At 67.1% G+C, this 54,782-nt stretch carries 59 protein-coding genes and 1 pseudogene (2 of these 60 running past the window's edge); 40 read left to right on the plus strand and 20 right to left on the minus strand.

All coding sequences use genetic code 11. The features are described from left to right. Positions 1-1,236, plus strand: the 3' portion of a protein-coding gene (locus GN331_RS05415; RefSeq protein WP_156640827.1) for a phytoene desaturase family protein. It extends 285 nt beyond the left edge of the window; the window shows 1,236 of its 1,521 coding nt (coding positions 286-1,521); its start codon lies beyond the left edge, outside the window; the stop codon is at positions 1,234-1,236. Here GN331_RS05415 and GN331_RS05420 read toward each other — a convergent pair whose 3' ends face one another. After that, on the minus strand, positions 1,237-1,731 hold the full coding sequence (locus tag GN331_RS05420) for a MarR family winged helix-turn-helix transcriptional regulator (RefSeq protein WP_156640828.1): 495 nt from the start codon (positions 1,729-1,731) through the stop codon (positions 1,237-1,239). A gap of 79 nt (positions 1,732-1,810) precedes the next feature. Between GN331_RS05420 and hppD the strand changes: the two genes are divergently transcribed. The 7 genes from hppD to GN331_RS05455 all read left to right on the plus strand — a co-directional run bounded on the left by hppD (position 1,811) and on the right by GN331_RS05455 (position 8,459). Next, on the plus strand, positions 1,811-2,902 hold the full coding sequence (gene hppD, locus GN331_RS05425) for a 4-hydroxyphenylpyruvate dioxygenase (protein WP_231734334.1): 1,092 nt from the start codon (positions 1,811-1,813) through the stop codon (positions 2,900-2,902). Positions 2,903-2,969: 67 nt separating this feature from the next. Continuing rightward, positions 2,970-4,265 (plus strand): homogentisate 1,2-dioxygenase, encoded by a 1,296-nt coding sequence (gene hmgA / locus GN331_RS05430; protein WP_156640829.1) that lies wholly within the window; start codon positions 2,970-2,972, stop codon positions 4,263-4,265. Between the two features lie 49 nt (positions 4,266-4,314). Then, positions 4,315-4,995: a hypothetical protein gene (locus tag GN331_RS16970; protein ID WP_156640830.1), complete on the plus strand. Its 681-nt coding sequence runs from the start codon at positions 4,315-4,317 to the stop codon at positions 4,993-4,995. Positions 4,996-5,049: 54 nt separating this feature from the next. Continuing rightward, positions 5,050-6,003 carry a sodium:calcium antiporter gene (locus tag GN331_RS05440; RefSeq protein WP_156640831.1) on the plus strand — a complete coding sequence of 318 codons (954 nt, stop codon included), beginning with the start codon at positions 5,050-5,052 and terminating at the stop codon, positions 6,001-6,003. Further along, entirely contained in the window at positions 6,003-7,193 is a 1,191-nt protein-coding gene (gene nhaA / locus GN331_RS05445) for a Na+/H+ antiporter NhaA (protein ID WP_156640832.1), read from the plus strand. The genes GN331_RS05440 and nhaA overlap by 1 nt, the downstream gene beginning before the upstream one ends. A 1-nt stretch (position 7,194) precedes the next feature. Continuing rightward, on the plus strand, positions 7,195-8,058 hold the full coding sequence (locus GN331_RS05450; RefSeq protein WP_156640833.1) for an NAD-dependent epimerase/dehydratase family protein: 864 nt from the start codon (positions 7,195-7,197) through the stop codon (positions 8,056-8,058). A 23-nt stretch (positions 8,059-8,081) separates the two neighbouring features. Then, entirely contained in the window at positions 8,082-8,459 is a 378-nt protein-coding gene (locus GN331_RS05455) for a DUF5329 family protein (protein ID WP_156640834.1), read from the plus strand. Here the strand turns inward: GN331_RS05455 and GN331_RS05460 are convergent, their stop codons facing one another. The 3 genes from GN331_RS05460 to GN331_RS05470 are packed head-to-tail and all read right to left on the minus strand — an operon-like array spanning position 8,460 to position 10,805. Beyond that, positions 8,460-9,374, minus strand: a complete 915-nt coding sequence (locus tag GN331_RS05460) for a DMT family transporter (protein WP_156640835.1) — start codon at positions 9,372-9,374, stop codon at positions 8,460-8,462. After that, a complete protein-coding gene (locus tag GN331_RS05465; RefSeq protein ID WP_156640836.1) occupies positions 9,371-9,871 on the minus strand; it encodes an Mpo1 family 2-hydroxy fatty acid dioxygenase in 501 nt (166 codons plus the stop codon). Before GN331_RS05465 ends, GN331_RS05460 begins: the two co-directional genes overlap by 4 nt. A gap of 13 nt (positions 9,872-9,884) precedes the next feature. Next, positions 9,885-10,805 (minus strand): phosphoribosylaminoimidazolesuccinocarboxamide synthase, encoded by a 921-nt coding sequence (locus GN331_RS05470; RefSeq protein WP_156640837.1) that lies wholly within the window; start codon positions 10,803-10,805, stop codon positions 9,885-9,887. 71 nt (positions 10,806-10,876) lie between these two features. On the opposite strand from GN331_RS05470, the gene GN331_RS05475 reads away from it, so the two are divergent. The 4 genes from GN331_RS05475 to GN331_RS05490 all read left to right on the plus strand — a co-directional run bounded on the left by GN331_RS05475 (position 10,877) and on the right by GN331_RS05490 (position 14,037). Next, positions 10,877-11,215, plus strand: a complete 339-nt coding sequence (locus GN331_RS05475; protein ID WP_156640838.1) for a J domain-containing protein — start codon at positions 10,877-10,879, stop codon at positions 11,213-11,215. Between the two features lie 17 nt (positions 11,216-11,232). After that, on the plus strand, positions 11,233-11,907 hold the full coding sequence (gene rpe / locus GN331_RS05480) for a ribulose-phosphate 3-epimerase (RefSeq protein WP_156640839.1): 675 nt from the start codon (positions 11,233-11,235) through the stop codon (positions 11,905-11,907). 118 nt (positions 11,908-12,025) lie between these two features. Then, positions 12,026-13,501, plus strand: a complete 1,476-nt coding sequence (trpE, locus tag GN331_RS05485) for an anthranilate synthase component I (RefSeq protein WP_331713402.1) — start codon at positions 12,026-12,028, stop codon at positions 13,499-13,501. A gap of 92 nt (positions 13,502-13,593) precedes the next feature. Beyond that, complete coding sequence (locus GN331_RS05490) at positions 13,594-14,037, plus strand: PepSY domain-containing protein (protein ID WP_156640841.1); 444 nt, start codon at positions 13,594-13,596, stop codon at positions 14,035-14,037. Positions 14,038-14,041: 4 nt separating this feature from the next. On the opposite strand, the gene GN331_RS05495 is transcribed toward GN331_RS05490, so the two are convergent. Further along, positions 14,042-14,812, minus strand: a complete 771-nt coding sequence (locus GN331_RS05495; protein ID WP_156640842.1) for a hypothetical protein — start codon at positions 14,810-14,812, stop codon at positions 14,042-14,044. 115 nt (positions 14,813-14,927) lie between these two features. Here GN331_RS05495 and GN331_RS05500 point away from each other — a divergent pair, with 115 nt between their 5' ends. Continuing rightward, positions 14,928-16,562 carry a mechanosensitive ion channel family protein gene (locus GN331_RS05500; RefSeq protein ID WP_156640843.1) on the plus strand — a complete coding sequence of 545 codons (1,635 nt, stop codon included), beginning with the start codon at positions 14,928-14,930 and terminating at the stop codon, positions 16,560-16,562. On the opposite strand, the gene GN331_RS05505 is transcribed toward GN331_RS05500, so the two are convergent. From GN331_RS05505 to GN331_RS05525, 5 genes are read right to left on the minus strand one after another with little or no spacing between them, the layout of a single operon-like run. Beyond that, positions 16,559-17,452, minus strand: a complete 894-nt coding sequence (locus tag GN331_RS05505; RefSeq protein ID WP_156640844.1) for a DUF2950 domain-containing protein — start codon at positions 17,450-17,452, stop codon at positions 16,559-16,561. The two genes, GN331_RS05500 and GN331_RS05505, sit on opposite strands and share 4 nt — an antisense overlap. Further along, complete coding sequence (locus GN331_RS05510) at positions 17,449-18,813, minus strand: DUF3300 domain-containing protein (protein WP_156640845.1); 1,365 nt, start codon at positions 18,811-18,813, stop codon at positions 17,449-17,451. The genes GN331_RS05505 and GN331_RS05510 overlap by 4 nt, the downstream gene beginning before the upstream one ends. Before the next feature lie 38 nt (positions 18,814-18,851). Next, positions 18,852-19,235: a response regulator transcription factor gene (locus GN331_RS05515; protein WP_156640846.1), complete on the minus strand. Its 384-nt coding sequence runs from the start codon at positions 19,233-19,235 to the stop codon at positions 18,852-18,854. A gap of 31 nt (positions 19,236-19,266) precedes the next feature. Beyond that, positions 19,267-19,926: a response regulator transcription factor gene (locus tag GN331_RS05520; protein ID WP_156640847.1), complete on the minus strand. Its 660-nt coding sequence runs from the start codon at positions 19,924-19,926 to the stop codon at positions 19,267-19,269. Beyond that, on the minus strand, positions 19,923-21,104 hold the full coding sequence (locus tag GN331_RS05525; protein WP_156640848.1) for a sensor histidine kinase: 1,182 nt from the start codon (positions 21,102-21,104) through the stop codon (positions 19,923-19,925). The genes GN331_RS05520 and GN331_RS05525 overlap by 4 nt, the downstream gene beginning before the upstream one ends. A gap of 323 nt (positions 21,105-21,427) precedes the next feature. On the opposite strand from GN331_RS05525, the gene GN331_RS05530 reads away from it, so the two are divergent. The 11 genes from GN331_RS05530 (at position 21,428) to GN331_RS05580 (ending at position 31,171) form a co-directional block, all read left to right on the plus strand. Continuing rightward, complete coding sequence (locus tag GN331_RS05530; protein ID WP_156640849.1) at positions 21,428-22,255, plus strand: hypothetical protein; 828 nt, start codon at positions 21,428-21,430, stop codon at positions 22,253-22,255. 98 nt (positions 22,256-22,353) lie between these two features. Further along, positions 22,354-23,832 (plus strand): cytochrome-c oxidase, cbb3-type subunit I, encoded by a 1,479-nt coding sequence (gene ccoN / locus GN331_RS05535; protein ID WP_156640850.1) that lies wholly within the window; start codon positions 22,354-22,356, stop codon positions 23,830-23,832. A 7-nt stretch (positions 23,833-23,839) separates the two neighbouring features. Continuing rightward, positions 23,840-24,469, plus strand: coding sequence for a cytochrome-c oxidase, cbb3-type subunit II (ccoO, locus tag GN331_RS05540; RefSeq protein ID WP_156640851.1), 630 nt, complete (start codon positions 23,840-23,842; stop codon positions 24,467-24,469). Between the two features lies 1 nt (position 24,470). Next, positions 24,471-24,617: a cbb3-type cytochrome oxidase subunit 3 gene (locus GN331_RS05545; protein ID WP_231734335.1), complete on the plus strand. Its 147-nt coding sequence runs from the start codon at positions 24,471-24,473 to the stop codon at positions 24,615-24,617. Next, the gene (gene ccoP, locus GN331_RS05550; RefSeq protein WP_231734336.1) at positions 24,614-25,555 is read left to right on the plus strand and encodes a cytochrome-c oxidase, cbb3-type subunit III; all 942 of its coding nucleotides are present in this window, start codon (positions 24,614-24,616) and stop codon (positions 25,553-25,555) included. The genes GN331_RS05545 and ccoP overlap by 4 nt, the downstream gene beginning before the upstream one ends. Then, a complete protein-coding gene (locus tag GN331_RS05555; RefSeq protein WP_156640853.1) occupies positions 25,552-25,836 on the plus strand; it encodes a hypothetical protein in 285 nt (94 codons plus the stop codon). Before ccoP ends, GN331_RS05555 begins: the two co-directional genes overlap by 4 nt. A gap of 3 nt (positions 25,837-25,839) precedes the next feature. Then, positions 25,840-27,387 (plus strand): 4Fe-4S dicluster domain-containing protein, encoded by a 1,548-nt coding sequence (locus GN331_RS05560; RefSeq protein WP_156640854.1) that lies wholly within the window; start codon positions 25,840-25,842, stop codon positions 27,385-27,387. After that, positions 27,384-27,887 carry a FixH family protein gene (locus GN331_RS05565; protein ID WP_156640855.1) on the plus strand — a complete coding sequence of 168 codons (504 nt, stop codon included), beginning with the start codon at positions 27,384-27,386 and terminating at the stop codon, positions 27,885-27,887. Before GN331_RS05560 ends, GN331_RS05565 begins: the two co-directional genes overlap by 4 nt. Beyond that, on the plus strand, positions 27,884-30,289 hold the full coding sequence (locus GN331_RS05570; RefSeq protein WP_156640856.1) for a heavy metal translocating P-type ATPase: 2,406 nt from the start codon (positions 27,884-27,886) through the stop codon (positions 30,287-30,289). Before GN331_RS05565 ends, GN331_RS05570 begins: the two co-directional genes overlap by 4 nt. Then, positions 30,286-30,462 (plus strand): cbb3-type cytochrome oxidase assembly protein CcoS, encoded by a 177-nt coding sequence (gene ccoS / locus GN331_RS05575; RefSeq protein WP_156640857.1) that lies wholly within the window; start codon positions 30,286-30,288, stop codon positions 30,460-30,462. The genes GN331_RS05570 and ccoS overlap by 4 nt, the downstream gene beginning before the upstream one ends. Further along, on the plus strand, positions 30,452-31,171 hold the full coding sequence (locus GN331_RS05580; RefSeq protein ID WP_156640858.1) for a sulfite exporter TauE/SafE family protein: 720 nt from the start codon (positions 30,452-30,454) through the stop codon (positions 31,169-31,171). Before ccoS ends, GN331_RS05580 begins: the two co-directional genes overlap by 11 nt. Here the strand turns inward: GN331_RS05580 and GN331_RS16890 are convergent, their stop codons facing one another. After that, positions 31,172-31,930, minus strand: a complete 759-nt coding sequence (locus tag GN331_RS16890) for a helix-turn-helix domain-containing protein (RefSeq protein ID WP_197427009.1) — start codon at positions 31,928-31,930, stop codon at positions 31,172-31,174. It lies immediately after the preceding gene. Between the two features lie 121 nt (positions 31,931-32,051). On the opposite strand from GN331_RS16890, the gene GN331_RS05590 reads away from it, so the two are divergent. Together GN331_RS05590 and GN331_RS05595 are read left to right on the plus strand one after the other, a co-directional pair. Further along, a complete protein-coding gene (locus tag GN331_RS05590; protein ID WP_156640860.1) occupies positions 32,052-32,780 on the plus strand; it encodes an oxygen-binding di-iron domain-containing protein in 729 nt (242 codons plus the stop codon). Between the two features lie 3 nt (positions 32,781-32,783). Next, complete coding sequence (locus tag GN331_RS05595; RefSeq protein WP_156640861.1) at positions 32,784-33,449, plus strand: SDR family oxidoreductase; 666 nt, start codon at positions 32,784-32,786, stop codon at positions 33,447-33,449. Here the strand turns inward: GN331_RS05595 and GN331_RS05600 are convergent. Next, positions 33,450-34,326 (minus strand): annotated as a pseudogene (locus tag GN331_RS05600) (YihY/virulence factor BrkB family protein). 150 nt (positions 34,327-34,476) lie between these two features. Here GN331_RS05600 and katG point away from each other — a divergent pair. Both katG and GN331_RS05610 read left to right on the plus strand, forming a co-directional pair. Continuing rightward, entirely contained in the window at positions 34,477-36,645 is a 2,169-nt protein-coding gene (gene katG / locus GN331_RS05605; RefSeq protein ID WP_156640863.1) for a catalase/peroxidase HPI, read from the plus strand. A gap of 91 nt (positions 36,646-36,736) precedes the next feature. Then, positions 36,737-37,906: a class I SAM-dependent methyltransferase gene (locus GN331_RS05610; RefSeq protein ID WP_197427010.1), complete on the plus strand. Its 1,170-nt coding sequence runs from the start codon at positions 36,737-36,739 to the stop codon at positions 37,904-37,906. 18 nt (positions 37,907-37,924) lie between these two features. Here the strand turns inward: GN331_RS05610 and GN331_RS05615 are convergent, their stop codons facing one another. Continuing rightward, on the minus strand, positions 37,925-39,517 hold the full coding sequence (locus tag GN331_RS05615; protein ID WP_156640865.1) for an FG-GAP-like repeat-containing protein: 1,593 nt from the start codon (positions 39,515-39,517) through the stop codon (positions 37,925-37,927). A gap of 146 nt (positions 39,518-39,663) precedes the next feature. On the opposite strand from GN331_RS05615, the gene GN331_RS05620 reads away from it, so the two are divergent. After that, entirely contained in the window at positions 39,664-40,275 is a 612-nt protein-coding gene (locus GN331_RS05620) for a TetR/AcrR family transcriptional regulator (protein ID WP_156640866.1), read from the plus strand. Further along, positions 40,272-40,700, plus strand: coding sequence for a GFA family protein (locus GN331_RS05625; protein WP_156640867.1), 429 nt, complete (start codon positions 40,272-40,274; stop codon positions 40,698-40,700). The genes GN331_RS05620 and GN331_RS05625 overlap by 4 nt, the downstream gene beginning before the upstream one ends. Positions 40,701-40,737: 37 nt before the next feature. Here the strand turns inward: GN331_RS05625 and GN331_RS05630 are convergent, their stop codons facing one another. Then, positions 40,738-41,220: a hypothetical protein gene (locus tag GN331_RS05630; protein WP_156640868.1), complete on the minus strand. Its 483-nt coding sequence runs from the start codon at positions 41,218-41,220 to the stop codon at positions 40,738-40,740. 163 nt (positions 41,221-41,383) lie between these two features. Here GN331_RS05630 and GN331_RS05635 point away from each other — a divergent pair, with 163 nt between their 5' ends. From GN331_RS05635 to GN331_RS05645, 3 genes are read left to right on the plus strand one after another with little or no spacing between them, the layout of a single operon-like run. Then, positions 41,384-41,872, plus strand: a complete 489-nt coding sequence (locus tag GN331_RS05635) for an acyl-CoA thioesterase (protein ID WP_156640869.1) — start codon at positions 41,384-41,386, stop codon at positions 41,870-41,872. Between the two features lie 21 nt (positions 41,873-41,893). Next, on the plus strand, positions 41,894-43,027 hold the full coding sequence (locus GN331_RS05640; protein WP_156640870.1) for an AI-2E family transporter: 1,134 nt from the start codon (positions 41,894-41,896) through the stop codon (positions 43,025-43,027). 10 nt (positions 43,028-43,037) lie between these two features. After that, complete coding sequence (locus GN331_RS05645; RefSeq protein WP_156640871.1) at positions 43,038-43,487, plus strand: potassium channel family protein; 450 nt, start codon at positions 43,038-43,040, stop codon at positions 43,485-43,487. A gap of 6 nt (positions 43,488-43,493) precedes the next feature. Here the strand turns inward: GN331_RS05645 and GN331_RS05650 are convergent, their stop codons facing one another. From GN331_RS05650 to GN331_RS05660, 3 genes are read right to left on the minus strand one after another with little or no spacing between them, the layout of a single operon-like run. Then, on the minus strand, positions 43,494-44,498 hold the full coding sequence (locus GN331_RS05650) for a DUF2955 domain-containing protein (protein ID WP_156640872.1): 1,005 nt from the start codon (positions 44,496-44,498) through the stop codon (positions 43,494-43,496). After that, a complete protein-coding gene (locus GN331_RS05655; RefSeq protein ID WP_197427011.1) occupies positions 44,495-45,592 on the minus strand; it encodes an HlyD family secretion protein in 1,098 nt (365 codons plus the stop codon). Before GN331_RS05655 ends, GN331_RS05650 begins: the two co-directional genes overlap by 4 nt. Before the next feature lie 4 nt (positions 45,593-45,596). Beyond that, entirely contained in the window at positions 45,597-46,988 is a 1,392-nt protein-coding gene (locus GN331_RS05660; RefSeq protein ID WP_197427012.1) for an efflux transporter outer membrane subunit, read from the minus strand. 208 nt (positions 46,989-47,196) lie between these two features. On the opposite strand from GN331_RS05660, the gene GN331_RS05665 reads away from it, so the two are divergent. From GN331_RS05665 to GN331_RS05685, 5 genes are read left to right on the plus strand one after another with little or no spacing between them, the layout of a single operon-like run. Then, positions 47,197-47,790, plus strand: coding sequence for an anthranilate synthase component II (locus tag GN331_RS05665; protein WP_156640875.1), 594 nt, complete (start codon positions 47,197-47,199; stop codon positions 47,788-47,790). 2 nt (positions 47,791-47,792) lie between these two features. Beyond that, positions 47,793-48,833: an anthranilate phosphoribosyltransferase gene (trpD, locus tag GN331_RS05670; RefSeq protein WP_156640876.1), complete on the plus strand. Its 1,041-nt coding sequence runs from the start codon at positions 47,793-47,795 to the stop codon at positions 48,831-48,833. Then, entirely contained in the window at positions 48,830-49,177 is a 348-nt protein-coding gene (locus tag GN331_RS05675; RefSeq protein ID WP_231734338.1) for an antibiotic biosynthesis monooxygenase family protein, read from the plus strand. Before trpD ends, GN331_RS05675 begins: the two co-directional genes overlap by 4 nt. A gap of 1 nt (position 49,178) precedes the next feature. Next, a complete protein-coding gene (trpC, locus tag GN331_RS05680) occupies positions 49,179-49,967 on the plus strand; it encodes an indole-3-glycerol phosphate synthase TrpC (RefSeq protein WP_156640877.1) in 789 nt (262 codons plus the stop codon). Then, complete coding sequence (locus GN331_RS05685) at positions 49,964-50,656, plus strand: haloacid dehalogenase-like hydrolase (RefSeq protein WP_156640878.1); 693 nt, start codon at positions 49,964-49,966, stop codon at positions 50,654-50,656. The genes trpC and GN331_RS05685 overlap by 4 nt, the downstream gene beginning before the upstream one ends. Before the next feature lie 60 nt (positions 50,657-50,716). Here GN331_RS05685 and GN331_RS05690 read toward each other — a convergent pair whose 3' ends face one another. Next, positions 50,717-51,172 (minus strand): GNAT family N-acetyltransferase, encoded by a 456-nt coding sequence (locus GN331_RS05690; RefSeq protein WP_156640879.1) that lies wholly within the window; start codon positions 51,170-51,172, stop codon positions 50,717-50,719. A gap of 1 nt (position 51,173) precedes the next feature. Then, complete coding sequence (gene crp / locus GN331_RS05695; protein WP_156640880.1) at positions 51,174-51,857, minus strand: cAMP-activated global transcriptional regulator CRP; 684 nt, start codon at positions 51,855-51,857, stop codon at positions 51,174-51,176. A gap of 177 nt (positions 51,858-52,034) precedes the next feature. Between crp and speD the strand changes: the two genes are divergently transcribed. Next, positions 52,035-52,826 carry an adenosylmethionine decarboxylase gene (gene speD, locus GN331_RS05700; protein WP_156640881.1) on the plus strand — a complete coding sequence of 264 codons (792 nt, stop codon included), beginning with the start codon at positions 52,035-52,037 and terminating at the stop codon, positions 52,824-52,826. Between the two features lie 76 nt (positions 52,827-52,902). On the opposite strand, the gene coq7 is transcribed toward speD, so the two are convergent. After that, positions 52,903-53,541 (minus strand): 2-polyprenyl-3-methyl-6-methoxy-1,4-benzoquinone monooxygenase, encoded by a 639-nt coding sequence (coq7, locus tag GN331_RS05705; RefSeq protein ID WP_156640882.1) that lies wholly within the window; start codon positions 53,539-53,541, stop codon positions 52,903-52,905. Between the two features lie 238 nt (positions 53,542-53,779). On the opposite strand from coq7, the gene GN331_RS05710 reads away from it, so the two are divergent. After that, positions 53,780-54,782 carry the 5' portion of a hypothetical protein gene (locus GN331_RS05710; RefSeq protein ID WP_156640883.1) on the plus strand. 6,716 nt of this gene lie beyond the right edge of the window, so only the first 1,003 of its 7,719 coding nucleotides appear in the window; its start codon is at positions 53,780-53,782; its stop codon lies beyond the right edge, outside the window.

The raw sequence follows: 54,782 nt of genomic DNA on the forward strand, positions 1-54,782 counted from the left end.
TCCCTGGTGTTGTCGACGAAGGACGTGAATCTCGCCGCCACGGTCGAATCGATCCGCCAGTTCTCCGAGAACGACGCGCAACGTTGGCCCGACTTCGTCGCCTTCATGGATCGCGCCGCCGTGTTCCTCGATGCGGCCTATCGCACGCCGATGCCGCGCCTGCCCCATGTCGGTTTCGAAGACGGCTGGCCGCTGGCGAAACTCGCGTGGACCCTGCGTCGCCTCGGCGGCAAGGACATGTTCCGCGTCATCCGCATGATGTCGATGTCGACGGTGGAGTTCACCGAAGAGTGGTTCGAATCCGAGCCGGTGCGCGCGGCCATCGCCGCGGTCGGCATCCATGGATACACGCTCGGTTCGATGTCGGCGGGCACCGGTTACACGCTGATGCACAACTGGTTGCATCGCGGTGGGCTCGCGCATCGGCAGATCGCTGGTGGCAGTTCGACGGTCACCAAGGCGCTCGTCGCTGCGTTGAAGGCGAACGGTGGGCAGTTGCGCACGTCGGCCGGTGTCGAACGCATCGTGATCGAGAAGATGCGCGCCACGGGCGTGCGGCTCGACAGCGGCGAAGAACTCCTCGCGACCACGGTGTTCTCCGCCGCCGATCCGAAGCACACGCTGCTCGGCCTGGTCGGTGCGCCGGAACTGCCGACCGAATTCGTGTGGCACGTGCAGTCGATCAAGATGCGCGGCTCGCTCGCGAAAGTGCACCTGCGCACCGACGGCAGCCATGGATTGCCTGCGGGCACGCTTGCGATCGCGCCCACGCTGAAGGACCTGGAACGCGCCTACGACGCCGCGAAGTACGGCGAAATTGCGCAGCGCCCGTATCTGGAAGTCACGACGGCGGGCGACATCGTGTCGATCCACGTGCAATCGGCGCCGCACAAGTTGCGCGGCCTCGATTGGCACGATGCGCGCGCGACGGTGGAGCGCATCGCGATCGACATGCTTGCGGCGCAATTCCCGGCGTTGAAGGCTTCGATCCGCGAGACGCGCACGATCGCCGCACCCGATCTGGAACGCGAATGGGGCCTGACCGAAGGCGACCTCAGCCACGGCCAGCCGATCCTCGACCAGATGTTCTTCATGCGCCCGTTGCCGGGCTGGTCGAACCACGCCACGCCGATCGATGCGCTGTATCTGTGCGGCAACGGCATGCACGGTGGCGCGGGCATCAGTGGTGCGCCGGGTCGCAATGCCGCGCAGATGTTGCTGAAGCGGAAGGCCTGACTACTCGAGCATCGCCGGCAAGCCTTCGTTCGCGAGCTTGTCGAGGATGCGTTCGAGTTGCCTGCGTTCTTCCGCATCGAGGGTCGCGAGCAACTTGCGCTCGCGGCCCAGGGCGAGCGGCACGATCTCGTCGTAGATCTGGTAGCCCGCTTCGCTGAGCGTGAGGACCGAACGACGGCGGTCGTCGCCGTGCATCTCGCGCGTGAGCAGCCCGCGTTCCAGCAGGTGCGCGACCGCGCGGCTGACGGCGACCTTGTCCATCGCGGTGCGTTCGGCGACGGCGTTCGCGCTGAGGGCGGGGTATCGGCCCAGGACCGCGATCACGCGCCACTCGGTGATGCCGAAGCCGAAGCGCGCCTGGTAGAGGCGGGCGATGGCCTGGGAAATTCGGTTCGACAGCACGCTCATGCGGTAGGGCAGGAACCGGTCGAGGTCCAGCTCGGCGTGGTCGTGGCCTTCGTGGCCTTCGTGACTGGGTGGGTCGGCAGCGTTCATGAACATGCCCCGGGGTATGGTTTCACCTGAAACTATGGGGTGTAGAATGCGCCTTTCCCCCTCGCCCGAAAAGAATGCCATGAACGCCCAGCCCAACCTCGGCATGCAGGTCACCACCTTCGAGAACCCGATGGGGATCGACGGCTTCGAATTCGTCGAGTTCGCCGCGCCCGCCGGCCAGGGCGAGCTGCTGCACGACTACTTCCGCCGCATGGGCTTCACCGCCGTGCTGCAGCACAAGACGCGCCAGATCACGGTGTATCGCCAGGGCGGCGTCAACTTCCTCGTCAACGAAGATCCGGATTCCTTCGCCGCCGACTTCGCGCAGGCCCACGGCCCGAGCGCGTGCGGCTTCGCGATCCGCTTCAAGAAGCCGGCCGACGAAGTGTGCAAGACCGTGCTCGGCAACGGCGGCGAAGCGATCACGCACAAGGCCGACTCGAAGGCCGTGCACGCGCCGGTAGTGAAGGGCATCGGCGATTGCATGCTGTACCTGGTCGACAAGTACGGCGAGAACGGCTCGATCTACGAAGACTTCCTGCCGGTGCAGGGCGCCGACCAGGATCCGAAGGGCTTCGGCCTGACCTTCATCGACCACCTCACGCACAACCTGTACTTCGGGAACATGCAGCAGTGGTCGGATTACTACGAGCGCCTGTTCAATTTCCGCGAGATCCGCTACTTCGACATCAAGGGTGCGAAGACCGGCCTGGTGTCGAAGGCGATGACCGCGCCGGACGGCATCGTGCGCATCCCGCTCAACGAATCCAACGACCCGAAGTCGCAGATCAACGAATACCTCGACGCCTACAAGGGCGAGGGCATCCAGCACATCGCCTGCTTCACCGACAACATCTACGAGACCGTCGAAGCGATGCGCGCGCAGGGCGTGCTGTTCCTCGACACGCCGGACACCTACTTCGACGTGATCGACCAGCGCGTGCCGAACCACGGCGAAGACGTCGCGCGCCTGGCGCGCAACAAGATCCTCATCGACGCCGACCAGGAAACCAAGCAGCGCAAGCTGCTGCAGATCTTCACCCAGAACGCGATCGGCCCGATCTTCTTCGAGATCATCCAGCGCAAGGGCAACGAAGGTTTCGGCGAAGGCAATTTCCAGGCGTTGTTCGAGAGCATCGAGCGCGATCAGATGCGTCGCGGCGTGCTTTGATGCCGTGCTCCCTCCCTTGCGAAGGCAGGGGAGGGCCGGGGAGGGGTTGATGAGTTTGGGGACGAGAATGCAATCGACCGGATACCAGACAGGATTCGCGAACGAATTCGCCACCGAAGCCGTCGCAGGCGCGCTTCCGATCGGGCGTAACTCGCCGCAGAAAGTCGCGCACGGCCTCTACGCCGAGCAGGTCAGCGGCACCGCATTCACCGCGCCGCGGCGCGAGAATCGCCGCAGCTGGCTGTATCGCATTCGCCCGGCGGCGATGCACGGAACGTTCGCGCCCTTCGCGCAGCCGCGCTTCCACAACGATTTCGAAACCGGTCCTGTCTCGCCGGATCAGTTGCGCTGGAGTCCGCTGCCGATGCCGACGGGCGCCGTCGATTTCGTCGAAGGGCTCTTCACGATGGCGGGCAATGGTTCGCCCGCGGCGCAGCATGGCGTCGGCGTGCATCTGTACGCGGCCAATCGCGACATGGAGGGCCGCTATTTCTACGACGCCGATGGCGAGCTGCTGATCGTTCCGCAGCAAGGCCGCCTGCACATCGAAACCGAGCTCGGCGTGCTGGAGGTCGAACCGCAGGAAATCGCGTTGATCCCGCGCGGCATCCGTTTCCGCGTCGCGCTGCCCGATGGCGAAGCACGCGGCTACGTCTGCGAAAACTTCGGCGCACTCGTGCGTTTGCCCGACCTCGGGCCGATCGGCAGCAACGGCCTGGCCAATCCGCGCGATTTCCAGACGCCGAACGCCGCATACGAAGAGCGCGAGGGCGACTTCGAACTCATCGCGAAATTCCAGGGGCATCTGTGGCGCGCCGACATCGGGCATTCGCCGCTGGATGTCGTGGCGTGGCACGGCAACTACGCGCCGTGCAAGTACGACCTGCGGCGTTTCAACACGATCGGTTCGATCAGCTTCGACCATCCCGATCCGTCGATCTTCACCGTGCTCACCTCGCCGAGCGACACGCCCGGCACCGCGAACCTGGACTTCGTGGTGTTCCCGCCGCGCTGGCTCGTCGCGCAGGACACGTTCCGCCCGCCGTGGTTCCATCGCAACATCGCGAGCGAATTCATGGGCCTGGTGACCGGCGTGTACGACGCGAAGGCCGAAGGTTTCGCACCCGGCGGCGCATCGCTGCACAACAGCATGAGCGGGCACGGGCCGGATGCGGCGACGTTCGAGAAGGCGTCGAGCGCGGACCTCACCAAGCCGGATGTCATCAAGGACACGATGGCCTTCATGTTCGAAACGCGCGCCGTCATCCGCCCGACGCAACAGGCGATGGACGCCGCGCACCGCCAGCGCGACTACCAGGAATGCTGGAAGGGCCTGAAGAAGAGCTTCGTTTCGCCGCGTTGACATCGATCCGCTAGGCTTGCGCGCATTCGACCGACGAGGAGTCCGCCGCATGCGCGTCCAACCGATCTTCGCGTGCCTCACGCTCGCCCTTGCGTGCACCGCGTGCACGCAACGCGAAACCGCGACGCCCACCGTCGCCGCACCGAACACGAGCGCATCGGCGGCGACCACGGTCCCGCCGCCGGCCATCGCGACCATGACACCACCGGCCGCGACCACCGCGGCCATGCCCGCATCGCCGTCCACGGTCGCCGCCACGCCGGGTGGCGTGATGCCCGCGGCGGGCGCGATCACGTTCGATGGCTTCGGCCCCGCGCATTGGGGCGCGAGCGAAGAACAGGTGCGCCAATCCTGGGGCAAGGACATGGAGGCGATGCCGAAGGAACACGACGGCTGCTATTACCTCTTCCCCGAACCGCGCCGCCCCGACGGCTATCGCTTCGCCTTCATGATGGAAGAAGGCAAGTTCGGCCGCATCGACGTGCGCACCGCGGACATCGCCGCGCCCGGCGGCGGCAAGGTCGGCATGGACAAGGCCGCGTTGAAGGCGCTGTATCCGGGCGCGACCGAGATGCCGCACAAGTACGTCGAGCACAGCGTGTACCTACGCGCGATGGACCCGAAGGGCGGCAAGAGTGCGCTCGTCTTCGAAGTGGATCCGTCCGGAAAGGCGACGGATTGGCGCATCGGCGTACCGCCACAGGTCGACTATGTCGAGGGTTGCTCCTGACGGACGCGCCCTCGCGCTAGACTCCCGGCGCCGACAACGCACCGGAGCGCGACGATGCTGGAGACCTGGGGACTGTTCCTGCTTGGGCTGCTGTTCCTGATGCTCGGCGGCGATTCGGTGGTGAAGGGCGCCTCGGGGGTCGGTCGCCACTACGGGCTTTCGCCGTTCGTGACGGGCCTGCTTCTCGTCGCGTTCGCCACATCGATTCCCGAACTCGCGGTCAATGCGCGCGCGGCCTGGGTCGGCGCGCAATCGCTCGCATTGGGCAACGCGGTCGGCAGCAACCTGGTGAACTTCGGCCTGACACTCGGCCTGGCCGCGATCGCCGCGCCGCTCGTCGTGCGCTGGCGCGTGCTTGCGCCCTTGCTCGTGTGTTTCATCGTGTTGTCGCTCGCCGTCGTCGGCATGGGGCTCGACGGCGCGCTCTCCCGCCTGGACGGCCTGCTGCTGTTGCTCGCCTTCGCGGCCGTCGTCGCCTTCGCGATCGCGCGCTCGCGTGGCGAAACCGACGAAGTCCGCGCGGTCCTCGACGCCTTCACCGAAACGCGCGGCGGCCTCGCGCTCAATGGCGCACGACTCGCGATTTCCGCGGTCGTGCTGTTCTACGGCGCGAAGTGGGTCGTGCAATCGGCGCCGATCATCGGCGCGTCGATGGGCATGGCGCCGTTGCTCACCGGCCTGGTGCCGGTCGCGATCGGCACGGCGTTGCCGGAAATCGCGGCAGCCGTCATCGCCGCGCGTCGCGGCCAGGGCGAACTGGTCGCGGGCCACGTCATCGGTTCGAGCCTGTGCAACCTGACGCTCGTGCTCGGCGGCATCGCGACCTTCCGCGCGCTCGCGGTGCCGGCCTCGTTCGTGCGCTTCGAAGTGCCGGCGGCGATCGCCTTCGCGGTCGCGCTGTATCCGATGTTGCGCGGCGACCTGCGCGTGAGCCGCGTCGAAGGCGGCATCCTGGTCGCCGCGTATGTCGCGTGGCTGGTGTTCGTGCTCGCGACAGGCGCGCATTGATGCCGGGGCGCGCGCTGCGGGCGTTCGCCGAATTCTTCCGCCTGGAGGCGGCGGGCGGCATCGTCCTGATCATCGCGGCGGCGCTCGCACTGGTGTGCGTGAACTCGCCGCTCGCCGATCTGTATCGCACGTTCATCGATCTGCCCGCGGCGGTGACGATCGGCCCGTTCGGCTTGGACAAGCCGTTGCTGCTGTGGATCAACGACGGCCTGATGGCGGTGTTCTTCCTGCTCGTCGCGCTGGAAATCAAGCGCGAACTCGTCGGCGGCCAACTGCAGACGCGCGCGCAACGCATGCTGCCGATGGTCTGCGCGGCCGCGGGCGTGCTCGTGCCGGCGCTGATCTTCACGGCCTTCAACCACGACAACGCCGCCGCGATGCGCGGTTGGGCCGTGCCGACCGCAACGGACATCGCCTTCGCGCTCGGCGTGCTCGCGCTGCTTGGCTCGCGCGTACCGATGGGCATGAAGCTGTTGTTGTCGACGATCGCGGTCGTCGACGACCTGATCGCGATCGTGATCATCGCGGTGTTCTATTCGCACGGCATGTCCTACCTCGCGCTCGGCGGCGCGGCGATCACGCTGGCGGCGATGTTCGCGATGAACCGCATGGGCGTGAAGTCGCTCACGCCGTACCTCATCGTCGGCCTGGTGTTGTGGGTGTGCGTGATGGAGTCGGGCGTGCACGCCACGCTCGCCGGCGTGGCGACGGGCCTGCTGATCCCGCACGTCGACAAGCGCAACATGATCGACGACGAGGTCGAGCATTCGCCGCTGGAAACGCTCGAACACGCGCTGCACCCGTGGGTGGCCTTCGCGATCCTGCCGATCTTCGCCTTCGCCAACGCGGGGCTCGAACTGCGCGGATTGAATCTCTCGCAAGCGCTGGCCGCGTTGCCGTTCGGCGTCGCCGTCGGCCTCGTCGTCGGCAAGCCGATCGGGATCTGCGGCGCGGCGTGGGTGTTGCGCAAGCTTGGTTGGGCGCGTTATCCCGATGGCATGGACGGGCGCGCGATGCTCGGCCTGGGCATGCTGTGCGGCATCGGCTTCACGATGAGCCTGTTCATCGCTTCGCTCGCGTATCTCGATCCCATCCTGTACGACGAAGCCGTCCTCGGCATTTTCGTTGCCTCCGTACTGTCCGCATTGCTGGGCGTGGCATGGCTGCGCGCGGTCCTTCCGGCGCGCTGACATGCGACAAGCGCTGCTCTTCGGTGCGACGGGGCAGATCGGCTGGCCGCTGGCCGATCGCCTGCAGGACGCCGGTTGGCGCGTCACGGCCGTGTCGCGCGAGCCGCATCGCGATCAACCAGGACTGCATTGGATCGAAGGCACGCTGCCGGTGGTCGCCGCGCCGTTGCCCGACGACGTCGATGCGATCTTCAGTTGCGGGCCGCTGGATTTGTTCGCGCAGTGGTATGCGCAAGCGGACATCGATTGCCCGCGCGTGGTGGCATTCGGATCGACGAGCATCGACGTCAAGCGCGGTTCTTCCGACAAGGGCGAACGCGATGTCGCGCAGCGCCTGCGCGTCGCCGAGCAACAAGTGTTCGACCGCGCCGCCGCGCGCAACGCACAAGCCACGCTGCTGCGCCCGACGCTGATCTACGGCGGCGGACGCGACCAGACGCTCACGCGCATCGCGCAGCTCGCGAAGCGCTGGAATCGGTTCGTCCTACCGCGCAACGCGCACGGCCTGCGCGAACCGGTGCACGTGCACGATCTCGCCGACGCCGCGCTCGCCGTCTGCGACGCGCCTGCGACGCACGGCAAGGCCTATGCCTTGCCCGGTGGCGAGCGCTTGTCGTATCGCGACATGGTGGCGCGCGTGCTCGCGGTGATGCAGCCGGCGCCGGCGCTGGTGGAAGTGCCCGCGCCCGTGTTCGGCCTCGCGCTGCTCGGCGCGCGCGCGCTGGGAAAGGTCGGCGGCTTCAACGCCGCGGCCGTCGCGCGCATGCGCAGCGACCTGGTCTTCGACGCGACACCGGCTCGCAACGATTTCGGCTACGCACCGCGGGCCTTCCGGCCGACGGCGCCGATGTTCATGGCGCGTTGAGCGCGCGGCGGCAGACTGCACGCATGCGCACCTACCTTCTCATCGCTTGCCTCGCTGTCCTGTCGCCGTTGCCCGCCATCGCGGCGCAATCGGTGTCCGCATCGTCGCGCACGCCCGCGGCGGAAATCGACGCCCTGATCGATCGCGTCGCGAAAGCCAAGGGCGTGATCTTCATTCGCAACGGCACCGAACACACCGCCGCGCAAGCCGCCGAACACCTCCAGCGCAAGCGCAAGGCCGCGGGCAAACGCATCGCCACGCCGGAGCAGTTCATCGAGCAACTCGGTACGCGCTCGTCGGTCACCGGCAAGGCGTATCGCGTGCGTCTTCCGAACGGCACCGAAATCGACAGCGCGGTCTGGCTCAACGGCCTGCTGCGCGAGGTTCGCGCAGGGCGCTGATCAGATCTCTTCGACCGCCGCCACGGGCCGCTGTTTCTGCCTGGCGCGCATCGCGATGATCAACACGCCACCGAGCACCATCGCGCCGCCGATCCACAGACGCGGGCCCGGTCGGTCGCCCCAGAATGCGATGCCCAATGCGATCGCGCCCACCGGCGCGAGCAACAGCCACGGCGTGACCTGCGCGACCGGATGCCGTTGCACGAGCACGTAGTACAGGCCGTGCCCGAGCATCGAAGCGAAGACCGCCGAATACACCGCGCCGCCCCAGCCGATCCACGTGGCATCGCGCAACGCTTGCCAATTGCCCGGTTCGAACGCGATGCTCAGCGCGAGCAAGGGCAACACGCTGATGATCGCCGTCCAGCCTTGCTGGCTGATCATGTCGATGCCGCTGAGCCGGCGCATCAACACGGTGCCGATGGCGAGGAACAAGGCCGAGATCAACATCAGCACCAGGGACATCGGCGCATCGAGCACGATGGGATCGAAACCGAGCACCAGCACGCCGGCGAAACTGATCGTGATCGCCAGCCCCGTGCGCCAGCCGAAGCGTTCGCCCAGCCACCACCACGCGAGCAATGCGGCCATCGGCACATAGCTCTGCATCGCGATGGCGGGCGAGGACAGATCGCCGGCCGCGTGCAGCGCCCAGAAACTCAATCCGAAATGCAGCACGCCGTTGAACAGCGCGACGGCGATCAGTCGCGGCCATTGCCCTTGCGGCGGACGTTTGACGAATGCGCCCAGCGCGATCGCGAGGATCGACAGGCGCACCGCGGTGAACAGGAACGGCGGAATCTCGCGCAGCGCGAACGCGGAGGTGAGGAAGTTGCCGGCCCAGACCGTGCAGACGATGGCGACGAGCGCGAGGTCGCGGCCGCGCAGGCCCGCGCCGCGCGCGGGGGTGTTCACCACACGATGCCCATCTTGCGCAGCACCTTCGCCACCACCCACGCGGGGCCGATCAGCAAATAGGTCAGGTCGGTGAGGAAGCTGGGCTTGCGGCCTTCGTACTTGTGGCCGATGAACTGCGCGATCCACGCGATCACGAACACCGCGATCGCGGTCCACAGCAAGGTGCGCGTGCCGAAGGTTTCGACGATCCACCAGCACGATGCGCCCATCGCGACGAACACCGCGAGCATGGACAAGCCCAGCACGCGCGACTGCCGCAGGTAGAACGAGCCCGCCGCCACCATGCCCAGCGCGGCGAAGATGCCCGGGCGGAACCAGCCACCCGGCGGCACCGGGATGCACCACAGCAGCGCGATGACGCTCCACAGGATCGCCGGCACGGCGATGGTGTGGAGGCGTACGTTCAACGCATTGCGATGGTCGCCGGAGTAGCTGTCGAACCAACGGTCGATCGGGCGCGTGCCCGTCGTTGCATCCTCGTGCGTGGCGGCCATGGTGATCCCCCGATCAGTCGACGGAAATTCCCGCGAGGCGCTGCAGCGCTTCGGCATATTTTGCGCGCGTGCGTTCGATCACTTCGGCCGGCAACGGCGGGCCCGGCGGCGTCTTGTCCCAGCCGATCTGTTCCAGGTAATCGCGCACGAACTGCTTGTCGTAACTCGGCGGGCTGATGCCGACCTGGTATTCGTCGGCGGGCCAGTAACGCGAGGAATCCGGCGTCAGCATTTCGTCCATGACGTAGAGGCGGCCGTCTTCATCGGTGCCGAACTCGAACTTGGTGTCGGCCAGGATGATGCCGCGCTGCGCCGCGTGGTCGCGCGCGAAGGCATACAGGCGCAGCGTCGCATCGCGCACCTGTTCGGCGAGATCGGCGCCGACCACGCGCACCATCGTGTCGAAGTCGATGTTCTCGTCGTGGTCGCCGACGGCGGCCTTGGTCGAGGGCGTGAAGATCGGCTGCGGAAGTTGTTCGGCCTGGCGCAGGCCGTCGGGCAGCGCGATGCCGCTGACGCGGCCGGTGCGCTGGTAATCCTTCCAGCCGCTGCCGATCAGGTAACCGCGCGCGATCGCTTCGACCGGCACGGGCTTGAGTTTCTTCGTCACCACCGAACGCTTCGCGTAACGCGATGCATCCACGCCCGCGGGCAGCGCGCTCGCGACATCCGCGCCGGTGAGATGGTTCGGCATCAGCGCGCTGGTGCGATCGAACCAGAAGTTGCTGATCTGGCAGAGCATCTCGCCCTTGCCGGGGATCGGATCGGGCAGCACGACGTCGAACGCCGAGAGGCGGTCGGTCGCGACGATCAGCAGCCGGTTGTTCGGCAGCTCGAACACATCGCGCACCTTGCCGCGATGCCGTAGGGGCAGGCCCGGCAGGTCGGCTTCGAGGAGGGAGGGACGGGTGTTGCCGTTTTCGGAGACTTGCATCGCCACGTGCGCGTCAGGCAGGGCGGCGTAGTGTACGCCGGCCCCCTGCGCAGCGCCTGTAGACTGGGCCCATGACGCGTTGGTACGGAAAATTGCTGGGAGCCTTCGCCGGGGCGGCCCTGCTGCGCTCCAACCCCTTGCTGGGCCTGCTCATCGGCCTGCTGCTCGGCCACGCGCTGGACAGGGACTGGTTCAGCGGCAAGAAGGAAGACCCGTACGCGGTGCTCGGGCTCACCGAGGAAGCCACCGACGGCGAGGTCGACCTGGCCTACCGCCGCCTGATGTCCCAGTACCATCCCGACCGCGTGGCCGGCGCGGGGGGCGACCTGCAACGGCAGGCCGAGACCCGATCGCGCGAGATCAACGCCGCCTACGACCGCATCAAGACCTTGCGCAAGAAGCGCTCCTGACCTTCCGGACCCCCGACATGCAATCCACTGTCATCGCGCCTTCGATCCTCTCGGCCAATTTCGCCAAGCTCGGCGAGGAAGTCGACAACGTCCTGCGCGCGGGCGCCGACTGGGTCCACTTCGACGTCATGGACAACCACTACGTCCCCAACCTGACCATCGGCCCGCTGGTGTGCGAAGCGCTGCGCAAGCACGGCGTGACCGCGCCGATCGACGTGCACCTGATGGTCGAACCGGTGGATCGCATCATCCCGGACTTCGCGAAGGCCGGCGCGTCGATGATCACCTTCCATCCCGAAGCCAGCCGCCACGTGCACCGCACGATCCAGTTGATCAAGTCGCTCGGCTGCCAGGCGGGCGTGGTGCTCAATCCGGCGACGCCGGTGGAAGTGCTCGACTACGTCCTCGAAGACCTCGACATGGTGTTGCTGATGTCGGTGAACCCGGGCTTCGGCGGGCAGGGTTTCATTCCTTCGGCCTTGCAGAAGCTGCGCGCGGTGCGCGAACGCATCGACGCGAGCGGCAAGGCGATCCGCCTGGAAATCGACGGCGGCGTGAAGCCGGAGAACATCGCGGAAATCGCGGCCGCGGGGGCCGATACCTTCGTCGCGGGCTCGGCGATCTTCGGCCAGGCCGACTACGCCGACGTCGTCAAGCGCATGAAGGATGCGGTGGCCGCAACGCGTCGCTGACGCAAAAGCAAAGGCCGACACCTTTCGGTATCGGCCCTCGTGGAAGCAATCCCGCTTCCGTCCGTCGTCCTTGCGATGGCCTTCGATTCTCCGTGAACAGCGTGACGCCCGCGTGACAATTTCGCACGAACAATTCCAGCAATTCGCTGAAGACGGTTACACACGCATCCCGGTCGTGCGCGAAGTCCTGTCCGATCTCGACACGCCGTTGTCTGTCTATTTGAAGCTCGCGGACGGGCCGCACACCTACCTGTTCGAATCGGTCGAAGGCGGCGAACGCTTCGGGCGTTATTCGATCATTGGTCTCCCGGCGCGGCGCGTGTATGCCTTCGCGGGCAATACGTTCTTCGCGACGGAGCTCGGTGAACTCGTCGAATTCCGCGAGATCGACGACCCCTTCGCCGAAGTCGAACGCCTGCGCGCGGAGCATCGCGTGCCTGAAATTCCGGGCTTGCCGGGCTTCACCGGTGGTCTGGTCGGTTGGTTCGGTTTCGAATGCGTGCAGTACATCGAGCCGCGCCTGAAGACCGAGAATGCGAAGACGGACGAACTCGGAACGCCCGACATCCTGCTGATGCTCAGCGAGGAACTCGCGGTGTTCGACAACCTCAAGGGCCGGCTGTACCTGATCGTGCACGCCGATCCGCGCGAGCCGCAGGCCTGGGCGAAGGCCAATCGCCGCCTCGACGAACTCAAGCACCGTCTGCGACATGCCGGCGCGAGCTATCCCGAAACGCTGGTGCCCGCCGCGCTGGACGAAAGCCACTTCGTCAGCGGCTTCACGCGCGAAGGCTTCATCGACGCGGTGGAGAAGAGCAAGGCGCTCATCGCTGCCGGCGATATTTTCCAGGTCGTGCTGTCGCAGCGCTTGTCCGTGCCCTTCCAGGCGCGGCCGGTCGACGTGTATCGCGCGCTGCGGGCGCTGAATCCGTCGCCCTACATGTATTTCCTCGATGTCGGCGGCACGCAGGTGGTGGGTTCGTCGCCGGAGATCCTCGTGCGCTTGCAGGGCGGCGAAATTACGGTGCGCCCGATCGCCGGTACGCGCCCGCGCGGTCGCACGCACGACGAAGACATCGCGCTTGAAGCCGAGTTGCTCGCCGATCCGAAGGAACGCGCCGAGCATCTGATGCTCATCGATCTCGGGCGCAATGATGTCGGGCGCGTCGCCAAGCCGGGCACGGTCGAAGTCGGCGAACAATTCGTGATCGAACGCTACAGCCACGTCATGCACATCGTCAGCGAAGTGACGGGCCAGCTGCAGGATGGATTGAGCTACGCCGACGTGCTACGCGCGACGTTCCCCGCCGGCACCGTGAGCGGTGCGCCGAAAGTGCGCGCGCTCGAAGTGATCCGCGACCTCGAACCGATTTGCCGCAACGTCTATTCCGGCGCGGTGGGCTACATCGGTTGGCACGGCGACGCCGACACCGCCATCGCGATCCGCACCGCCGTCATCCAGGACGGCCGCCTGCATGTGCAGGCCGGCGCCGGCATCGTCCACGACTCCGATCCGCAGAAGGAGTGGGAAGAGACGATGAACAAGGGGCGCGCGCTGTTCCGCGCCGTGGCCGAAGCGGCGAAGGGGCTCTAAGGCGAAGCGGAAACGTCGGCTTCCGACCAATCGCATTGCGCCGCCCGCATCGCCGCGCGCAACGTGCACCTCCCCCCAACGGAGATGCCACCATGCGTGTCGTCCTGCTCGCTTCGCTCATGATTCCGTTCGCCGCCGCGGCCACCACGCCCGTCGCGACCGCGCCCACGCCGATCCGCACGCCGATGCAACTCGAAGCGCACCTGCACGCCGCCGGCTACCGCAATGTCTTCGACGTCGACCTCGACGATGGCCTGTGGGAAGCGAAGGTGCGCAAGGCCGGCGGGTTCTGGCGGGAGATCGCGGTCGATCCGCAGAGCGGGCGCATTTTCGATGGCGCCGGTTCGCGCTCGGTCGAATCGTTGAACTCGGTCTCGCAGATCGTCGCCGACAAGGGCTACACGATGATGGAGCTCGCCGAGTACGACGGTGCGTTGTGGGAAGTCGACGCCATGGACGCGCAGGGACGTTGCATGTCGCTGCGCGTGGATGCCGCGTCGCAGTCGATCGTGCAGAGCCTGCCCGACGACTGCTGATCGCTTACTGGCCCGTCTTCGGCCGCTCGAGCAGCGTGGCGTGGCCTTCCTGGATCGCCCAGAGGCCGCGCTGCGTGCTCACGTACATCGGCGTCCTCGACCACAGTTGCCAGAAGACGTGGACGTCGGTGGGCATCGCATCGAAATCGCTGGTCACCATCGTGGCGACCGTGCCCGGCTTGGTGTCCAGCGCGACGCAGGTCTTGGTGTAGGCGTGTTGCGAGGCGACCTTGCCGTCGGCGACATCGATGCGATACGAGCCGCCGATCGGAACCGACTGCGCCTTCGCGGTCGCGGGCAGCAGGTACACCGACCAACGCGCATCGCTGACGGGCAGGGCGACGGTGCGATAGCTGTCGGTGCAGGTCGGCGGCACGAGGGGAATCGCGATCGCGCGCGCCTTGGCCTCTGCCGTTTCGCCGGGGGTCAGCGCGGCGGGCGTTTCGAGCGTTTCGAGTTCGCCGGCCACGCCGTCGACGCCGACGCGCACGCGGTAGAGCGCGGCGGGGGTCGCATCGACCCACGTCACGACGATCGCATCGCCATCTTCACGGGTCACGAAACCCACGACGCGCTCGTCCTTGCGGAACTTACGCTCGTCGCGCGCGACGACATCCGCGGTGGTGGCCGCGCGCTCCAGGCGCCACAGCGCAACGCCGCGCGAGGCCGCGGTGGCGAGCGCCTCGCTTTCCTGTTCGGTCGGCGCGGCGGGGTCCTGGGCATGGGCCGATGCGCAGGCGCCGGCCAACGCCAGGGCAAGCAGGAAGCGGTACATGGTGGTTCTCCCCTGGATTGGCCGAAAGGGTAACGAAAACCCGCCGCCGCGAGATTGCGTTGCGTAGCAGTATCGAGCGGCCGCCCGACCGGCGGTTGTCCGTTCTTTTGGCTGCATGCGCGCATCCCCGACCGTCGTCCTCCGTCGCCTGCTCCGGCTCGCGCTGGTCTGCTTGGTGTTCGCATTGCCCCCGGCGCATGCGACGCCCGCGACCACCGTCGCGGCACCGGCCACCGTTCGCACGGCCGACCCGGACGCCGCCACCGCGCGCTTTTTCAACCGCGACATCGCGACCTTCCGTTCGCGCTTCCTCGGCAACACGCCCGAAATGCGCGCGCGCGCCGCCGAAGCGAACATCGAGCGCATCGTCGAACAGGCCGGCGTGGCGAAGGCGACCTACCAGCCCGCGCCGCAGGGCGTGATCATCCTGCTCGATGGCCAGCTGGTCACCGTCGTGACGCCCGCGGACGTCGACAGCCTGCGCAACGAAACCCTCGACAAGACGCGCGACGGGATCCTCCTTCGCCTGGGCGACGCCGTGCGCGAAGCCGAAACCGCGCGCGCACCGGGCCGACTGGCGCGGGGCATCGGCTGGTGCATCGCCGCCACCGCGCTCGTCTTGCTCGCGCTGTGGATCCTGCGATTCGTGTTTGCGCACCTGCGCACGCGTGCCGATGCCTGGACGAAGGCGCGCCTGTCGCGCATCCCCAACGAATCGGCGCGGCACATGGCGCTCGCCTTCATGGCGAGCGGGCGCGGGTTCGCGCGCGTGTTCGCGTGGATCGTGGTGTTGTTCGTGGTCGAGGAATGGCTGCGGTTCTGCTTCGCGCAATTCGCGTGGACGCAACCGTGGGCCGGCGCGATGACCGGCTGGATGGCCGGGCGGCTGTCGAAGTGGGGCAACGCAATCCTGCATGCGGTGCCGGGGCTGGTCACGGCGCTCGTCATCCTGCTGGTCGCGCGCGTGTTCGTGCAGGCGATCCGGCTGGCGTTCCAGGGCGTGGAGCACGGGCGCTTCCGCTTGATCGGCATCGATTCGCAGGTCGCCGAGCCCACGCGCAAACTCATCGTCGTCGTGGTGTGGCTGTTCGCGCTTGCGATGGCCTATCCCTACCTGCCGGGCGCGGAGACGGATGCGTTCAAGGGCTTGAGCCTGTTCGTGGGCCTGATGGTGTCGCTGGGCGCGTCGAGCATCGTGGGACAGGCGGCCGGCGGCTTCACGCTGTTGTATTCGCGCACGATGAACGTGGGCGACGTCGTGCGCATTGGCGAAGCCGAAGGCACCGTGCAGCAGATCGGCCTGTTCACCACGCGCATCCGCACGCCGATGGGCGTGGAGGTGAGTTTCCCGAACAACGTCGTGATGGGCGGGAAGCTGGAGAATCTTTCGCGCGCGCCGGACGGCGCCGGCTTCTGGCTGCAGGCGATCGCCGTCATCGGCTACGAAGTGCCGTGGCGGCAAGTGCATCGCTTGTTGATGGACGCAGCGCACGCGACACCGGGCGTGGTCGACGCCCCTGCACCTTTCGTGCTGCAAACCGCGCTCGGCGATTTCGGCATCGAGTACCGGCTACGCGCTCGCATCGCCGACGTTGAACAACGCTGGATCGCGCTCAGCGCACTGCATGCGCAGATCCAGGACGCGTTCAACGCCGCCGGCGTGCAGATCATGACGCCGCATTACGAAGGCGACCCGGAGACGGCGAAGATCGTGCCCCGGGCGCATTGGGAAGGTCACGGCGAGGGTTAGTCGCCGGCGACCTTCACCTCCGGCACTTCCTTCCACTCGCTGTCCGGATCGTATTGCGTCATCGTTTTCACGATCTCCTCGGTCTGGTCGCCGAGGTTGCGCTCGAACACCTGGCCGTCGTAACCGATCAGGAACGTCACCAGCCCCGTGTCGCCGTACTTCGCCGGCCATGCGACCAACGCGAAGCCGCGCACCATGTCGTTGCCGAGCATGAAGTCGCGCGCGCCGCCCGGCGCGGAGGGGCCTTGCTTGGTCAGGATGCGGTAGTGATAGCCGAGGTAGTCGCCCTTGGGTGTGTCGTCGCCGAACACCGGGCCGAGCGGGCTGATCTGGCCGCTGTCGTCCGGTGCCCAATACAGCCCGTCATGCTGGCCATCGGTGCTCACGAGCTTGGGCGCGTATTCGAGGACGCCGTCGCCGTCGTGGTCGTCTTCGGCGTAATCCATCTGCGCATCGTGGTACGCGCGCACCGCCTGTTCGACGTCGAGCTCGTTGCGCCCGATGCGCCGCATGCGGATTTCCTCCGCGCCCGCGGGCAGGTCGAAGCGCCAACCGCCGTCGGCTTTCGACAACGGCACCGGGAAGGTCCAGCCATCGCTGCCGGCGACGAGTTCCTTGCGCCCGTCCTTGCGATCGTTGAACGCGTGCGAGGCGCGGTACTTCTCCAGGAACGCGTCGACATCCTTGCGTTCCATGTCCGTCGGCACATAGGTTTGCCAGTCGTTGCCGAACACGGCGGCGACCTTGGCCGGATCGGCCTTCGTCGTGCCGAGCGCGTCGACGAGTGCGTCGCCCGCGGCTTCGGGCGTGGGATAGGCCTGTTGCGCGAAAGCAGGCAGCGCGCACAGGGCGAGTGCAACGGACAACGCGGTCTTGCGCATGATGTTCATCGACGACGCCCTCCACCGCCGCCCCGCGAAGGACGGCTCATCGAACGCCCGGCGCCACCGCCGCGCGACATGCCCTGGCTGGAACGCGCGCGGTTGGACGCCTGCCGCGACGCACCGGCATTGCCTGCACCCGAGAACGCGTTGTTGCGCGAGTTGCCGTAGTCACCGCGACCGCCGCTGCTGCGTGCGAGATCGCGCGAGCCCGCGTTGTTCTGGCCGCTCTGCCGATATTGCGATGCCGAACCGCCCGGCCCGCGATCGACACGCCCACCGCCGGCTTGCGAGGTCCGCGGATCGCGTGCCGCGTTCTGCGCACGATCACGCGCCTGCGCGTTGTCGCGCGCCGGTTGCATGCCCTGGCGTTCCATCTGCTGGCGCGCCTGGTCGCGCGATCGCGCGCGGTTGGCGTCTTCGCCGCGGAAGCGATCACGCTGTTCACCACCGGCCTGGCGATTGCCGTATTTCTCGCGGCTGCCCTGGTCGCGATACGGCACGCCGTCGCGCCGGGAGCCGTCGTGTTGGAAGCGCTGGTTGCCGCGGTCGCCCATCTGGCGATCGCCGCGATCGATGTTGCGATTGAACTCGTTGTAGCGGTTGGAGTTGATGTTGACGTCGCCGCCACCCCAATCGCAATCGCCCCAGAACCCGACGGAAATGCCGATGCCGATGCCCCACGCGATGCCCGTCGCGAGCGCCGCGCCCGGGTAGTAATACGCCGGTGGCGGATAGTAGTAAGGCGGATAACCGGGATACGCCCAGCTTCCGTAAGCGTAGGTCGGGTTGTACGAGGGCACGTACACCGTCTCGGTCGTGGGCTGGATCACGATGGATTGCTGGCCCTGCGCGCTTTCGGTCGAAACGGTCTGGTATTCGTTCGACTTCAGGTTGCCGGCCGCCTGTGCCTGTCGACGCAAGTCCTGCGCCGTCGACATCACATCGTTGGGTTGCGCCAGGAACGCATCGCCGAGTTTCTGCACCCACGCGATGTCCGAACCCATCATGCCGACCGCCTGCGGGAAGGCGACGAGCGACTGCACGCTCGCATCCCAATCTTCCTTGGCGACGGCTTTCACCGCGTCGTCGCCCTTGGTTTGCGGATGGTCCTTGACCCATTTCGCCGCGTCGGCGACATCGCCGGGGTAGGTCGAGGCCATCAACACCTGGGCGAGCAGGGAGTCGGGATACAGCGCCACCGGGGCGACGAGCTGCGCGATTTCTTCCTTCGAGAACGTGCTGCTCTGCGCAGTGGATTGCGTCGACGATGCAGTCTGCGTCGAAGACGACGCGCGTTCGGTCGGCGCCGTGGATTGCGCGGCGGCGTCGAGCGTGATCGTCGCCGACAACATGCCGGTCAACGTCATGCATGCCAATGCCAAGAGTCGTCGTTGCGTTGCCATGGTCACCTCCCTGATGCGTGCAGTGCGGACGTCAGCGGCCGGAGCGCATCCAGCAACACCTTGTCGTCCACGGGTTTGGTCAAAAAGGCGCGCGCACCATGGGCGATGCTGCGCGAACGGTTGGCGGGCGTGTCGTTGCCGGTGAGCACGACGACGGGGATGGGTGAATGGCGGTCGGTCAGTGCGTCCTGCACCTCGAAACCGGACATGCCCGGCAGGTGCAGGTCGAGGATCAGGCAATCGATGCCGTCGAGATGGGCCATGAAATCCGATCCGGTGGCGAACAGGCGCACGTCGAAGCCCGCGGTGCGCAACAAGCGTTGCAATGCGCGCCGGACCGGGGCTTCGTCGTCGAGCACTGCGACAGTTGGCGTGCGCCCGGTCATGACCCGACGCTAAGCCCCCGTCGCGGGGCCTTCAATTGGCCGTTGGACCTACGTGGCGCGCAGCGGAGGGCTCGATCGACAGGCGCGCGGCAAGCCGCACGAGGTCGGCCAGGCGTCGCACGCCCAACTTCTGCATCACGTGCGCGCGATGCACCTTCACGGTCTTTTCGACCACGCCCAGCTCGGCGGCGATCTGCTTGTTGAGCTTCCCGGAAATCAGGTGCGGCAGCAGTTCGAGCTCCCGCGGCGTGAGGTGCGCCAGGCGGCCGCGTAATGCGTGGTCTTCGCAGCGGCGCTCGCGTTCACGGCGATCGATGGCGATGCCGGCGCGCACGGCGGCCAGCAGTGCATCGGCATCGACGGGCTTGACGAGGAAATCGAGCGCGCCGCCTTTCATCGCACGCACGGTCGATGGCACGTCCGCGCAACCGGAAAGGAACACGATCGGCACGTCGAGATGGCGATCGTGCAACGAGCGCTGCAGGTCCAGGCCCGTGTGTCCCGGCATCGAGAGGTCGAGTACCAGGCACCCGGGGATGGTTGCGTCGTAGCACGCGAGGAATTCGTCGGTCGAGGTGCTGGAGCGCGTGTCGATGCCCGCGCTCGCGAGCAGGCGCGCGACCGACTTCAGCACGCGCGGATCGTTGTCGACCAGGTGCACGAGCGGCGTGGGCGCGGCGACCGTGTTCATGCGGGCAACCCGGGAAGTTCGAAGGCCACGCGCGCGCCGACGTCCAGCGACTGCGCCCACACGCGCCCGTCGTGCGACTCCACGATGGTGCGGCACACGGCCAGGCCCATGCCCATGCCATCGGGCTTGGTGGTTTCGAACGGATCGAACATCGTCTGCGCGATCGCAGGCTCGATGCCCTTGCCGCGGTCGATCACTTCGAGCCGCACGCAGCCATTGTCTTCCTGCGTGCGGATGCGCAGCACGCGCGGCGCGGGCGTGTGTTCCATCGCGTCGCAGCCGTTCATCACCAGGTTGAGCACGACCTGCTGCAGCTGGATGCGGTCGCCGGCGACGTGCGGCAGTTCGCCGGCCAGTTCCAGGTGCACGTCGACGCCGCGCTGCAACAGATCGGCGCGCACCAGGTGCAATGCGTCGAGCACCACGCCGTTCAACCCGAGCGGCACGTGGTCGACATGTTCCTTGCGCAGCCATTTGCGCAGGCGCTGGATGACTTCGCCCGCGCGGCGATCGTCGACGACGATGTCGTCGATGATGTCGCGGATCTCGGTGAGGTCGGGTGGATCCGAACGCAGCAGGCGTTGCGCGGCTTGTGCGTTGCAGAGGATCGCGTAGAGCGGTTGGTTGATCTCGTGCGCGAGCGCGCCGGACAACTCGCCCAGCATCGCCACGCGCGACAGATGCGCGAGTTCGTCGCGCTGCAGGGTGGCTTCGCGTTCCTGGCGGCGGCGCTGCGTGGCGTCGGCGACCGTCAACAACGACAGGGTGGCGTTGCCGAGCACGACCGTGCGGCATTCGACATCGACGGGCAGCTCGGAGCCGTCGGCGCGCGTGGCGAACAGTTCGCGCGCGCCCTGGTCGAAGGCGGGCACCAGCGTGTCGGCGAACACATGGGGCATCGCATCGTGCGAATAACCGAACAGGCTTGCGGCCGCCGAGTTGGCGAGCACCACGCGGCCGTCGGCGCCGGCCAGCAGGATCGCGGTCGGCACGGCGTCCAGCAGGATGCGCACCTGGTCGAGGGCGAGGGCGCGGCCGCGTTCGTGCGAGCTGAGCAGTTCGCGCGGGGGCGGATGCACGGGGTCGAACAGTGCGCCCTGCGCACGCGCTTGCCCGAACGCCACGCCGCGGATGACGACGTGGTCCCGGCCTGTGCCCGGGTCGATTCCTTGGCCCATCTGGACGGCCCAGCACCCGCGGGGGTGGGTGCGCGCTTGTGGCGGACTGCTCCAACCCGAACGGGTGACCCGAAGCGTGGCGGCCACGGGCGCCCCATCCGGGGGATTTACGGCTCCGGCACCAGAATCCGCCGCGTTGCCCCAAGGGGCAATATCCGCCCATCGGATGCATGCCTAGCATCGAACCGTTCGTCGGCGGCGGGGGCCGGCGTTCATCGCCATCGCTGGTTCGAAAACCCTGTCCGGACAACGGCAGGACGAAACGTTGTCCTTGTTGAACGCAGGGTCGGCGTCCACGCAAGCGCAGTGTCCGAGGAGAGGTCATGAAGATCGCCGCGATGTCCCTGCTTTCGCTCGCCGCAATGGCCCTGCTTGCGCCGTCGCCGGCGCGCGCGGTCGAACCCCTCGACACCTTCAGCTTCCGCGTCGGCGGCTACATCACCTCCTGGGACACCGAGGTCCGGGCCGACGGCACCACGCGGCGCGGCACCGAGCTCGACCTCAAACGCGACTTCGGCCTCGACGACAGCGCGACCATCGGCTACGTCGGCGTGACCTGGCGTCCGTGGGAGAGCCACGAGTTCGGCCTGACCTATTACCAGGACGATGCCGACTCCACGCGCACGATCTCGCGCGACATCACCTTCGAGGACACGACCTACACGGCGAACAGCACCCTCAGCGTCGATGTCGGCATCGATGCGTACGAGGGCTATTACGTCTGGTGGGCCGCGCAGAAGGAAAACTGGTCGCTCGGCCCGCGCGTCGGCCTGATCTGGTATCGGCTCGACATCGCGATGGCGCTGCAGGTCGACGCCAGCGGCAATGCCGCGGGCGGTGCGTTCCGCGAGGAAGCGAAAGCGGATCTGCCGTCGCTGACGATCGGCGGCTCATGGCGCTGGACGCCGGGCGGGCACAACAAGTGGCGCATCGGCGCGGACGCCGGTTACTTCAAGGCGAACGTCAACGATGTCGACGGCGACGTGACCTTCGGCCGCATCGGCGTCGAATTCTTCCCGTGGGAACGCTCGGGATTCTCGCTCGACTACACCACCAGCAAGATCAGCGTCGACGCTGCCAAGTCGGACTTCGTCGGCAACCTCGATTTCATCGATAGCGGCCTCAAGCTCGGATACATCTACCGCTGGTGATCGCACCACGGCAGGTTTCGCCGAACCGGATTTGATCCGGATCAAATCGGCGGAACGTGGAGTCCGGGAAACTGCGCGCACCAAAGCGGGGTCCCCCAATGAACGATGTCGTGCTAACCCCCGGGGCCGGCCCGGTCGACGCCGCGGAAGCCCCGCGCCGCGTCGCCTACAACGACAAGGTCGTCCTCCAGTTCTCGATCGCCACCATCGTGTGGGGCATCGTGGGCATGGCCGTCGGCCTGTTCATCGCCGCGCAGTTGTACTGGCCCACGCTGGGCGAGGGGATTCCGTGGCTGTCCTATGGGCGGCTGCGACCGCTGCACACCAACGCGGTGATCTTCGCCTTCGGCGGCAGCGCGCTGATGGCGACCTCCCTGCACGTCGTGCAGCGCACCTGCGGCGCGCGCGTGATCTCCGACAAACTCGCCAGTTTCGTGTTCTGGGGCTGGCAGGCGGTGATCGTGTCGGCCGCGATCACCTTGCCGCTGGGCATCACGCAGAGCAAGGAATACGCCGAACTCGAATGGCCCATCGACCTGTTGATCACGGTCGTGTGGGTCGCGTACGCCGTCCTGTTCTTCGGCACGATCGTCAAGCGCCAGGGGCGGCACATCTACGTGGCGAACTGGTTCTACGGCAGCTTCATCATCGCCATCGCGTTGCTGCACATCGTCAACAACGTCGCGCTGCCGGCGAGCATGACCAAGTCGTACATCGTCTACACCGGCGCCGTGGATGCGATGGTGCAGTGGTGGTACGGGCACAACGCCGTCGGGTTCTTCCTGACCGCCGGTTTCCTGGGAATGATGTACTACTACGTGCCCAAGCAGGCCGGTCGCCCGGTGTATTCGTATCGCTTGTCGATCGTGCACTTCTGGGCGCTGATCGCGGTGTACATGTGGGCCGGGCCGCATCACCTGCAGTACACCGCGCTGCCCGATTGGGCGCAGTCGCTGGGCATGGTGTTTTCGCTGATCCTGCTGGCGCCGTCGTGGGGCGGCGCGCTCAACGGCATCCTGACCCTGTCGGGCGTCTGGTACAAACTGCGCACCGACCCGATCCTCAAGTTCCTCATCGTCGCGATCAGCTTCTACATGATCGCCACGTTCGAGGGACCGATGATGTCGATCAAGACGGTCAACTCGCTGTCGCACTACACCGACTGGACCGTCGGCCACGTGCACGCCGGCGCGCTCGGCTGGGTGGCGATGATTTCCGTCGGCGCGATCTACGCGATGTTGCCGAAGCTGGTGGGCGCGCAGCAGATGTATTCGACGAAGTGGATCGACGTGCACTTCTGGATGCACACCCTCGGCGTGGTGTTCTACATCGTCGCGATGTGGATCGCCGGCGTGATGCAGGGCCTGATGTGGCGCGCGACCAATCCCGACGGGACGCTCACCTACAGCTTCATCGAAGCGCTCAACGCGACCTATCCCTATTACCTCGTGCGCTTCGCAGGCGGTGCGCTCGTGCTCTCCGGGATGCTCCTGATGGCGCTGAACGCATGGAAGACCTGGGCCACCGCGAAGTCCCCCGCCGCCGGCGCGGCGCTCGCCGCCAACGCTCCCGCCTGAGGCCGACATGGCAACGCAACCTCCGCACAACCCGCACGAGAAGATCGAAAAGAACATCGGCCTGATGGCGGTGCTGATCGCCGTGGTCGTGTCCTTCGGCGGCCTGGCGGAAATCGTGCCGTTGATGTACCAGGCCGACACCATCAAACCCTTGCCGGGCATCGTGCCGTATCCGGCGTTGCAACTGGCCGGGCGCGATGTCTACGTGCGCGAAGGTTGCTACAACTGCCATTCGCAGATGGTGCGCACGCTGCGCTTCGAAACCGAGCGCTACGGGCATTACTCGCTCGCCGGCGAATCGGTCTACGACCATCCCTTCCAATGGGGCAGCAAGCGCACGGGGCCGGACCTGGCGCGCGTCGGCGGCCGCTATTCCGACGACTGGCATCGCGTGCACCTGATCGATCCGCGCGCGGTGGTGCCCGAGTCGAACATGCCGTCCTTCCCGTGGCTCGAACACGCGCCCATCGACGGCAAGCAGATCGCGCAACACATGCGCACGCTGCAGACCATCGGCGATCCCTACACCGATGCGCAGATCGCGCGCGCGGAAGCCGATGTCGCCGACAAGACCGAACTGGATGCCGTCGTCGCGTACCTGCAGGCGCTCGGCAAGCACGCACCGAGAGGGAACTGAGATGGTCGCCGGCATCGTGACCGCGTTGTTGCTGGCGGTGTTCATCGGCGGATGGGCGTGGGCGTGGAGCCCGCGTCGCCGCGAAGCCTTCGACCGCGCCGCGCGCATGCCGCTGCACGAGGACGACGGGCAGGAGGACGCACCATGATGACGCCGGGTTGGTCGTGGTACGTGATCGCGCTGGTCGTGATCAACATCGTCGGCTGCGGCTGGCTGCTGTGGTGGACCGCCAAGCGCCGGCCGGGCGACCCGAAGCCGGAAGACACCAGCCACTACTGGGACGACGGCGACATCACCGAATACAACAAGCCGCTGCCGAAGTGGTGGATCAACCTGTTCTGGATCACGATCTTCTTCAGCGTCGCGTACCTGTTGTGGTTCCCGGGCATGGGCGCATTCGCCGGATACGGCAAGTGGACCTCGGGCAAGGAACACGACTTCGCGCAGCAGGCCGACAACGCGCGGCTGGAGGAAACCTTCGCGCCGTATCGCGGCAAATCCATCGACGTGCTCGCGGCCAATCCCGATGCCCGCCGTCTGGGCCGCTCGATCTTCAACAACACGTGCGCGACCTGCCACGGCTCCTCGGCGAAAGGCGCGATCGGCTATCCCAATCTCACCGACGACATCTGGCACTGGGGCGGATCGCCCGATCGCATCCTGCAGACCGTGCTCGACGGCCGCGAAGGCGTGATGCCCGAATGGGGCAAGGTGCTCACCGGCATGGGCGGCCCGTATGCCGTCGGCGATGTCGCCGCGTACGTGCGTGCGTTGCCCGACCCCGCGCACCGCATGCAGAACAACTTCGGCGCCGCGCGCGGCAAGCAACTGTTCGAAAACGTGTGTGCCGGTTGCCACGGCAAGGACGGCAAGGGCAACCCGGAACTCGGCGCGCCGGACCTGACCGACGACTACTGGATGTACGGCGACGACAGCGCGAGCCTGCAGGCGACGATCGCCAACGGTCGCAAGGGCAGCATGCCCGCACATCGCGCGCTGCTCGGCGAAACGCGTGCGCGCCTGGTCGCGGCCTATGTCTGGTCGCTGTCGCATCCCGAGCCGGCCGTCGCGGGAGCGCAACGATGAACGCGACCTTCGATCATCCGCCGCGCCCGATCGCGCAGCGCGTCGGCGCGATCGCGTGGCCGAGCTTCTTCGCCGCGGGCGTGGCCACGATGGTGTTCTTCGCCTTCGTCGATCCGATGGCGCTGCGCGACATCACCTTCCCTCACGTCGCGGTGGGACGCGAACTCGGCTACACGATCGGCTTCTTCCTGTTCTGGGTGGCCACCGCGTCGTCGAGCCTGTTCACCTGGTGGTTGTTGCGGCCGGGCAGCCGGTTCAACCGCCCCTTGCCCGGACCCTGAGCGATGTCCAAGGCGATCGACCTGGCGCTCGTCGAAGAGGCGGGGGGCTTCTACGTCAGCGAGCGCAAGGTGTATCCGCGCGATGTGTCGGGGCGCTTCTCGCGCCTGCGCGTGATCGCGGTCTGGTGGCTGCTCGGCATGTTCTACGTGTTTCCGTGGCTGCGCTGGGGCGGCCGGCAGGCGGTGTTGTTCGACCTGCCGGCGCGCAAGTTCCATGTCTTCGGGTTGACGTTCTGGCCGCAGGACTTCCTGTTCCTTGCGTTGTTGCTGATCGTCGCGGGCGTCGGGCTGTTCTTCTTCACCGCGATCGCCGGACGCCTGTGGTGCGGGTATGCGTGCCCGCAAACGGTGTGGACCGAAGCCTTCCTGTGGATCGAGCGGCGCTTCGAAGGCGACCGCGCAACGCGCATCAAGCTGGATGCCGCGCCCTGGTCGGCGCGCAAAGTCGCGCGCAAGGGCGGCAAGCACGTCGCGTGGATCGTCTTCGCGCTGTGGACCGGCTTCACCTTCGTCGGCTTCTTCACGCCGATCCGCGATCTCGCCGCGCGCGCGATGCCCTTCGCGTGGGGCGGTTGGGAAACCTTCTGGGTGTTGTTCTACGCGTTGGCGACGTGGGGCAACGCGGGCTTCCTGCGGGAACAGGTGTGCAAGTACATGTGCCCGTATGCGCGCTTCCAGAGCGCGATGTTCGATCGCGACACGCTGTTGATCGCGTACGACCCGATGCGCGGCGAACCGCGCGGCCCGCGTCGGCGCGGCATGCCGAGCGTGCTCGAACGCGCGCGCGGCTTGCTGTCGCTGGATGCGGCCATGGATTACGTGCGGCGCGCGGCCTTGCTGCCGACCGCCGCGAGCGCGAGCCTGCATGCGCGCGGCACCATCACCTTCGATGCCGGTCCGGTCGAACCCTTGCCGAAATTCGAGGCAGTGGAACTGGGCGATTGCATCGATTGCACGATGTGCGTGCAGGTGTGCCCGACCGGCATCGACATCCGCAACGGCCTGCAATACGAGTGCATCGCCTGCGGCGCATGCGTGGACGCGTGCGACGAGGTGATGGGCAAGATGGGCTATCCGCGCGGGTTGATCCGCTACACGACGCAGCACGCGGTGGACGGAAAGCGCACGCGGTTCCTGCGCACGCGCGTGTTCGTGTACGGCGGGGTCCTCGTGGCGATGACGGTGGCGTTCATCGCGGGCGTTGCGATGCGCGCGCCGTTCACCGTGGAAGCCTTGCGCGACCGCAACGCGCTGTATCGCACGACGGCCGAAGGGATCGAGAACGGCTACACGCTGAAGATCGCGAACAAGCGCGACCATGCGGCGCGTTTCGCGATCACGCTCTCGTCCGGCACGCGTGGCCTGGTCCTGCGCCAGGCGCCGGTGGTCACGATCCCCGCCGGTGAAGTCGCCTCCGTCCCGGTCACCGTTTTCGCGCCGGCGACACTGTCGGGGCGGCACGACCTGCGCTTCGAAGTGTCCGCACTGGATGGCGATCCGCGTAGCACAGAGACGACAGGCAGTACGTTTTTCGGACCGGTGTCGCGATGAAGCGTCGTCCCTCGCACTCTGCGTGGCGTCAGCCGCTGGTGTGGCTGGTCTTCTCGCTGCCTGCGATGTCCGTGGTCGCCGGTTTCGCATTGCTGGCGCTCGCCGGCGGGCCGATCGATGCGGTCGCCGATCCGGTCCGGCGTACCGCACAGGTGCAGGACACCGACCTCAGCCCGGATCTCGAAGCGCGACGCATGGGCTTGTCGGCCCGCATTCATCGGGTCGGCATGGTGCTCGACGTCGTGCCGGTCGGCGCGGGATTCGATCGCGCCGCGCCGCTGGAGTTGGTGCTGCGCCATCCGGTGCTCGCCTCGAAGGACCGTCGCGTCACGCTCGAACCCTCGGTGGCCGGTTGGAGCGGGCGCATCGGTGGATTCGACGACGCGCACGACTGGGTGCTCGAACTCGCGCCGCCGGATCGCCATTGGCGGTTGCGCGGGCGCTGGCAGGCGCGTGCGGCGCACGCCGAAGTCGGCCCCGCCCTGGCGCGTGCGCAATGAATGCAGCCGTCGTCGACGTCCTGCCCGCGCGCGACACGACCTGCTTCCACTGCCGCGAGCCGCTCCCCGCACACGCACCTTCGCTGAAGCTCGACGGCATTGAGCGCGGCTTCTGCTGCGATGGATGCGCCGCCGCCGCGCAATGGATCCGCGACGCACGACTGAGCGATTACTACCGCCTGCGCAGCGAAGCCGCCGGCCGCGTCGAGCGCGACGACGACGCGCTCGCGTGGTGGGATCGCGAAGACATCCTCGTCGCACATGCGCGCGCCGTGCCCGGCGGCCGCGAACTCATCCTGCTGACCGACGGCATGCGCTGCGCCGCATGCGCGTGGCTGATCGACCGCGCGCTGCGCCTGGAGCCCGGCGTGCTCGACGTGTCGGCCAACGCGGTGACCGGCCGCATTCGCCTTGCGTGGGATCCGGCGCGCACCGCGTTGTCGGCGCCGTTGCGTCGCCTGCAATCGCTCGGCTATCGGCCGTTCCTTGCGACGGGCACGGAGCGCGAACGCGCGCGTGTCGCCGAACGCAACCGCGCGCTGTTGCGCCTAGGCGTCGCGGGATTGGGCGCGGTGCAGGCGATGATGTTCACCGAGGCGCTGTACCTGGATACCGCCGGCGCGATGTCGCATCCCATGCGCGACTTCCTGCGGTGGATCGCCTTCCTGATCGCCACGCCGGTCGTGTTCTGGTCGGGTTGGACGTTCCTGGCCGGTTGCGCGCGCGAGTTGCGCGAGCGACGCCTCGGCGCCGACACGCTGGTCGCGACTTCGGTGCTGCTGGCGTATTTCGCGAGCCTGTATGCAACGCTGACCGGCGGCCCGCACGTCTGGTACGACGCGGCGGTGATGTTCGTCTTCCTGTTGCTCGCCGCGCGCATGCTGGAACAACGCGCGCGCTCGGCGGCGAGTGCGCGCGTGGATGCGCTGGCCCGCGCGCGTCCGGCCTTCGCCGTGCGCGAACGCGACGGGCAGCGCGAAACTATCTCGCTCGAAGCACTGCAACCGGGCGATATCGCGTGCGTCGCTGCGGGCGCAGGCGTTCCCGCCGACGGGGCCTTGCTCGATGCGCAGGCCTGGTTCGAGGAATCGCTGCTGACCGGCGAATCCACGCCGGTGCGCAAACGCGAAGGCGACCCGGTCTTCGCCGGCACCGCATGTCGCGAAGTCCCGGCGCGCATTCGCGTGGCATCGACGGGCGCGGCGACGCGCCTGTCGCAACTTGCGGCGCTGGTCGAGCGCGCGCAGGCGAATCGGCCGGCGATCGCGCGCATGGCCGATCGCGTGGCGATGGGATTCGTGGTCGCGCTACTCGTGATCGCGACGCTCGTGTTCTTCGCATGGCGTGTGTACGCGCCGGATCGCGCGCTCGATGTCGTCCTCGCGCTGTTGGTGATCAGCTGCCCGTGCGCGCTGTCGCTGGCGATTCCCGCCGCGCTGGCGACGTCCAACGGTGCGCTCGCGCGCATGGGCGTGCTGCCGGTGGGCGTGGATGCGCTCGATCGCCTGGCGCGCGTCACCGACGTGGTGTTCGACAAGACAGGCACGCTGGGTGATGCGGTGCCTGCGCTGGCGAGCGTGGAAACCTTCGACGCCATTTCCCGCGAACTAGCGCTGCGAATCGCGGCCGCACTGGAGCGCGACAGCGGACATCCGCTGGCGTCGACGTTCGCGCCGTTCCGCGATGCCGCCGATCGCATCGAAGACGCGCGCAGCGTGCCGGGGCAGGGCGTGCAGGGTCGCGTCGATGGTGTTGCGTGGCGCTTCGGTCACGCGCCGTTCGCGACGGGTGGTGACGACGACGGCGCGCTGTGGCTCGGCGATGGCGCGCGTGCATTCGCACGCTTCGCGATCCGCGAGCAGCCGCGCGCCGACGCGGCGGAAACGCTTCGCGCACTGCGTGCGCAGGGCCTGATCCTCCACCTGTGCAGCGGTGATGGCCACTCGGCGGTCCACCGATTCGCCGGCGGGCTGCACTTCGATACGGTCCGCGCGCGCCAATCGCCGGAAGACAAGCTCGCCTGCGTCCGCGCGTTGCAGGCGCAGGGCCGCGTCGTCGCCATGGTCGGCGACGGATTGAACGATGCGCCCGTGCTCGCGGGCGCCGATGTCTCCATCGCGGTCGCCGATGGCGCGGCGCTTGCGCAACGCGCGGCCGACCTCGTCCTCGCCACGCCTGCGCTGCATCGCATCGCGGAGGCGATCGCGCTCGCGCGCGAGACGCGACGCGTGATCCGGCAGAACCTCGCGTGGGCGATCGGCTGGAATCTGGTCGCATTGCCCATCGCGGCGCTCGGTTTGGTCACGCCGTGGATCGCGGCGCTGGGCATGGCGCTGTCGTCGCTCACGGTGACGCTCAATGCGTTGCGCCTGGCCCGCGAACGCAAGGCGTCGGTCGCATGAACATCCTCCTGCTGCTGGTGCCGCTGGCGCTGATGCTGCTCGTGGTCGCGATCGTCGCGTTCGCGTGGGCCGTGCGTGGCGGGCAGTTCGAAGATCTCGAAACGCCGGCGCTCTCGATCCTCGCCGACGACGAAGCGCCACCGGCGCCGCCGGAGCGCAACGATGACGCTTGACTGGCTCGTGCTCGGCGGCGCGTTGCTCACGGGCCTGCTCGGTGGCGCGCATTGCGCGGCGATGTGCGGCGGCATCGCGACCGGCCTGTCGATCGGGCAACGCAGCGGATGGTGGATCGCCGCGCAACCCAACCTCGGGCGCATCGCCGGCTACACGATCGCCGGTGCGCTCGCCGGCGGCATCGGCCAGGCGGTGCTCGATGTCGCGCAACTGCCGTGGCTGATCGTCGCGTCGCGCGCGACCGTCGGAATCGTGTTGGTCCTCGCGGCGCTGCGCCTGCTCGATCGCAGTGGGCGCTTGTCGTTCCTGGCTGTTCCGGGCGCACGGCTCTGGCAACACGTGCGACCGCTGCAGCGGCGCCTGCTGCCGGCGGACACCACGGCCAAACGCCTCGGGCTCGGCGTGTTGTGGGGCTGGATGCCGTGCGGACTCAGCACGCAGTTGCTCGTCGCCGCGTGGTTGCAGGCGAGTGCGTGGCATGGCGCGCTGACGATGTTGGCCTTCGGCCTGGCGACCTTGCCGGTGATGTTGCCGCTGACGTGGGCGGGCGCGCGCTTCGGCCAGCGCCTGCAACGCGGTGGGTGGCGCGTCGCGTCCGCGATGGTCGTGTTGTTCGCGGGTTTGGTGACACTCGCGGGGCCCTGGTTGATGCAGGTGCCCGCGTTGCACGGTGCCTTGCAGGCGCTGGGATGCCGCAGCGTTGCGTGATCAGCCGTGCAGGCGATTGCGCGGTTCGGGAAGTTCGGGGTGGTGCGCGAGACGGTCGAGTTCCGCGCGATCGAGGATCGCCACGCGGCGCCCGTCGACGGCGATGACGCCGTCGTCCTGCAAGCGCGTGAATCCGCGGCTCACCGTTTCCAGCGCGAGCCCGAGGAAGCGCGCGATGTCCTCGCGGCTCATCGGCAACCGGAATTGACTGTCGGGCTGGCCGATGTGGCGGAAGCGTTCGGACATGCCGTGCAGGAACAGCGCGATGCGTTCGGACGCCTGGCGGCGCGCAAGCATGTCCAGGTGATCCTGGTCGCGGCCCACGCTGCGGCCGATCACGCGCAGCAATCGGTGCTGGAGCCCGGGCACTTGCGCGGCAATGTCGGCGAGTTGGTCGAAGGGCACTTCGCACACGTTCGCGACGGTCAGCGCGACCGCATCGCAGCGGTGGATGTCGGCGCCGAGCGCATCCAGGCCGATCAGCTCGCCGGGCAAGTGGAAGCCGACGACGCGTTCCTCGCCGTTCTCGCTGATCGATACGGTCTTGAAGGCGCCGTCGCGCGCCACGTACACCGCTTCGAGCCGATCGCCCATGCGGAACAGGGACTCGCCGCGCGCGATGGGCCGGCGGCGGCGCACGATCGAATCCAGCTGCTGCAGGCCTTCCACGCCGATGCCGGCGGGGAGGCACAACTGCTGCAGCGAGCAGTGCGCGCAACCCCTTCGAAGCGCATTGAGATCGACGACAGGCGTGGCCACCCGGCCATTGTAGCCGCTGGACTCATCCGTAGCCGGGTCGGCCGCAGGATCGCACGCCCTGCGTTGTGACGATGGGCAGGCGCACCCGGCGCTTGACCCATCGACCAGTCGAGGCCGCCCGATGTCCGTCACCAATCCGCAGACCGGCACCAACGTGCATGAAATCGCCGAACGCATCTATCGCATCAGCACGCCGATCGACCTGCCCGACGGCACCGCGTTCTCCTTCAACCAATACCTGATCGACGACGACGAGCCGCTGCTGTTCCATACCGGATTGCGGGGCTTGTTCCCGTTCGTGCTGGAAGGCGTGGAGAGCGTGATGCCGGTGACGCGGTTGCGGCATGTCGCGTTCTCGCACGTGGAAGCCGACGAATGCGGCGCGCTCAACGACTGGCTCGCCGTCGCGCCGAACGCCGCACCGTTGTGCGGCACGATCGCGGCGATCGTGTCGGTGGCCGATCTCGCCGATCGCCCGCCGCGCGCACTCGCCGATGGGGAAGCGCTGTCGCTCGGCCATCACACCGTGCGCTGGATCGATGCACCGCACCTGCCGCACGGATGGGAATGCGGCTTCATGATGGAGGAGCGCACCGGCACGATGTTGTCGGGCGATCTGTTCACGCAACCCGGCCGCGGGCTGCCTGCACTCACCGACACCGACATCCTGGGACCGAGCGAAGCGTTCCGCGGCGCGATGGATTATTTCTCGCACAGCAAGAACGCGGGCGAATTGCTCGAGAAACTCGCGCGCCACAATCCGACGACGCTCGCGTGCATGCACGGTAGTGCGTGGCGCGGCGATGGCGCATCATTGCTGCGTGCCCTCGCGGGCGAACTGGCGCGTTGACTCATGAGCAAGACGGTCGTTGTGACGGGTGCGAATCGTGGGATCGGATTGGCGCTGGCTCAGCAGTTCGCCGAGCGCGGCGATCGCGTGATCGGCGTGTGCCGCAAATCGAGCGAAGCGCTGGAAGCCACCGGCGCGCGCGTGGAAGCAGGCGTCGACGTCACCGACCAGGCCGCCGTGCAAGCGCTCGCGCAACGCCTGCGCGACGAACGCATCGACATCCTCGTCGCCAACGCCGGCATCCTGGAACGCGATTCGCTCGATCCGCTCGACATCGACGCAATCCGGCGGCAGTTCGAAGTGAACACGCTCGGCCCGTTGATCGTCGTGCGCGCGTTGCGCGATTCGCTCACCAGCGGCGCGAAGGTCGGCCTGATGACCAGCCGCATGGGCTCGATGCAGGACAACACGTCGGGCGGGTATTACGGGTATCGCGCGTCGAAGGCCGCGTTGAACGCGATCGGCAAATCCTTGTCGCTGGATCTCTCGGCGCGCGGTGTCTCGGTCGTGCTGTTGCATCCGGGCTATGTCGCCACCGAAATGGTCGGCGGGTCCGGCGATGTCACGCCGGAAGAAGCGGCGACGCAATTGATCGCGCGCATCGATGCGCTGACGCCCGAACAATCGGGGACGTTCCAGCACGCGAACGGCACGGCGTTGCCCTGGTAGTCACGACGACGTCGCCTTCGCCTTGACGCGTTCGTCGACCACCGCCGTCACCAGCGCACCGATGAACACGATCAGCGCCGCGTAGTAGATCCACACCACCGCCAGCACCAGCGTGCCCATCGACCCGTAGGCCACGCCCGGCGTGGCGGTCTGCAGATACCACGCGATCGCCGCGCGGCCCAGCACGAACAGCAACGCCGTGATCGCGCCGCCCTGCAACGCGCGGCGCCAACCGACGTTGCGATCCGGCAAATATTGGTACATCAGCGCGAAACCGATCGCATAGACGAGCCACGAGGCGAGGCTCGCGATCAGCGGCAACATCCATTCGAAGCGACCGAACGCGACCTGCAGCACCGTCGTGATCGTCATCGAGATCAGCAGCAGGAAGCCGAGCGCGAACACCAGGCCGAGCGAAAACACCCGCTTGCGCAGCCACGCCTTCAGACCGTCCAGGTGCGCGGCCTCGGTGCGGAAGATCCGGTTGAGTGCGTCCTGCAACTGCGCGAACACCGCCGTGGCGCCGATGAACAACAACGCCAGGCTCCACCAGCCGGCGATCGAACCGGTGTCGGGCCGCGCCTGCGCATTCTCGATCACCGTGCGCGCCACGCCCTCGGCCTCCGCGCCCGCGAGCAACGCGACCTGCGCCATCACCGCGTCCTGCGCACCGGGAAGCAAGGCCGAGACCAGCCACACAAGCAACAGCAGCAGCGGCGCGAGCGAGAGCAGCGCGTAAAGCGCGAGTGCGGCCGACTGCGTCATCAGGTCGGCATCGATGAACCGGCGGAACAGCGCGCCGGCGATGCTGCCCTCCGCCCGTCGGATGTGGCGCCGTGGGTTGGGTGGGGTCGAGCTTCTTCGCAAGTTTCGCCATGCCGACAGTAGAGCCAGCGGGCGCGTGAAGACAGGATGGCGATTCAACCAAGCTATCGCCTTCATTCGAACGTTCGATTATGCCGATGGCTGGCGGAGGACTAACGTCTTCCTGTTGACCCGCCACCAGGCCATGCCAAGGAGCTTGCCCATGAACGAGTTGTCGAAGTGCCCCGTGATGGCCCACCGCAAGACGCGCAACAACTCGCATTGGTGGCCCGATCAACTGAACCTGGATGTGTTGCACCAGCACGCGTCGCTGGGCGATCCGATGTTGGAGGACTTCAACTATCGCGCCGAGTTCAAGACGCTCGACCTGGATGCCGTCGTCAAGGATCTCACCGACCTGATGACCGATTCGCAGGACTGGTGGCCCGCCGACTGGGGTCACTACGGTGGGTTCTTCATTCGCATGGCATGGCATGCCGCGGGCACGTATCGCATCTTCGACGGACGCGGTGGTGCGCGTTCGGGCGAACAACGTTTCGCGCCGCTCAACAGCTGGCCCGACAACGGCAACCTCGACAAGGCGCGTCGCCTGTTGTGGCCGATCAAGCAGAAGTACGGGCGCAAGTTGTCGTGGGCCGATTTGATGATCCTCGCGGGCAACGTGGCCATCCAATCGATGGGCGGACCGATCTTCGGTTTCGGTGGCGGCCGCGAAGACGTGTGGGAACCGCAGCCGGTCGACTGGGGCCCGGAATCCACCTGGCTCGGCGACGAGCGTTACAGCGGTGAGCGCGAGCTCGCCAATCCTTTCGGCGCCGTGCAGATGGGCCTGATCTACGTCAATCCGCAAGGACCGAACGGCAATCCCGACCCGGTCGCCTCGGGCCGCGACATCCGCGAAACCTTCGCGCGCATGGCGATGAACGATTACGAGACCGTCGCGCTCGTCGCGGGCGGCCACACCTTCGGCAAGTGTCACGGCGCAGGACCCGACCACCACGTCGGCACCGAACCGGAAGGCGCGAACATCGAAGAACTCGGCCTGGGCTGGAAGAGCGCGTTCGAAAGCGGCATCGGCGAACACGCGATCACCAGCGGCCTGGAAGGCGCGTGGACCGCGACGCCGACGAAGTGGGACATGAGCTACTTCGAAACCCTGTTCGGCAACGAATGGGAACTGACGAAGAGCCCCGCCGGCGCGCATCAATGGAAGCCCAAGGGCGATGCGAGCCGCAACGTTCCCGATGCGCACATCAAGGGCAAGTTGAACCAGCCGATGATGACGACCGCGGATCTGGCGCTGCGCTTCGATCCTGCGTACGAAAAGATTTCGCGGCACTTCCTGGCCAATCCGGCGGAGTTCGCCGACGCCTTCGCGCGCGCGTGGTTCAAGCTCACGCATCGCGACATGGGGCCGAAGCTGCGTTACCTCGGCAAGCTCGTGCCGAAGGAAGACATGATCTGGCAGGACCCGGTGCCTGCGCCGGATCATCCCTTGATCGGCGATGCCGATATCGCGGCGCTGAAGCAGCAGATCCTCGCCTCGGGCCTGTCGATTCCGCAGTTGGTGAAAGCGGCGTGGGCCTCGGCGTCGACGTTCCGCGGTTCCGATTTGCGCGGCGGCGCCAACGGTGGGCGCGTGCGTCTTGAGCCGCAGAAGAACTTCGAAGCGAACGAGCCGGCCGAACTCGACAAAGTGTTGGCGCAACTCGAATCGATCCGCGGCAGCTTCGGCAAGAAAGTGTCGCTCGCCGACATGATCGTGCTCGGCGGCACGGCGGCGGTTGAAGCCGCGGCGAAGAAGGCGGGGCACAACGTCACCGTGCCGTTCTCGCCGGGCCGCGGCGACGCGACGCCCGAGCAGACCGACGCCGATTCTTTCCTGGTGCTCGAACCCGCGCTCGACGGCTTCCGCAACTACGTGCGCAAGGGCGCGGAGAAACTCGCGGCGATCGCGTTGATCGATCGTGCGAGTCTGCTGACGCTCACCGCGCCGGAAATGACGGCGCTGGTCGGCGGCATGCGCGCGCTCGGCGCGAACACGGGCAACACGCGGCATGGCGTGTTCACCGATCGCCCCGGCACGCTGACGACCGACTTCTTCCACAACCTCCTCGACATGCGCACGGCGTGGAAGCCGTCGGAAAGCGAGCCGGGCGTGTTCGACGGCCGCGACCGCAAGACCGACGCGGTGAAGTGGACCGCGACGATGGCGGACCTGATCTTCGGTTCCAACGCGCAACTGCGCGCGCTGGCGGAGGTCTATGCGGCCAGCGACGGCGAAGCGCATTTCGTGAACGATTTCATCGCGGCGTGGACGAAAGTGATGGAGCTGGACCGCTTCGACCTGCGTTATCGCAACGCCGCCTGAAGCGGCAGCGGCGAACATGAGGGCCCGGACGACGCTGTCGACGGGCCCTTTTCGCTGCCTTGGTAGGATGGCGGTCCAGAAGGAGATCCGCATGTCTGCCGTCGAAACCCCCGGGCCCCTGCTGCTCACGCCGAAATTCCGCAACGAGATCGTCCAGCGCTTCGGGCTGACCGAGGCGTTCGTCCAGCAGATGTTCGGCGCCACCGGGCGCAAGACGCCGGGCAAGGAAATCGATCAGTGGGAAGACCTGATCGACCCCGCGCAGCAGATGTCGAGCGCGTACATCCATTTCGCGCTGTCCAACGTCGTGCGCGGCCGCCAGGCGCGCGACCTGATCGTGCGCGAGACCGGCATCAAGTCCGGCAGGAGCCTGGATGTGGGCAGCGCGTACGGCGGCATGGTCGCCGCCTTCGCCGAATCGGGGTTCGCCGCGCAGGGCGTTGAGATCGACGCTGCTTGGTGCGACCTGGGTAACCTCAATTGCAGGAGCAAGGGCTTCGGCGACCTGATCCGTTGCGGCGACTTCCTCACGCAGAGCGATTTCGGCAAGCACGACGTGGTCACGTGCAACGACGTCATCGAACACGTCATGGCCCCGCGCCAGGCGATCGAAAAGATGGCGGCGATGCTCAACCCCGGCGGCGCGCTCTACCTCGTGATCCCCAATGGCCGTTCGTGGGACCACGTGGTGCGCGACGGGCATTACGGGCAATTCGCGATCAACCTGCTCGATCACCACGCCGCCGCGGCGTACTACGACGCGGCGTGCCGTTCGATGTTCGGTCGTCCGTATTCGTGCGGCGAGTTCTATGACCTGGAGTGGTACGTCGACGTCATCGGCGCGCAGGGGTTGCACGCGCGCGTGCGTCGCCCGGGGGTCGTGAAGTTGCCGGAGCAGGCGGCGTTCGACGAGATCCTGGCGAAACTCGACAAGGCGAACGCCGAGTGGAAGCCGGCGAAGCTGCCGGAGATCCTGGTCGACAACGTGCGCAACGCCTTCGCGCGTTATCGCCGCGCGCTGGAACGCGACTATGCAGCCGCGCGCGTGGATCCGTCGAAGCACGAACACTTCGCCGACACCTACCTCACGCCGTTCTGGACGGTGATCGCGCGTCGGCCGGGCGGCAACTACGTGCCCGCCACGCCCGTGGATTCGGCGGCGGCGAAAGCACCGCCCGCGCCATCGGCACCGCCGCGCAGCCAGATGCGGCGCGTGCTCGGTGGCGTCAAGCGCAGGTTCTTGCGTTTGGTCAGCGCGTGAATCGGAACGGCCGCGCCCTCAGGGCGCGACCGACCACGAAATCGGCAGCGTGGTGACGGACGTCAGGAACGAACTCGACGCGCTGCGCCAGATCACGTTGTTGCCCGTCGTCGCGTTGCGCCACAACAGGTCCGCGCGGCGATCGCCGTTGTAGTCGGCCACCGCTTCGATGCGCCATGCGGTGTTGGCGATCGCGGTGACCGGCACGCCCATCGCGGAGTTCGCCGAACGCCAGATCGCGTTCTGCCCCGACACGTTGCGCCACACGACATCCGCGCGGCCGTCGCCGTCGAAATCGCCGATACCGGCTGCGCTCCAGGTGGTCGCGAGCGTGGTGACCGAGGTCGGCGTCGCGCTCGAAGCACTGCGCCACACCGAATTGGCACCCGTCGACCCATTGCGCCACAGCAAGTCGGCGCGGCCATCGCCGCTGAAGTCGCCCACGCCCGCGATGCGCCATGGCTGCGGCAATGTCGAAACCGCCGTACGCAGCGCGGAACTGCCCGAACGCCAGATCGCGTTCTGGCCCGACAGATTGCGCCACACGATGTCCGACTTGCCGTCGCCGTCGAAGTCGCCGATGCCGCCGACGCTCCACGTCGAATCCAGCGACGTGACGGAGGTGAGGAACGAACTCGACCCGCTGCGCCAGATCACATTCGCGCCGGTGGTCGAATTGCGCCACAACAAATCGGCGCGGCCGTCGCCGTTGAAGTCGCCGATGCCGGCGATGCGCCATTGCAGGTTCGTCACCGCGGTCACGCCGACGCGCGTGGCCGAATTGGCCGAATACCAGATCGCGTTCTGCCCCGACAGGTTGCGCCACGCCAGGTCGGAGCGTCCGTCGCCGTTGAAATCCGCCCAGGGCCGCGCCGTCGGCGTGGTGACCAGGCACGTGCTCGAACACGCGTCGCCGTTGGACACATTGCCGTCGTCGCATTGTTCGAGACCTTCGATCGCGCCGTTGCCGCAGGTCGAAGGCGGCACCGTGCCGAGCGTGTTGTTGTTGTTCCGCGGCGCCGGCAGGCCGCTGGTGAAGTCGGCGGCGCAATTGTCGGTGTCGTCGCTGGCATCGAGCATCGTCGTCGACGTGCCGCCGTTGATGCGCCGAATGGCCGCGCGTCCCGACACCAGGCCACCACCCGTCGCGTTGAACGGCGTGCCCACGCCCGCGGTGCCGCCGGTGAAGGCGCCCCACGCTACGCAATCGATGCCGTCGGCAAAGCAGACCTTGCCGCCCGCCGCCATCAGCGACGCGGGCATCGTGAAATCCGCCTGGACATTGAAGAACGCGACCGCTTCCGGCGTCGCGATCAGGATCTTCGCGTTGTTGGCGCCGTTGGGCACATTGCTCGGGAACGCGAAGCTGCCCGTGAGTTGCCCGGCGGCGTTGAAGAACTGGAAGTCGTGCCCGTCGACGAGGTTCTGCCCGGCCGCGTTCATCTGCAATACGACGTACTGCGCCTGCGGCGCCGCGCGCGTGCCGGGGAAGATTTCCACGATGTTCATCAGGTGGAACGTCGCCTGCGCCGGACCCAGCGCCAGCAGGAGGAAACCCGCGGCCAGCGCGCCCTTGAACCAGTGCCGATTGCCCCGCCGAATCGTGCGCATGTTCGCCTCGAAGCTGGACGTGCCGCACCTGCATTACCCGGCGGGGGAGGCCGGGTTCAATGGCCGGCGGAGCGGGCCCGATGCAAGCTTCATACCCACACGCGCCCTCACTTGCCCTACCTACCGAGTGGTAGGCAAATAGGGGCATGCCCGAAACGCGCGCCCGACTGCTCGCGGAAGCCGAGGTCCTCCTGCGGACCCGCGGCTATGCGGCTTTCAGTTACGCCGACCTCGCCGACCGCATCGCGATCCGCAAGGCCAGCATCCACCACCACTTCCCGACCAAGGAAGCGTTGCTGACCGCGCTGGTCGACGAATACCTCGCACGGTTCATCGCGAAGCTCGCGGAAATCGGACACACCCCCGTGCAAGTGCGCGAGCGCCTGCGCACGTACGCGCACCTGTTCCTCGACGGCATCGAACAAGGCTTGTTGCCGCTGTGCGGGGCGTTGTCGGCCGAACGCGCGGCGCTGCCCGACGGCATGCGGCCCGTGGTCGCGCGCTTCTTCCGGTTGCACCTGGATTGGCTCGTCGAACAGATCGAATCGGGCATCGCATCGGGCGAATTTCCGACGCAGACGAACGCGAACGATGCGGCGCACCTGCTGCTCGGCGCACTCGAAGGCGGCAGCTTCGTGGCATGGGCGCTCGACGAGCCCGCCACGATGCTGCGCGCATTCGATGCGGCGATGCGCACCCTCGCACCACAACGCATGGCGCCGGCGACACGGCGCTCTTCCCCCAGGAGATCGTCATGAGCAACACGTATCGCGGCACCTGCTTCTGCGGTGCCGTCGAAGTCGAAACCACGGGCGCGCCGGTCGGCATGGGTTATTGCCATTGCCAGTCCTGCCGCAGCTGGTCCGCGGGGCCGGTCAACGCCTTCACGCTATGGCAGCCCGATGCGGTGCGCGTGACGAAGGGACAGGAAGTCCTCGGCCACTTCAGCAAGACGCCGCTGAGCGATCGGCATTACTGCACGCAGTGCGGCGGACACGTCATGAACAAGCATCCGCCGCTGAATCTCGTCGACGTCTTCGCGGCCATGTTGCCGACGCTGAAGTTCGAGCCCGGCGTGCACGTCAATTACGCCGAGACCGTCCTCCCGATGAAGGACGGCCTGCCGAAGTTGAAGGATTTCCCGAAGGAACTCGGCGGCAGCGGCGAAACGCTGCCCGAGTGACGCAAGCGGACCCGGCCTCGGCCGGGTCCTTTCTTTTTCATGTCGCGGCGGCCGTCTTTTTCTCGTTGCCGAGCCAGCGATAGAAGCGCACCACCAGTTCTTCGGCGACCAGCATCGCGATCACCACCACGATCAGCACGACGATGCCGTTCCAGCGGCCTTCGAAACGCACCGCATCACCGAACGCCATCGACAACGCTTCGAGGATCACGAACTTCGAGCCGAACAACACCACCCATGCGAAGAAGAACTTCAGGAAGGTCATCAATGCACCGGGCCGGGGCTTGAAGAAGTCCATGACCAGGTGCTCGACCCAGATCGTCACCTTCAACAACACTTGCAGCAGCAGCGCGGCCAGCAGCGAGATGCTGAAGGAATCGACGAAGACCTTGCCCGAGAACTCGACGAACAGGTTGAGCACCACCAGGTCGATCAGGACGGCCGTGAAGTAACGCATGAACATGCGCTGCCGATCCGATGGCATCTGGGCCGAAACGGGCATCAGGCCTTCGCTGGACATGGTCGCGCTCCGCTGTTCGGGGACGGCGGAATAGTCCCACGGTTTCGAGGCGTCGAGCCACTTCGCGCATGGGACCAAAGTCCATGTCGCGACGCTTCCGGTGCGACGTCGAGACCGCCCTTCCGGGCGTAGACTCGGCGCAGCCCCGGTGGAGTCGGTATCCATGAGCGAGCGTCCACGCAGCCTCACCCTGCAGTTCCTCGCCGAGCCCACCGACGTGAACTTCGGCGGCAAGGTGCACGGCGGCGCCGTCATGAAGTGGATCGACCAGGCGGGCTTCGCCGCGGCGGTCGGATGGAGCGGGCGGTATTGCGTGACGGTCGCGGTGGGCGGCATCCGCTTCCTCGCGCCGGTGAAGATCTCCGACCTGGTGTCGGTGTCCGCGATGCTGGTGCGCACGGGGCGCACGTCGATGCAGTTCGCCGTCGACGTGCGCGCACGCAGTCCGTTGGGTGGCGACGATCGCCTGTGTACGCATTGCATCATTTCGTTCGTCGCGGTCGATCGGGAAACCGGAGCCACACTCGAAGTTCCTTCGTGGGCGCCGGCGAACGACGAAGACCGCAAGCTGTACGAGTACGCCGAAAAAGTCATGGAGTTGAGCAAGGGAATCGAAGCCACCGTCGCGCGCTATGCGCCGACGAAACCCTGATGCGTCATCGGAGCCATCGACATGGTGCCTGCAACGCCTGCTGAACCCATCTGGTCGCGTCCGCTGCTCGACGTGCTGTTGCGCACGGGGCTCGTCGCGGTCCTCGCCCTCGCTTGCTACGCCGTCTTCCGGCCCTTCCTCAACCTGATGCTGTGGTCGGTGATCCTGGCGATCACGCTCTATCCACTGCAGGGCATGTTGCGGCGCCGATTGCATTGGCGGGAAGGGCGCCTTGCGACGCTGATCGTCGTCGTGATCATCGCGGTGTTGCTGGTGCCGATGTACTTCATGGCGTATTCGCTGGCCGAGTCGGCGCACCACGCGATGGAAGTGGCGCAGTCCGGGCGATTCCACGTGCCGCCCCCGTCCGACGCGGTCCGGGATTGGCCGATCGTCGGCGAGCGCCTGCATGCGCTGTGGACGCAGGCGGCGACCGACCTGACCACCCTGGCGCGCAAGCTCGCACCGCAATTGCGCACCTTCACCTTTGCCGCGTTGGGCAAGATCGCGGGCGCTGCGCTGGGCTTCGTGTTGTTCCTCGCCGCGTTGGCGATCGCCGCGATCTGGATGGCGTATGCCGAGAGCGCGACGCGCGCGGCCGAGCGGATCTCCGGGCGTCTATTCGGCGCCGATCGCGGACATCGCATCGCGGTGCTGTGCACGGCGACCATTCGCGCGGTGGCACAGGGCGTGGTGGGCATCGCCTTCATCCAGTCGCTGCTGATCGGCGTGGGCTTCGTGCTGATGGGCGTGCCGGGCGCGGGGATCCTAGCGCTGCTGGTGTTGCTGCTGGGGATCATGCAGGTGCCGGCGTCGATCGTGACGATCCCCGTGATCATCTACGTGTTCGCGACGAAGGGCTTCGACGTGGGCACGATCGTGTTCGGCGTGTATGTGTTCGTCGCGGGGCTGGTCGACAACGTGCTCAAGCCGTTGCTGCTCGGTCGCGGCGTGGAAGTGCCGATGCCGGTGGTGTTGATCGGCGCATTGGGCGGGATGGTGACGATGGGCGTCGTCGGTTTGTTCATCGGGCCCGTGCTGCTCGCGGTGGGCTACCAGTTGTTCTGGGCGTGGGTGGATACGCCGCCGACCGCGCAACCGGCACCGCCGCCCGCGCCGGTGACGGAATCTCCCACCGATGCCGGCGCGGACTGAGGGATAGCGAATGCTCGTGCGTGCGTTGCTGGCGGGCTTGCCCACCCTGGTGTTGTGCGTGGCGTTGCAGGCGCTGTTCGTCAGCCTTGCCTTGAAGTGCTACGACCGCATGCGGCCGCGCGCGGGTGCACGCCTCACGCAATGGCGCTCGGTGAAGCTGCTGTCGGCGATCATGATGCTGATGTTGCTCGGCAACTTCCTGCAGATGGGGCTGTGGGCGTTCCTGTTTCGCCTGCTCGGCGAATTCGCCGACTTCCCTTCGTCGCTGTATCACTCGGCCGTGAACTTCACCACGCTGGGCTACGGCGACGTCGTGATGTCGCCGCGCTGGCGCTTGCTGGGCGCGCTCGAAGCGGCCAACGGGATCCTGATGTTCGGCGTGTCCACCGCGGTGATGACGGCGGCGGTGATCGAGATGCTGCGGCTGGAGGCAAGGTCGCGCAACGACGACGCGAAGTAAGCCGGCCTATGCCGATGCCGCGGGCCGTGGCACGCGGTGCCAGGCGAAACCCATCATCACCACCGCGAACGCGCCCGCCACCGAGAACTGGAACAAGCGCACCAGCCACAGCGACAAGGAACTCGATCCTTCCGCGATCGCCTGGCCGAAGATGATCAGCATCGCGTTGCACGTGATCACGTAGACGGGCAACAACGATCCGCCGACCGCGATGCGCGCGCCGAAGGCGAGCGTCACGACGAACAGCAGCGTCGCGAGGAAGGGCACGTTGGGCGTCGTCAGCAACACCGCATGCATCAGGAAGCCCATCAACCCGCCGACGAAATTGCCCGCCACCATGCCCAGCGCGTGCAGGCGACCGCGCCCGGGATCGAAATTCGCCACCAGCATGACCGTGGCGATCATCACCGGCAGCACGTCGACCAGGCCGAACAGCAAATACACCAGCATCAGCGGCAGGATCACCGCGGTCGCGCGCAACGCCAGCGACAACGGGGAGGCGGCGAGGACGGGCGGTGGGGCCGGGGGCTTGGGCGGAATGGGTTCCGGCCAGACGATCCACACCAGCGCGATGACCGCCAGCGCCACCAACATCCCGCGCACCAACGCCAGCGGCAACACGTGCGCATAGGGCGGCGCGGTGAGCGCGATCACCGGGATCACCGCCAGACAGATCAGCATCAGCAACGGCGGCAGCGGCGAACCGCCGCCGAGCATCTTGTGGTACGCCAGCAGCACGCACAGCCCGAGCAATCCGAACAGGATGACCGGCGTGTCGCGGAACCACACCGACAGCAGGAACGCGAGCAAGGCCGCGAACGAGATCGAAATGAGCAATCCGATCGCGAGCTTCGGTGAGAGCCGCACCGGCAGGTTCCCCAGCAATGCCACCGTGAGCGCCGCGGCGAGGAAGGACGGCGACCACCGCAACAACTCGCACGCGACGAACGCCACGGTCACGCCGACCGCGAAGCGCAAGGTGGCATGCCATTGCGCCCTGTCCTGCTTCATCTCAGGTAGCTCAACCAGGACACGATGCGGATCCACACGCGCGCCAGCGGATTGAATACCGAGGTCTCTTTCGTGAGGACGACGACGTTGGCCTGCGCGCCCGCGCGCCCCGGCGGCAGCGGCGTGTCGCCTTCTTCGGGCGGATCCAGCACGACGCGCACGGGGAAGCGCTGCGGTTCGCGCAGCCAGCCCGCGGGTGCGGCGACGTCGGGCAGCGTGCCGGTCGGCGCTTCGCCGCCCTGCGTAACGCCCCAGCCCACGCTTTCCACGCGCGCGCGGAACACGCGGCCGGGATGATCGTCGAACACGACCAGCGCACGATTGCCCTTCGCGATGCGCCCCAGTTGGTTCTCGCGCATCGCCGCGCTCACCCAGCGCGGGCCGCCGGCGATGAAGCTCAACACCGGTTGCCCGCGATTGGCGAACTGCCCCGGCGCAAGGCGCAGGTTCGTCACCACGCCCTCCGCGGGCGCGACCACGCCCGTGCGTTGCAGGTCGAGCTTCGCCTGTTCGAGCGCCGCCAGTGCCTGGCGCACTTGCGGATTGCCGTCGGGGCCCTCGCCGAGGCGAATGCGCGCGCGCGCCGCTTCGGCTTCCGCCTTGCTGACGCTCGCGCGCGTCTTGTCGATGTCGGCCCGCGCGCGGATGGCGGAGGTCTCCGATAACGCGCGCTTCTGCGCCAGGTCCAGCACGATCTTGCCGAGTTGCTCGCTCGCATGCAGGTCTTCGCGCTGGAACTTCAACTGCGCATCGGCCACGTCCACGTCGGCCTGCGATGCGTCTTCGTTCTGCATCGCCACGGCCAGGTTGGCCTGCGCCGACTGGAGCGCGATGCGATAGGGGTCGGCGTCGATGCGGAACAAGGGCTGCCCCTTGCGCACTGCTCCGTTGTCGCGCGCGCCGACTTCGACGACGCGCCCACTCACTTCCGGTGCGACCTGCACCAGGAAAGTCTCGACATTCGCCTGCGTCGTGTACGGCGTGATGCGATCGGCGAACACGTGGTACACGAACATCACGATCAGCACGCCCAGCGTGATGCGCACCAGCTTGCGCATGCGATCGGGTCCATCGGTGGCCGGTGTCGTCGACATCAGGTCATTCCTCTTTCGTCCATTCCCCGCCGAGCGCGCGATACAGGTCGACGTGCGCGCGATAACCATCCCCGCGCGCAGAGGCCAACGACAATTGCGCGTTGAACAGGCTGCGCTCGGCATCGAGCACGTCAAGGTAATTGGCAGCGCCGTTGTCGTAACGCAACGTCGCCAGTTCGACCGCGCGTGCGAGCGCCTGCACGCGGCGGTCGAGCGCCGCGGCGAGTTCGCGCGTTTCGCGCAGCGACACCAGGGCATCGTCGACGTCGCGGAACGCATCCTGGATCGTCGCGCGATACACCTCGAGCGCCTGTTCGTGCTGCGCTTCGATTTGCTTGTTCGTGGATTCGATGGCGCCCCCGGAGAAGATCGGCCCGAGCAATTGCCCGGAGAACGACCAGATGCGTGCCGGTCCGGAGAACAGATCCTCGAGCTGCGTGCTCGCGGTGCCCGCCGAACCCGTGAGCGCGATGTTCGGGAAGTACAGCGTGCGCGCCACGCCGATGCGCGCGTTGGCGGCAACGAGTTGTTGTTCGGCCTGCAGGATGTCGGGGCGCCGTTCGAGCAGCGCGGAGGGCAGGCCGGGTGCGATCGCGGGTGCGTCGAGGGCTTCGAGCACACGGTCCCGCGCGATCGGCCCGGGATTGCGGCCGGCGAGCGTGGACAACGCGTTCTCCTGTTGCGCGACGGCCTGGCGCAAGTCCGGGATGGCGGCGAGCGCGGCTTCGTATTCCGCGGTGACCTGCATCATTTCGAAGTCGGAGACCGCGCCGCCTTCCAGGCGCATCTGGAACAACTCGACGCTCTTCTTCCGCCCGGCGGCGGTGGCCTCGGCGATCGCCAGGCTGCGGTCGAGCTCGAGCAGCGTGATGTAACCGGAGACGACGGTCGACACCAGCGTGAGCGCCACGCCGCGCCGCGCTTCCTCCGTCGCGAACAGGTCGGCGCGCGCCGCCTCGTTCTCGCGACGGATGCGACCCCACAGATCGAGTTCCCAACTCGCGGACACCCCGGTCGAATAATTGCCGATGGCGCCGCCGCCGAGGTCCTGTCGCCCCGCCTGCGCGGCATAGCCGACCTGCGGCAGCCCCTGCGCGCGCGTGACGCCGGCGCGCGCGGCGAATTCGTCCACGCGCGCGGTGGCGATGCGCAGGTCGTGGTTGGCCGCGAGCGTTTCGCGCACGAGCGCGTCGAGGTCGGGGTCGCCGAAGCCGGTCCACCATTCGGAGACATCGGCGAGCGAACGGGCGGCCCGTGCTTCCGGCGAATCGAAACGATAGGTCGCGGGCGCGTCGATGGTCGGGCGCGCGTAGTCGGGGCCCAGCGTGCACCCACTGGCCAGCACGGCGGCCAGGCCTGCAATCAACGCGGCAATTGGGGCCCGGACGTCGCGCAAATCTTGCCTCCGCATCTGCCGCCACGCTTGTACCACGGTGTATCCCCGGCAACTAATTGCACTTTGGGCCATGCGATCATGGCGACTCCCACGGGACGGCCGGAACTGCCTGCCGCCCCCGGGGGCGAATCGGTGGCCAGTCTAGGTCGGCCTTCGGGCCTCCGGCACCTGCGAAAATGCTTTTTCCATTCAGGACGTTAGAGTCGCGATGCTGTTGATGATCGACAACTACGACAGCTTCACCTTCAACCTCGTGCAGTACCTGCAGACTTTGGGGGCCGAAGTGAAGGTCGTGCGCAACGACGCGCTCACCGTCGAAGAGATCGAAAAGCTCGCGCCGGAGCGGATCATGATTTCGCCGGGACCGGGCACGCCGAACGATGCGGGCGTCTCGCTCGATGTCATCCGCGAACTCGGTCCGCGCATTCCCGTGTTCGGCGTGTGCCTCGGGCACCAGACGCTCGGCCAGGTGTACGGCGGCGACGTGGTGCGCGCGAAGACGATCATGCACGGCAAGACCTCGCGCATCCGCCATGAAGGGCGCGGCGTGTTCGCCGGGTTGCCCGATGCTTACGAAGCCACGCGCTACCACTCGCTCGTCGTGGCGAAGGACACCTTGCCCGATTGCCTCGAAATCACCGCGTGGACGGAAAGCGCCGACGGCGGCTTCGACGAGATCATGGGCCTGCGCCATCGCGAACATCCGGTCGAAGGCGTGCAGTTCCATCCCGAGTCGATCCTCACCGAGCACGGCCACGCGCTGCTGCGCAATTTCCTGCTCCAAGACAAGCGGAAGCGTTGAGGATGACCATCACGCCACAACAAGCGTTGCAACGCACGATCGAGCATCGTGAAATCTTCCACGACGAAATGGTCGAGCTGATGCGCGCGATCATGCGCGGCGAGGTGTCGCCGACGATGACCGCGGCCATCCTCACCGGCCTGCGCGTGAAGAAGGAAACCGTCGGCGAGATCGCCGGCGCGGCGACGGTGCTGCGCGAATTCGCGCGCCCGGTGCCGGTGCGCGATCGCGGCAACCTGGTCGACATCGTCGGCACGGGCGGCGACGGCGCGCAGACGTTCAACATCTCCACCGCGTCGATGTTCGTCGTCGCCGCGGCCGGCGCGCGCGTGGCCAAGCACGGCAATCGCAGCGTGTCGTCGAAATCGGGCAGCGCGGACGTGCTGGAAGCGCTGGGCGCCAACATCGAGTTGTCGCCCGGCGCGGTCGCCGAGTGCATCGACCGCACCGGGATCGGCTTCATGTTCGCGCCCGTGCACCATCCGGCGATGAAGGTCGTCGCACCGGTGCGCAAGGAAATGGGCGTGCGCACGATCTTCAACATCCTCGGTCCGCTCACCAATCCCGCGGGCGCGCCGAACATCCTGATGGGCGTCTTCCATCCCGACCTCGTCGGCATCCAGGTGCGCGTGCTGCAGGAACTCGGCGCGCAACGTGCTCTGGTGGTGTGGGGACGCGACGGCATGGATGAACTCTCGCTCGGTGCAGGCACGCTGGTCGGCGAATTGCGCGACGGCGTGGTGCGCGAGTACGACGTGCATCCGGAAGACTTCGGCATCGCGATGGCGGCCTCGCGTAACCTGCGCGTGAGCGATGCGGCCGAATCGAAGGTGATGCTGCTCGCGGCGCTGGAAGACACGCCGGGCTTGCCGCGCGAGATCGTCGCGCTCAACGCGGGCGCGGCGTTGTATGTCGCGGACAAGGCCGAATCGCTGGAAGCCGGCATCGCGCTGGCGCGCCGCGCGATCGCCTCGGGCGCGGCGCGCGCGAAGCTCGACGAATTCATCTCCGCCACGCGCGCGCTCGCCGGAGCCGCCGCATGAGCATGCACGCGGGGTTCGCGAACCTGCCCGAACCGCCGTACTACGCGGTGATCTTTTCCTCGTTGCGCAACGGCGACGACGAAGCCGGTTACGCCGCCGCCGCCGACCGCATGCTCGAACTGGCCGCGCAACAGCCGGGCTATCTCGGCGCCGAAAGCACGCGCGGCAGCGACGGCTTCGGCATCACCGTGTCCTACTGGGCGAGCGAAGCCGCGATCTCCGCATGGAAGCACCAGGCCGAACACGCCGCGACGCGCAACTACGGACGCAAACATTGGTATGAACATTTCGAGTTACGCGTTGCGAAAGTCGAGCGCGCCTACGGCAAGCCGACGAAGGGTTGAAATGAAGGACGTCCTGAACACCATCCTCGCGCGCAAGGCCGAAGAGATCGCCGACCGAAAGCTTGCGCGTCCGCTCGAAGCGGTGCGCGAGGCGGCGTTCGCGATGCCGGAGCCGCGCGGTTTCGCGCAGGCGATCCGCGCAAAGCGCGCGCAGGATTTGCCGGCCGTGATCGCCGAGGTGAAGAAGGCGAGCCCGTCGAAGGGCCTGATCCGCGCCGACTTCGATCCGGCCGCCATCGCGCGCAGCTACGAAGCCGGCGGCGCGACGTGCCTGTCGGTGCTGACCGACGTCGACTACTTCCAGGGCAGCGATGCCTACCTGCAACAGGCGCGCGCCGCGTGCACGCTGCCGGTGTTGCGGAAGGATTTCACGATCGACGAATACCAGGTGTACGAGTCGCGCGCGCTCGGCGCCGACTGCATCCTGCTGATCGTCGCCGCGCTCGACGACCTGCGCCTGGCCGAACTGACCGTGCGCGCACTCGAACTCGGCATGGACGTGCTGGTCGAAGTGCACGACCTGGACGAACTCGAACGCGCGCTGCAGGTGCCCGCGCCGTTGCTCGGCGTGAACAACCGCAACCTGCGCACGTTCGATGTCTCGCTCGACACCACGCTGTCGCTGCGCGAGGCCGTGCCGGCCGACCGCATCCTCGTCACCGAAAGCGGCATCGTCACGCGCGCCGACGTGCAGCGCATGCGCGATGCATCGGTCAACGCGTTCCTGATCGGCGAAACCTTCATGCGCGCGCCTGATCCGGGTGCGGCGCTGCGCGAGTTGTTCGCATGACCGACGCACGCCTGGTCGTCTTCGACTTCGACCACACGCTGTACGACGGCGATTCCGGCGGTCATCTGGTGATGTGGCTGCTCAAGCGCAGTTGGTTGCGCTGCATCGGTGCGTTGCTCGCCACGCCGATCCTGTTGCCGCTGGTCGCGTTCCTGCCGACGCGGCGCTACGGCATTTCCGGTTACCTGTGGATCGGCACGCTCGGCTTGCACGCGCGACGCGAGCTCGACACCCTGATCGATCAATACGTCGCGCACGACGAACAACGCATTCGCGCGCGCCTGCTGCCCAAGGCGCTCGCCGTGCTCCAGCAGCATCGCGATGCGGGCGACCGCGTGCTCGTCGCCACCGGCGCGCCGCCGGAATTGGCGCGCGCGATCCTGGATTTCGTGGCGCACCAGGATCTGCCGGTGATCGGCAGCGTGTCGCGCCCGTTCCTCGGCGGGCTGGTCACGCGCGACCACTGCCACCATGAGAACAAGATGCGCATGGTGCGTGCGGCCGGCTATGGGCCGATCGATGTTGCGTATTCGGACAGCGCGGCGGATTTGCCGCTGTTGCTCGCGGCGCGTGCGCCCGTGGTTGTGAATCCGAAGGCGGGGCGTGTGGAGATGTTCCGGCGTGTGTTGCCGCCGGGGACGCCGATCCTCAATTGGGGTTGCGTGGATCGGGGTGGGGATCCCGTCTGAGTTTTATCCCCCTCGAGCGCGCTTTGCGCGCTCGATCCCCCTTGGAAGGGGGATGAGGCGCTAGTCGCCCAGCAGCTTCACGAAGTGGCGCGAGCCATCGCTGTAGCCGCACGCGTGATAGAAGGCGTGCGCGCCGGTGCGCGAAGGGTTGCTCGTGACTTCCAGGCGGATCGCGCCGTTGCGGCGCGCCAGCGTTTCCATCTCGCGCAACAACCGCCGGCCGATGCCCTGGCCGTAGCTGTCTTCGGCGACGACGAGCGCGGTCAGGCGTGCGACGTCCGCACCGCGCGTGAGCGAGTAGTTGAGCTTCATCGCCGCCAGGCCCGCGGGGGCGCCATCGCGATCGGCGATCAGCAGGAACTGCCGCGCCTCTTCGCGGAATTGCGCGATGCGCGCCTTGGCCTCGACGACCGTGCACGGATAACCGAGGGCTTCGAGCAGGGCGGCGACGGCTTCGGCGTCGCCCGGCTCGAAGCCGCGCACCCGCAACACGATGGCGGATGCGTCGGCGGACAACTCAGCGCGTCCCGTAGAGCACGACGGTCTTGCCGCGGGCGTGCAGCTTGCCCTCGGCTTCGAGCTTCTTCAGCACGCGACCGGCCATCTCGCGCGAACAACCGACCAGGCGAGCCAGCTCCTGGCGCGACACGCGCAACTGCGTGCCCTGCGGATGGCTCATCGATTCGGGCTCACGCGCCAGGTCGTGGAGCGTGCGCACGATGCGGTCGGTGACGTCGAGGAAGGCCAGGCGGCCGGCCTTGCGGCTGGTGTCGAGCAGGCGGCGCGAAAGCTGCGCGCCGATCATGTAGAGGATCTTCGGCGCGTCGGCGATCAGCGGGCCGAGCAGCAGTTGGTACAGGCGCTCGTAGCTGATCTCGGCCAGCTCGCACGGCGTGCGGGTGCGCAGTGCGACCTCGCGCCGCTCGGTTTCGATGAACAGGCCCATCTCGCCGACGAACTCGCCGGTGCCGAGATAGCCGAGCACCAGCTCACGGCCGTCGTCTTCCTCGGTGATGATGCTCACCGAGCCGTTGACCACGTAGTAGAGCGTGCCGGCCGGATCGCCGGGGCGGAAGACGTCGGTGCGGGTGGGATAGCGGCGGCGGTGGCATTGCGCGAGGAAGCGCTCAAGCGTGGGACCGTCGGGCGCGAGTGGGCTGGAGGCGCGTCGGAGCGGCGTGGCGTGGAAAGTTGGGCTCATGGGCGCTGTTGACTCAGGGGGATGTTGGAAACACGGGGGATCGCGGGAGCTTAGGCCCAATTCCGGGGCAGCGGTAGATACGTGCACGCCATGCGATGCCGCTTCCGGGCCGCATGCCGCATAATCGCGCCCCTCGACGGCTCCCCCTTGCCGTAGCACCACCCAAGGACTCGACCGATGGTCAAGCCGCTGCCGCGCCTCAAGCTCCAGGGTTTCAACAACCTGACCAAGGCGCTGTCGTTCAACATCTACGACGTCTGCTATGCGGTGTCGGAAGAGCAGCGCCAGCGCTACATCGAATACATCGACGAGGAATACAACGCCGACCGCCTCACCCAGATCCTGACGGACGTGGCGGAGATCATCGGCGCCAACATCCTCAACGTGGCCCGCCAGGACTACGACCCGCAGGGCGCGTCGGTGACCATCCTGATCAGCGAGCAGCCGGTCGTGGAGAAGGCGCTGGCCAAGGGCGTGATCTCCGAGGCGGTGGTCGCGCACATGGACAAGTCGCACATCACGGTGCACACCTATCCGGAGACCCACCCGGACAACGGCATCGCGACCTTCCGCGCCGACATCGACGTGGCGACCTGCGGCGTGATCTCCCCGCTGAAGGCCCTGAACTACCTGATCGAGAGCCTGGAATCGGACATCGTGGTGATGGATTACCGCGTGCGCGGCTTCACCCGCGACATCAAGGGCCGCAAGCACTACATCGACCACAAGATCAACTCGATCCAGGATTACCTGGCCAAGAACGTGAAGTCGCGCTACGAGATGCTCGACGTCAACGTCTACCAGGAAAACATCTTCCACACGAAGATGCACCTGAAGGAATTCGACCTCGACAACTATCTGTTCGAGGAAAAGGCGAAGAACCTGTCGTTCAAGGAGCGCATGAAGATCGAGGCGCGCCTGAAACGCGAGATCGAAGAGCTCTACCACGGTCGAAACCTGACCGAATAACCTCCCCTCCAGGGGAGGTCAAAAAGAAACCCGCCGACGGCGGGTTTCTTTTTGGGTGGGGTAAAGGAACGACGAATCAGATCCGGTAAGCAATCGCCTTCATCAGGTTAGAAGCCGCCGCCATCAACGTCGGCACCGGCTGCGGCAACACCCGCGCCCCCTGCGCTTCCGCGTGGTCCGCATGCCGCGCTTCATCGGCCTTCATCGTTTCCAGGATCGCGCGGCTGCGCAGGTCGGCGGCGGGCAGGCGCTCGAGGTGTTCGTGCAGGTGGGCTTCCACCTGGCGCTCGGTTTCGACCACGAACCCGAGGTTCCACCCATCGCCCCGCAGGCCGGCGAGCACGCCGATCGCGTAACTGCCGGCGTACCAGACCGGGTTGAGCAGGCTGGGGCGGGCGTCGAGCTCGGCGAGCCGGTCGGCGCACCAGGCCAGGTGGTCGGTCTCTTCGGCCGCGGCGGCGAGCAGGGCCTGGCGCGTCTGAGGGTCGCGTGCGACGGAGGCCTGGCCGACATAGAGCGCCTGCGCGCAGACCTCGCCGACATGGTTGATGCGCATCAGGCCGGCGGCGTGCCGGCGCTCGTCGTCTTCCAGCACGACGTCCGCGGTTTCGCCCGCGGGGTTGTCGCGGGTCGGGTCGGGGCGGCCGAAGACGGTCGACAGCGCGTTCTGGGCGTCGATCAGGAAGCGGTCCAGCGGAGTGATTTCACGCGGCATGGGCGCCAGTGTAACGATCCTGTTCCCGCAATCCGGGCGATCCGCGCCCGCGAGGGGAGTTCAGGTCACTGAATGTCTTCTTTCGGTAACCGTGATCGGCGTCCTATTCCATTCGTGAGGTTTTTCACCTTAGACTCGGCTGAACTGAGTTGAAACCGAGACTCGGGTCACAGGGGTTGGGGTCTACGCATCGCAGGGAGCGGCGCGGGGCTTCGTAAAAAATTATCAGGGGAACAACTTGAAGATCGATCGCACCCGTGCGAGCCGCAAGGCCGCCCGTCGCTACAACGTTTCTCCCGTCGCGCGCGCCGTTCGCTCCGTTCTCACCATCTCCGCCGCCGCCCTGATGTTCTCGGGCACCGGCGTCGTCCTCGCGAAGTCGCCGGTCGTTGCGCCGCTCCCCATCGAGCGCGCCAGCCTGTCGCATGAATTCGCGAAGGTCGTCGACCTGACCCGCGTCGCGGACGAATGGACGCCCAAGAGCGTCGTCGACGAAGAATTCGAGTCTTTCGCAGCGCCCATGGGCGTTGCGCAGACGTTCGCTGCAAGCGCGACCGTCGAAGCCTTCGGCCTGGTCGACGATCTCACCGTGCTGCCCGGCTCGTTCCATCCGGGCCCGGGTGGCGTGAGCGGCAGCGACGATTTCATCGGCTACAACGCCGCCAACTTCCCCGGCACGTACGGGTATGCGTGGGGCACCGCGACCGGCACGTCCACCACCGGCTTCGCGGACGGCTTCTTCGTTTCGACCGCTGGCGACTTCCACACCAACAACCACGCGACGATCGACGTCACCGGCTACACATGGGCCGCGGGCTTCGAAGTGGAAACCGGCGGCAATGCGCTCTTCGACAACAACGTGTCGGTCAGCGCAACCGCGACCGGTTACGACAGCATCGCCTTCGGCGTGTACCAGGTCGCCGACGGCAGCTCGACGATCAACAACAACAGCACGCTCAATGCGACGGCCAGCGGCGAATCCTCCACGGCGATCGGCGCGTACGCGCTGGGCTTCGGCGGCGACGCGAGCACGACCAACAGCGCGACCGGCACGATCACCGCGACCGGCTCGGGCCTGGGTTCCGACGCGACCGGCATGTACGCCGCCTCGCTCGACGGCAACGCGAGCGGCAGCAACGCCGGCACGATCACGGTGTCCGCGGATTCCGGCAACGCCATCGGCGGCAACGCCTTCTCGATCTACGGCGACGCCACGCAGACCAACACCGGCACGCTGGTCG

It is taken from the genome of Noviluteimonas gilva (assembly GCF_009740395.1).
Lineage (GTDB): Bacteria > Pseudomonadota > Gammaproteobacteria > Xanthomonadales > Xanthomonadaceae > Noviluteimonas > Noviluteimonas gilva.

Excerpts from the sequence above, each read along its gene's own strand:
- GN331_RS05420 (WP_156640828.1), bottom strand. The coding sequence starts at position 1,731 with ATGAACGCTGCCGACCCACCCAGTCACGAAGGCCACGAAGGCCACGAC.
- hppD (WP_231734334.1), top strand. The coding sequence starts at position 1,811 with ATGAACGCCCAGCCCAACCTCGGCATGCAGGTCACCACCTTCGAGAAC.
- hmgA (WP_156640829.1), top strand. The coding sequence starts at position 2,970 with ATGCAATCGACCGGATACCAGACAGGATTCGCGAACGAATTCGCCACC.
- GN331_RS16970 (WP_156640830.1), top strand. The coding sequence starts at position 4,315 with ATGCGCGTCCAACCGATCTTCGCGTGCCTCACGCTCGCCCTTGCGTGC.
- GN331_RS05440 (WP_156640831.1), top strand. The coding sequence starts at position 5,050 with ATGCTGGAGACCTGGGGACTGTTCCTGCTTGGGCTGCTGTTCCTGATG.
- nhaA (WP_156640832.1), top strand. The coding sequence starts at position 6,003 with ATGCCGGGGCGCGCGCTGCGGGCGTTCGCCGAATTCTTCCGCCTGGAG.
- GN331_RS05450 (WP_156640833.1), top strand. The coding sequence starts at position 7,195 with ATGCGACAAGCGCTGCTCTTCGGTGCGACGGGGCAGATCGGCTGGCCG.
- GN331_RS05455 (WP_156640834.1), top strand. The coding sequence starts at position 8,082 with ATGCGCACCTACCTTCTCATCGCTTGCCTCGCTGTCCTGTCGCCGTTG.
- GN331_RS05465 (WP_156640836.1), bottom strand. The coding sequence starts at position 9,871 with ATGGCCGCCACGCACGAGGATGCAACGACGGGCACGCGCCCGATCGAC.
- GN331_RS05470 (WP_156640837.1), bottom strand. The coding sequence starts at position 10,805 with ATGCAAGTCTCCGAAAACGGCAACACCCGTCCCTCCCTCCTCGAAGCC.
- GN331_RS05475 (WP_156640838.1), top strand. The coding sequence starts at position 10,877 with ATGACGCGTTGGTACGGAAAATTGCTGGGAGCCTTCGCCGGGGCGGCC.
- rpe (WP_156640839.1), top strand. The coding sequence starts at position 11,233 with ATGCAATCCACTGTCATCGCGCCTTCGATCCTCTCGGCCAATTTCGCC.
- GN331_RS05490 (WP_156640841.1), top strand. The coding sequence starts at position 13,594 with ATGCGTGTCGTCCTGCTCGCTTCGCTCATGATTCCGTTCGCCGCCGCG.
- GN331_RS05495 (WP_156640842.1), bottom strand. The coding sequence starts at position 14,812 with ATGTACCGCTTCCTGCTTGCCCTGGCGTTGGCCGGCGCCTGCGCATCG.
- GN331_RS05500 (WP_156640843.1), top strand. The coding sequence starts at position 14,928 with ATGCGCGCATCCCCGACCGTCGTCCTCCGTCGCCTGCTCCGGCTCGCG.
- GN331_RS05505 (WP_156640844.1), bottom strand. The coding sequence starts at position 17,452 with ATGAACATCATGCGCAAGACCGCGTTGTCCGTTGCACTCGCCCTGTGC.
- GN331_RS05510 (WP_156640845.1), bottom strand. The coding sequence starts at position 18,813 with ATGACGTTGACCGGCATGTTGTCGGCGACGATCACGCTCGACGCCGCC.
- GN331_RS05515 (WP_156640846.1), bottom strand. The coding sequence starts at position 19,235 with ATGACCGGGCGCACGCCAACTGTCGCAGTGCTCGACGACGAAGCCCCG.
- GN331_RS05520 (WP_156640847.1), bottom strand. The coding sequence starts at position 19,926 with ATGAACACGGTCGCCGCGCCCACGCCGCTCGTGCACCTGGTCGACAAC.
- GN331_RS05525 (WP_156640848.1), bottom strand. The coding sequence starts at position 21,104 with ATGGGCCAAGGAATCGACCCGGGCACAGGCCGGGACCACGTCGTCATC.
- GN331_RS05530 (WP_156640849.1), top strand. The coding sequence starts at position 21,428 with ATGAAGATCGCCGCGATGTCCCTGCTTTCGCTCGCCGCAATGGCCCTG.
- ccoN (WP_156640850.1), top strand. The coding sequence starts at position 22,354 with ATGAACGATGTCGTGCTAACCCCCGGGGCCGGCCCGGTCGACGCCGCG.
- ccoO (WP_156640851.1), top strand. The coding sequence starts at position 23,840 with ATGGCAACGCAACCTCCGCACAACCCGCACGAGAAGATCGAAAAGAAC.
- GN331_RS05545 (WP_231734335.1), top strand. The coding sequence starts at position 24,471 with ATGGTCGCCGGCATCGTGACCGCGTTGTTGCTGGCGGTGTTCATCGGC.
- ccoP (WP_231734336.1), top strand. The coding sequence starts at position 24,614 with ATGATGACGCCGGGTTGGTCGTGGTACGTGATCGCGCTGGTCGTGATC.
- GN331_RS05555 (WP_156640853.1), top strand. The coding sequence starts at position 25,552 with ATGAACGCGACCTTCGATCATCCGCCGCGCCCGATCGCGCAGCGCGTC.
- GN331_RS05560 (WP_156640854.1), top strand. The coding sequence starts at position 25,840 with ATGTCCAAGGCGATCGACCTGGCGCTCGTCGAAGAGGCGGGGGGCTTC.
- GN331_RS05565 (WP_156640855.1), top strand. The coding sequence starts at position 27,384 with ATGAAGCGTCGTCCCTCGCACTCTGCGTGGCGTCAGCCGCTGGTGTGG.
- GN331_RS05570 (WP_156640856.1), top strand. The coding sequence starts at position 27,884 with ATGAATGCAGCCGTCGTCGACGTCCTGCCCGCGCGCGACACGACCTGC.
- ccoS (WP_156640857.1), top strand. The coding sequence starts at position 30,286 with ATGAACATCCTCCTGCTGCTGGTGCCGCTGGCGCTGATGCTGCTCGTG.
- GN331_RS05580 (WP_156640858.1), top strand. The coding sequence starts at position 30,452 with ATGACGCTTGACTGGCTCGTGCTCGGCGGCGCGTTGCTCACGGGCCTG.
- GN331_RS05590 (WP_156640860.1), top strand. The coding sequence starts at position 32,052 with ATGTCCGTCACCAATCCGCAGACCGGCACCAACGTGCATGAAATCGCC.
- GN331_RS05595 (WP_156640861.1), top strand. The coding sequence starts at position 32,784 with ATGAGCAAGACGGTCGTTGTGACGGGTGCGAATCGTGGGATCGGATTG.
- katG (WP_156640863.1), top strand. The coding sequence starts at position 34,477 with ATGAACGAGTTGTCGAAGTGCCCCGTGATGGCCCACCGCAAGACGCGC.
- GN331_RS05610 (WP_197427010.1), top strand. The coding sequence starts at position 36,737 with ATGTCTGCCGTCGAAACCCCCGGGCCCCTGCTGCTCACGCCGAAATTC.
- GN331_RS05615 (WP_156640865.1), bottom strand. The coding sequence starts at position 39,517 with ATGCGCACGATTCGGCGGGGCAATCGGCACTGGTTCAAGGGCGCGCTG.
- GN331_RS05620 (WP_156640866.1), top strand. The coding sequence starts at position 39,664 with ATGCCCGAAACGCGCGCCCGACTGCTCGCGGAAGCCGAGGTCCTCCTG.
- GN331_RS05625 (WP_156640867.1), top strand. The coding sequence starts at position 40,272 with ATGAGCAACACGTATCGCGGCACCTGCTTCTGCGGTGCCGTCGAAGTC.
- GN331_RS05630 (WP_156640868.1), bottom strand. The coding sequence starts at position 41,220 with ATGTCCAGCGAAGGCCTGATGCCCGTTTCGGCCCAGATGCCATCGGAT.
- GN331_RS05635 (WP_156640869.1), top strand. The coding sequence starts at position 41,384 with ATGAGCGAGCGTCCACGCAGCCTCACCCTGCAGTTCCTCGCCGAGCCC.
- GN331_RS05640 (WP_156640870.1), top strand. The coding sequence starts at position 41,894 with ATGGTGCCTGCAACGCCTGCTGAACCCATCTGGTCGCGTCCGCTGCTC.
- GN331_RS05645 (WP_156640871.1), top strand. The coding sequence starts at position 43,038 with ATGCTCGTGCGTGCGTTGCTGGCGGGCTTGCCCACCCTGGTGTTGTGC.
- GN331_RS05650 (WP_156640872.1), bottom strand. The coding sequence starts at position 44,498 with ATGAAGCAGGACAGGGCGCAATGGCATGCCACCTTGCGCTTCGCGGTC.
- GN331_RS05655 (WP_197427011.1), bottom strand. The coding sequence starts at position 45,592 with ATGTCGACGACACCGGCCACCGATGGACCCGATCGCATGCGCAAGCTG.
- GN331_RS05665 (WP_156640875.1), top strand. The coding sequence starts at position 47,197 with ATGCTGTTGATGATCGACAACTACGACAGCTTCACCTTCAACCTCGTG.
- trpD (WP_156640876.1), top strand. The coding sequence starts at position 47,793 with ATGACCATCACGCCACAACAAGCGTTGCAACGCACGATCGAGCATCGT.
- GN331_RS05675 (WP_231734338.1), top strand. The coding sequence starts at position 48,830 with ATGAGCATGCACGCGGGGTTCGCGAACCTGCCCGAACCGCCGTACTAC.
- trpC (WP_156640877.1), top strand. The coding sequence starts at position 49,179 with ATGAAGGACGTCCTGAACACCATCCTCGCGCGCAAGGCCGAAGAGATC.
- GN331_RS05685 (WP_156640878.1), top strand. The coding sequence starts at position 49,964 with ATGACCGACGCACGCCTGGTCGTCTTCGACTTCGACCACACGCTGTAC.
- crp (WP_156640880.1), bottom strand. The coding sequence starts at position 51,857 with ATGAGCCCAACTTTCCACGCCACGCCGCTCCGACGCGCCTCCAGCCCA.
- speD (WP_156640881.1), top strand. The coding sequence starts at position 52,035 with ATGGTCAAGCCGCTGCCGCGCCTCAAGCTCCAGGGTTTCAACAACCTG.
- coq7 (WP_156640882.1), bottom strand. The coding sequence starts at position 53,541 with ATGCCGCGTGAAATCACTCCGCTGGACCGCTTCCTGATCGACGCCCAG.